The organism is Shewanella gaetbuli, from assembly GCF_023284065.1.
GTDB classification, from domain to species: Bacteria; Pseudomonadota; Gammaproteobacteria; order Enterobacterales; family Shewanellaceae; genus Shewanella; species Shewanella gaetbuli.
Map to the genome: position 1 here is coordinate 57,672 of NZ_JAKIKP010000005.1, position 57,671 is coordinate 115,342.

Genomic DNA, 57,671 nt, shown 5'->3' on the forward strand with positions numbered 1-57,671 from the left:
AGATATTTATAAAACAGACGCGAAAGTGAAAGAGTTGATCCCTGACGATAAGCATTTGCATAACTGGTTAGATATGGCTCGTGAGCGCATTGCATTTCAAGGATTACCTGCACGTATTTGTTGGGTGGGGCTGAAAGACCGTGCCCGTTTAGCTGCTGCATTTAATGAGATGGTTAAAAATGGTGAGCTTTCAGCGCCAGTAGTTATTGGCCGAGATCACTTAGATTCTGGCTCTGTTGCTAGTCCTAACCGTGAAACTGAATCAATGATGGATGGCTCTGATGCTGTGTCAGATTGGCCATTATTGAATGCTTTATTGAATACCGCCAGTGGCGCAACTTGGGTGTCTTTACACCACGGTGGTGGCGTAGGTATGGGCTTTAGTCAGCATTCAGGTGTGGTTATTGTGTGTGACGGTACCGATGCGGCTGCCAAGCGAGTAGAGCGAGTATTGTGGAACGACCCTGCAACAGGTGTTATGCGTCATGCCGATGCCGGATACGACATTGCTAAAGATTGTGCTAAAGCCCAAGGGCTTGATTTACCGATGGTAGGAGCATAATCATGACCGAACAATTACTAACACTAACCCCGGGTACTTTGACATTAAAGCAATTGCGACAAATCAGCCGTGAGGGAATACAACTTAAATTAGCCGATAGCGCCCTCGCTGATATTAATCATAGTGCCGAATTAGTTCAGCAAGTGTTGCAAGATGGCCGAACGGTTTACGGTATCAATACCGGATTTGGTTTATTAGCTAATACCAAAATTGCCCCTGACGATTTGCAGTTATTACAACGTTCAATTGTGTTGTCTCATGCAGCTGGTACTGGGCAAAATATGCAAGATGCCACCGTGCGTTTAATGATGGTGTTGAAAATCAACTCCCTAAGCCGTGGGTTTTCTGGCATCCGTTTAGAGGTAATTAACTTCTTAATTCAGCTAGTGAATGCGGGTGTGTATCCATGTGTGCCAGAAAAAGGCTCAGTTGGCGCATCCGGTGACTTAGCACCATTAGCGCATATGTGTTTACCATTATTGGGTGAAGGTGAGGTAAGTTACCAAGGTAAGGTTATTCCTGCTGCAGAAGGGCTTAAAATAGCGGGTTTACAGCCGTTAGAATTAGCCGCAAAAGAAGGTTTGGCATTATTGAATGGTACACAGGCTTCTACAGCGTTAGCCCTTGAAGGACTATTTAATGCTGAAGATTTATTTGCAGCAAGTTCAGTGATTGGTGCCATGAGTGTTGAAGCCGCTATGGGCAGTCGTAGCCCATTTGATGCTCGTATTCATGCCGCCCGTGGACAGGTTGGCCAAATTGATTCAGCCGCCACGTTTAGGCATTTACTGGGCGACAGCTCTGAAATCAGCCAAAGCCATGCTAATTGTGAAAAAGTACAAGATCCGTATTCACTGAGATGTCAGCCTCAAGTATTAGGCGCTTGCTTAACGCAAATAAGACAGGCTGCTGAAGTATTAGCGGTTGAGGCTAATGGGGTAACTGATAATCCGTTAGTGTTCCAAGATACTGGCGATATTATTTCTGGGGGTAACTTCCATGCCGAGCCAGTGGCTATGGCGGCAGATAATCTGGCTATTGCCATTGCTGAATTGGGTTCAATTTCTGAACGTCGAATGGCATTGTTAATTGATTCTAGCTTATCAAAACTGCCACCATTTTTAGTGGATAATGGCGGGGTTAACTCTGGCTTTATGATTGCTCAGGTTACCGCAGCGGCGTTAGCGTCTGAAAATAAAACCTATGCGCATCCGGGGTCGGTAGACAGTTTGCCTACTTCTGCAAATCAGGAAGATCACGTGTCTATGGCAACCTTTGCTGCTCGTCGATTGCGTGATATGAGTGAAAACACCCGTGGAGTATTAGCCATTGAGATGCTAGCGGCAGCACAAGGGTTAGATTTTAGAGCGCCTTTACAGCCTAGCGAAGCAGTGGCTAAAGCCAAAGCCACGTTACGTGAAGTAGTGAGCTTTTATGATAAAGACCGTTACTTTGCGCCAGATATCGACAAGGCAACAACCTTGTTAATTCAAGCTCCATTTATGGCGTATTTACCACATGGAATGTTACCTAGTCAGTAGATGATTTTGATATAACCTTGAAGGTTACTGGCTAACAAAATTAATAAAGGGCTTATGCAATCGATATGCTAAGCCCTTTATTTATGCCACAACATGAATTAAATCATGTTATTTGCAGTGAAAATTTACGTTGAGATTACATTGCCAAGCCAATACTGAATACACCGGCTTTATTGCGGGTGTCGTAACCGGCCCCTAGTGTAAACCCTTGATATACATTATAACGTAAGCCAAATTCAGCACCCCAGTCTCTATCGCGGTTTTTTTCCCAAGTCGGTTCGCCACCCGGGCCTTCGATGGGGTGAACGATATTATTGGTGTAATGCGTTTCATAAGTATAAGCGGTCGCGCCGCCATAAATGCTTAAGTCTTTGGTTAAGCTGTAACTTAATCCAAAGCGCCACATGTATTCTTTCATAAATGACTCTGCAGGCTCAGGTACTGCAATATCCGTTTTTTGACCTTTGGCGTAACCAATATAATAACCCCAGCTAGAGTATGCTGGGTCAAAATGCCGAGGTGCGAACGTCACCCCCCACATTCCTTCGGGTGTAGCAACATAGTCAACTAATACTGCTACTGAAGCTTTATACTTGGGTTGCTGAGGTTCATCGAGCCTTTCAAGCTCTGATGCTACAGTGGGTAAACTGAGCACTGACATGCCTAAAAGTATTGATAAAACCAGCTTGTTTAAATGCTTCATTTTTGTCTCCAAAACACAGGGGACGAATATTGTTTAATCTTTCATATATGTGGTCAAATGATGATGCTAAAATTGAGGCCTAAATAGGTGCTTGTAGCCTTGTTGATAACAAGCTGTGGTACAAATATCATTCAATTGGTTGCTGGTGTGTTGTCAGCTTGTTGTGAAATTCAAATTACAGTGAACGGGAAATATTGTGGATAAAGACTGGCGTGTTGAGGTGGCTTCGTGGCTTTCAAATATCGGTATAGAAAGTCAACCTAGCGATGGTACTTCTACTACGGCATTATTGATTGGATGCTTTTTATTAGCGGCAATCAGTTATGCGATTACCACCCGATATTTTGTGGTGTGGATTAATCGAATTATTCGCCGTTCAAGCGTTACCTGGGATGATATTTTTATTCGTTTCAGAATGTTTGAACGCTTAGCCTTGCTGGTGCCTTTATTCATATTGGACTTTTTACTGCCTACCATTCTGAATCAAAAAGCATTATTAAGTATCTTATTAGATAGGGGATTGAGCGCTATTTTAGTCGTGCTGATTATCCGCGCTATTTATGCTGGATTAAATGCCATTGACGAAATTGCTGATGTAAAACACATCAACCGTAACTTTCCAGTCAAAAGCTTTGTGCAATTAACCAAGCTATTTTTATTCTTTATTGGCTTAATTGTTGTTGTGGCCATTATTACCTCGCAGTCTCCGGTTTACTTTTTTAGTGGTTTAGGGGTTGCAACAGGTTTAGTGATGTTGGTGTTTCGAGACACCATTTTGGGCTTTGTGGCAGGAATACAATTAGCGGCTAACCGTATGGTGAGTAAAGGCGATTGGATTCAAATGGACAAGTATGGTGCTGACGGCGCGGTTCAAGATGTTACCTTAACCACAGTAAAAGTGCGTAATTGGGATAACACTATTACCATGATCCCAGCTTATGCATTGGTATCTGACGCCTTTAAAAATTGGCGCGGCATGTCAGAGTCTGGTGGTCGTCGTATTAAACGTTCGGTGAATATTGACGTAAACAGTATTCGTTTTTTGTCAGATGATGAAAAAGTGCGTTTATCAAAAGTGAATCACTTAAAAGCTTATTTTCCGCAAAAGCTATCTGAAATTACTCAATCTAATCAATTAATTAGTGATTTAGATATGCCAGTGAATGGTCGACGACTCACTAATATCGGCACCTTTAGAGTTTACTTGCAAGAGTATTTACGTCAGCACCCTAAAACCCATCACAATATGACTTTAATGGTGCGACAATTAGCCCCGACAACAGAAGGGGTTCCGCTAGAAATTTACCTATTTACCAATGATGTAAGATGGGCGTATTACGAAGAAATTCAATCAGATATCTTTGACCATATTTTTGCCGTATTGCCAGAATTTGGCCTGCAAGCGTTTCAAAACCCGACGGGGAAAGATATGCGCTCAATTAAGGCGACCATTGCAGAGGCGGATGTTAAGCATTAAAAACTCATGCGGGAGGCTCTCTCCCGCAAACCTTAAACCACGATTCTACTTAGCGCTATGATTGACGGTATTCTGGAATAAGCTTTTTATGACGGCCATTAATTCCGCGATAAAAATCCATTAATTGATTCATTTGCCCTTCAATATCACCAGAGGGAGTCATTGGGTTGGCGATGACGATCCTCTTGTCTTTAAAGTCTAGCCCTACAGGAATAATATCGACCCCCGCTTGAGCCGCTATATGATAGAAGCCGCTTTTCCAACGCTTCACAGGGCTTCTGGTGCCTTCAGGCGCTAACGCCAGTTTATAGTGAGGTTGTTGCTTAAATAACTGTACCGCAGCATCGACTAAATTATTATGCTTGCGCCTATCGACAGGGCTTCCGCCCATGGCTTTGAATATCCAACCCCAAGGGGCAATAAAGAGTTGGTGTTTGCCTAAAAAGTGAATTTTTGTGTTTAATGCGCCACGGGCAATAATGCCGATAACAAAATCCCAATTACTAGTATGAGGGCCAACAATGATCACGCATGATTGATTGGCGTGAATATGGCCATCAAATTGCCAGCCTAACGCGGCTAATAGCCCACGACATAAACGATTGAACATAATGCTTCCTTATTATTTTTATTGGTTTAAGGTAGCAAAACTGTTTTGTAAGGCAAGCAAGAATTTTGTTTAATTAGTGAGTTCTTGGTGCCTCAAAATGGGCGATGATTTTTGCTTCTGACAGTATATTGTCATTCAAGTCAGCTTCTGAGCGCATTCTTTCAAAATCTAGCTTCATTCTTTGTTGCTTAGGCAAGGCTTTGCGCGCTTCCATAATGGGGTGGGATTTAATAATGTCATAGTGGGTAAATAAATTCGGAAACAGAGGCGTGACTTGTTCGGTCATTGATAATGCATCAAACAGCTTACCAATTCTTACCACCCCTTCAGAAAGCTCACAGCGGTCTTCTAGCATTGCCGCAGCAATGTATCTAATGTCGGTGAGCACGCGTTGACGATGCTCGTCAGCCTTGGCTTGTCGCTCAGCCAGTGCCTGTTGATTATGGGCGGTTTGGCGTTTGAGTTTTAATAACAACATGGTGGCATAAGCGCTAAGGGCAATAATAATTAATGCGGCAATAACAATCAGAGCGGTGGTCACAAGATCTCCTAATAAAACCAATTAATACCTTTAAAAGTGGCCAATAGATCACTTACATGACATGGCTAGCGAGGATGATATTTTAATGAATTGCGTAGTGAATACCATAAAAAACTGGCGCTCAAGGCGCCAGTTTATAGGAAGTGACTAGTCTTTTGAAAAATAGTCATTGAGTATGTTTTCACCCGACTCAAATCGCGCTAATAGGTCGTCATCTGAATCGACCGCTTTGTTAGACGTTTTCGCTGGTTTTTGAGCTGATTCGGTTTCATTTAAACCGAGTTTATTCATAAGGTGCTCAATTTTATCCAGTTGGCTGTCTAACCATTTTTGATCTTCAGCGGATAACTCTCTGCCTTCTTCAAGCATATCGAGTAGCTTGTTTAGACGAGGGTCTTCTTCAAGCTTCAATAGTTTTTGCTCGTCAGTCATTTTTGGCTGTTTAGGTTTAGCTTTTTCAGCAGTGACATTGGGTTTAGCGACAGGTGCTAACGCCACTGGCTTTTTACTGCCATGACGCGGATCTGTTGATTTACCAGAAGCATTAGGTGCGTTTTGCTTTAACAAGCTCTCGTTGTGACGATTACCTGGTTTACGGCCTTTTTCGCTACGTTTACCTTCTGGGGTATTACGATCGGCTTTTTTTACTCTAGGAGCAAATTTAGGGCCGTTTTCTCCGCCCTTGCGAGTTTTTTTACTGCGCGCCATGATGTTCTCAGTTACTTTTGTAAAACAGCTCATCGAGGTTTTCACCTCGATGGATTAAATTAGGTTGCGCTTTATATCAGATTCTGATGATTTTTGCATCAAAATGAGCGCTTGCGAGGCAAATAATAGCGTAAATTCGCTGTGAAGGGCTAAATATTCAAAAGTTTGTTGCTGGTAAAAGCTCACATGAGTCGGGTTATTTTTATAATGCCATTTATTAAAGTGAGCTAACTCAGTGAGTAATGGAGTACTTATCGCAAGCCATCCACCCGGTTTTATGATGCTTGATAATAACGCCCATTCTTTTCTTGGATGCCTAAAATGCTCGAATACTTTATAGCTACAAACAAAATCATATTGTTTTTGTAGTACACGTTGATCCGCAGCAAAGAATGGGTCGTACTGATTAATAACATGACCCGCATCTTGAATCATTGTAACGCATTGTTGGTCTAATACTCGGCCAAAATTAAGACCTGATAATGAACCCGGCTGTTGTTGGTTTATTTGTGCCAGTAAAGGAGTAATAAACTGGGTTAATTGACGTTGCTTAGCCCCTTTGGGGTTACGACCATAGCGTTTTGCTTCAACGTTCGGCATAACGTGTGAACGGGGGTCGGCTGATACTAAGCCACATTGACGGCAAAGATTAAAGGCACGCTTTTTATCTTGAACAAAAAATTGAGTAGGGCTGTTACACAAAGGGCATGGAGTCATTAACTGTATTGTCACCTATAACAATGATGGCAGTATTGAGTATAAAGTGTTTTGAGTAAATTGGCATATAAATGTTAGCCGATTTTAGTTTCCTAGATAATCGCAAGGTAATTGATGTAATAGCAGTTTTTAGATTGGTTATTGAATTACAGGCAAGAAAAAAGGTGGCAGTAAACTGCCACCTTACAAACAGTGCTAAGCACCTTATTCTGATTCCAAGTTTCCATACTTGCTAAGCGACTTTCCCGGTCGGATCCTTCTTTTTTTTTCTGCTATCCGTGCATATCGTTGTTATCGGTCATCTATGACGCTTTTTTAATGTCCTGTTGTCATCCAGACTTCAGCTTCCGTAGACGGTCTTCTATGACGCATCTGATTCCTATCGTCTTCTATGACGTAAGTTTACCATCCTTGTAGAAAGTACCTTCCAGTGATATTCAGCTTCCAGCATGTGCATCCTAAGCGATTAGCTTCCTATGCCAAAGTTTGAATCATTCAAACTTTCTCCTGTTGGCTTTTTTACCTCTGTTGTGCAAGGCAGTGCTAAATAGCGTGGCGACCAATGGGTCTATTCCTTGCAAATTCATGACCTAGACTTCAAATTGAAACCATGACTCTTCTTATTATTATAGAGCGGTCTTAACATATTATTATTATTGATTAACTTTATTCTTATATCTTAAATGTAAACGTCCGAAATCTGTTTTTCATTATTATTTTTAGCCGTAAAACAGTTGGGTTTATCTCGGAACAGGGCTATTTAACCTCAAAACTGTGAATGCTGTCAAGTATTGATATCTCACAGTTGACGTAAACGTTAACTTGTAGTTAAAAATAATGGACTATAAAAGTCCATTATTTTTACGAGGTTTAAATAATCACTGATTACTTAATGCTTGAAATGTATTTAGATAATGCTTCAATATCGGCGTCAGATAACTTTTTAGAAACATCTTGCATCATGCCATTTAAGTCATTGTGACGATTTGTATCACGGAACTTATTTAGCTGAATTTTGATGTAATTTGCATGTTGTCCTGCAAGAGATGGGAAACCTGCAGCTTCCATTCCTTTAGCATCTGGGCCATGACAAGCAATACATGAGGTGATGCCGCGAGCCATATCGCCGCCTTTGTATAATGCTTCACCTGCTTCTGGTACGTCGGCAACATCAGCAACAACTAGCTTTTGTGATGCATAAAAAGCGGCAAGATCAGCAATGTCTTCATCACTTAATGCCACGGCCATACCACCCATGATTGGGTCCATACGGCCTTCTTTACCACCTGTTTGCATCGCTGAGCGGAACTCTTTCAATTGCTTTTCTAGGTAAGAAGGGTGTTGACCTGCTAATTTAGGGTACATATCAATCATGCTGTTGCCGTCAACACCGTGACAGGCAGAACATACGATTGCTTTAGTTTTGCCTGCTTCAGCATTACCTTCAGCCATAACAGGTGATGACATAGTGGCTACTACAGACAGCGCAAGAGCTAACTTTTTCATGGCGTTCCAACTTCTTGTTAATTTATTGTCCTGAGCTTACTAGGATGACCCGCAAGCGTGGTAAAATAGTTTTCCAAGCGAATTATTGCGCTCGATGATGAAAAAACATTCAAATAAGCGCGTTTTGAATCACAATGTTAAGCTTTGCTTGGGGTTATAATGTGATCTGGCTGATATTTTACACGAAAACGTGAAAAAGGCAGCACTTGAAATATAAATATGATGTTACCGATACATTTTTTCTGGAGTAAACCGTGTCTGAATCTCGAATCGACTTCCGTCAAACCAAGTTTTTAATCAGTGCGCCTGATATTGCGCATTTAGATCAATATTTACCCGGGGATGTCGGTGTTGAAATTGCCTTTGCCGGTCGTTCAAATGCGGGTAAATCTAGTGCGCTTAATGCGTTAACTGAACAAAAAAACTTAGCAAGAACCAGTAAAACGCCTGGTCGTACTCAACTTATTAATGTTTTTGCGTTAGATGATGACCGTCGTTTAGTCGACTTACCTGGTTATGGTTTTGCTCAAGTGCCACTGGCAATGAAGAAAAAGTGGCAGGCGGCACTGGGTGAGTACCTGCAAAAGCGCTCGTGTTTAAGTGGTGTTGTTGTATTGATGGATATTCGTCACCCGCTAAAAGATCTAGATATGCAGATGATTGAGTGGGCGGTAATGAGTGAGATTCCGGTGTTAGCGCTACTAACAAAAGCCGACAAGTTAGCTCAAAGCGCTAAAATGAAAACCGTGAATGACGTGCGTAAAAAACTCGCCGACTTTGGCGACTGGGTGCAAGTAGAGTCGTTTTCTTCATTAAAAGGGACCGGTAAGCCCAAAGTATTGGGCATTTTAAATAAGTGGTGTAATCCACAATGGTTGCTAGACCAACAAGCTCAAGAGCAGCAGCAGGATTAATAAATGAACGGCAGCTAAATTGGCACGGTTGAATGTTGCTACATTTATACCAATCGTGATAAATAATTGCTCATCCTAGCTTGCTAAAATTCTTGATAACGGCGTTAGATTTTTTGATGGTAGAATAACTACTTATCGAAAAAATCTGCCTTGTTCTCAAGCATTTTTCCTACGCTAATTCTAATCACTTACTTATCGTGATTGGTATTAAAGCAATGACTGATTAATTTCATTCATTGCTTTTTTTATGGCAAAAAAAACCGATAACCACAAGGCTATCGGTACAAATTTTTAGCTCTTTTGGGGAGAAGCTAAATTCAACAAGACTCAAGTGCCATCAACTCAATTTAATGACCCTCAATGTGGACATAATAACGCCATTTTTTGAAAAGTTAAAGTATTTACTCTAAAAAATTGTCATTTATTTTATAGCCAGTTAAATGGCGAAGATTTTAAAGGTTTGAACCCATTGCTTTGGTTGAAATTTGATCAGTGCAACATATAAAAGAGCGTAAGTAAGTGAGCGCTTAGTAAGTTCCTCGATTATTAGCATAATGTTGTAGTAACTTTATGATTAAAAATGTGGTTAACATCGAAACTGTTAACAACCAATCACTTTCAACACCGTATAAAGGTTGTTCAGGTAAAGCTTGGAAAATTGAGCTGTAATTTTCAATAATTTTTGAAACATTTACTCCACTTAGTACACCACCAAAAGCAACAGCGATAATAGAGTTCCATAGCCAATGAAATAGTACAGCATATTGAAACCCTAATTCATATCTCATTTGATAAAGCAAAATAGAGATTATAACCGTATTGATGAATGCAGAAAAACTAAAGCCACCGTTCAATGTGTGAGCTACTGAAAATATACATGAGTACACTAATAGTTTTATCAAACACTTACCGAATAACTCGGGTAAAACATACCTAAAGACAAATTCTTCAAAGAATGCTGCAATCAAGAAAAATATAGCCAAAATCAAATGAATCCAGCGAAAGCTATCAAGTGAAATAGTAAAATCATTACAAAGGCTGAAAACGGGATAAAATAACAATAAAAAGTACAGTACAGCGAGGGTGCTTTTTTTGTTTGTAAACAGTGAATCTATAATATATTTATTAATCATGGCTTTATCCGTTTTAAATGATTATGAGAACATTAAACACCAAAGCTATTGATCTTCATTATATTTGTTATGTATCCCATCAATATCTGGATGAGATGACAATCTACCCAAAAACTGTATTAACCCATATTTTCGACGAATATACTCTGAAGTGATAATCCCGGCAGTGCTTCCAATAATCATGCTGAATATTAAATTATCACTAGCCCAATATCCTCCTACCCCGAATAGCATAGCAGGAGGAATAAATACCCAAAGCCAAAATAGTAAAATAACAATAGAAGAAACAAACTTTTCAAAACTCATAATGCTTTCCTTATTTTCATAAAAGCGTCTTCATTGTGATACCTTATAGTTAACAAGATTTAGTATTACTTTTTGACAAATGAATTTGTTTTTTTATAAGCTTAGACACTTGATATGTGAAAATTTTTTGCCAGCAGAAAGATATACACAACAGTATTCCTCCAATCTCTTTAGGGACGCTATCTGAAATAACAAAGCCATAAAATAAGCCCGTGAATATCATTATGCTTGTTGTGAGCTCCCAATTAAAACTTTTTACTGAGCTCAATTGTCTTTCTACAAATGTCATTAGCATGCTTAACTTTCCTATGATACGTGGTCTAAATGTACCTCAGTTGAACTGAGGTACAGGTTTTAATAAGTGTTATTTTTTAATAACCAATACATGCACCATATGCCCATCCCCAAAGTCCTGCTGCTCCCCATGCCGCAGCCCCACCACTTCCAATAGCTGCAACGGTACCTCCAACTGCTAATGTAGATGCAACTATACATTCAAGACTTGCGCGCTCACCTCCATTCACCTGCTCAATTTCATCAAATGTGAGTTCTTCAATTTTAGAATTTTGCATAATATCTTCCTTAATTTACACTGTTTAACGTTGTGTTTGCCTAAGTACTTAGTAACTCGATGAGAGTTACTGAGACTTAAGCGACTGACCAAGGGCGCGGTTTCTGGCTAAGGTTGCCGTGCCCTTGTTTTTAACCAATGAGGTGTTTGTGTTTGAAAAAGTCTGATAATTAGCTAACTTGGCTGTGAGTGAAATAAACTAATCATTTTTCATGTAAATATAAAATACCAAAGCTATTGATTTTCATTGTATTTTTTATGTGAGCCATCAATATCTGGATGAGATAACAATCTACCCAAAAACTGTATTAACCCATATTTTCGACGAATATACTCTGAAGTGATAATCCCAACAGTGCTTCCAATAACCATGCTGAATATTACATTATTACTAGCCCAATATCCTCCTACCCCGAATAGCATAGTAGGAGGAATAAATACCCAAAGCCAAAATAGTAAAATAACTATAGAAGAAACAAACTTTTCAAAACTCATGAAATCCCTCTTCTCTTTTTTATATGAAACAATCTACTTTAAAAACAGGAATAAACCAGAATTTAAAAATCGTACATACCAATACTGTTCAGTAAAAACACATTAAGTTTCCAATTTTTGAGTTGTTGTAACGTTATCTTCAGACAAAAAGTAACCTTATAATTTGTTAATTCAAATTTAAGTTATTAGAAATGAAGTGAGCATTAGAATAGTTCCTAAAAAACTGAGAATATTCAGTTTAACATTGTCAGATTTGAAAGACATATTTGATGATAAAAATGAAACGTTTTTGGTAGTAGGCAACAAAAAAATAAACAATCCTATCGATAACAATATATTAGGCCAGCTTCCCCAGTTAACAACAATATTAGTAATTAATATGAATTCTAAGAAAAATAACGCTATATAGAAATTCTTTTTAGCTAACATAAATCAACCTCCATTTATACAGCTAGCACCAAAAAATTGATGCTAGCTGTTTTATTTATCGTTTATTAATTAGGGTGAAAAAAATCATACGCGTTTCGGCCCAACCATGAACCTAATCGACCAGCGCCAAAAAATGTAGCAGTTTCGTACGCTGTTTTAAAAGTAGTTGCTGCAACAGCGATTACAGCTCCTCCATATCCTAAAGCAAAAAGAGCACCTCCTCCATTCACCTGCTCAATCTCATCAAATGTGAGTTCTTCAATTTTAGAATTTTGCATAATATCTTCCTTAATTTACACTGTTTAACGTTGTGTTTGCTTAAGTGCTTAGTGACTCGATGAGAGTTACTGAGCCTTAAGCGACTGACCAAGGGCGCGGTTTCTGGCTAAGGTTGCCGTGCCCTTGTTTTTAACCAATGAGGTGTTTGTGTTGATTATGTTGAACAAGACACTTCATTGTTTAAAATCCTTTTATTTCTTCATAGCGCTAATGGGCTAATTAGGTTTCACTGGTAAATTTTTGTAACTCGTCCTGCGTGTATACTTTGCCTTGGTGCATAATCAATAGCCGTTGGGCTTGTTTTATAGTTTCAGGGCGGTGGGCAATAATAATACGCGTGATATCAAAGCTTGAATATCACAGTCATTATATTAATCTGATCATTACACATTCATTTTTAATTATTTTTTTCTATTATTACGGTAAAGAAAATGATCAAGCTCGGAATAACAAATAAAAACAAATCTGCGGAGCTTAACTCATTATCTTGATTTAATGAAAAATACTGCCAATTCAATAAGCACAACATTGCAGTGACTGTTGACACGATTTTTTTGCAAAACTTTTTTATGCTCATTATTTCATATCCTCTTACTTTTTATTTTAATAACAAAGCCTATAATAAGCACTAAAGCTGAAATAAATAACCCTCCAGGTATAATCACCTCTAGTGGGATGTCGTTAATAAATGCAAGTAAACACCCAATAAAAATACAAAATAAGTAATAAATATATAAGCTAGGTTTCATAAATACTCCTAATAAAGCAGCCTTACCGCTGAATAAGGCTGCTTATTTTGTTAACCTACTTTGATGATAGCCAGTCCAAAAGGCCATAAGTTCCTACTATTAATCCAGCACCACTTAATAAGTGCCCTCCTAAAGTAGCACTGCTTAAATGACTAGCTAAAGCAATACCTGCACCTATAACAGGAGCTATTCCACCATTCACCTGCTCAATTTCATCAAATGTGAGTTCTTCAATTTTAGAATTTTGCATAATATCTTCCTTAATTTACACTGTTTAACGTTGTGTTTGCTTAAGTGCTTAGTGACTCGATGAGAGTTACTGAGCCTTAAGCGACTGACCAAGGGCGCGGTTTCTGGCTAAGGTTGCCGTGCCCTTGTTTTTAACCAATGAGGTGTTTGTGTTGATTATGTTGAACAAGACACTTCATTGTTTAAAATCCTTTTATTTCTTCATAGCGCTAATGGGCTAATTAGATTTCACTGGTAAATTGTTGTAACTCGTCCTGTGTGTATACTTTGCCTTGGTGCATAATCAATAGCCGTTGGGCTTGTTTTATAGTTTCAGGACGATGGGCAATAATAATACGTGTGATATCAAGGTGTTTTATTTGCTCACTGATTTTGGCTTCGTTATCGACATCAAGATGACTCGTCGCTTCATCCATAAACAATATTTTGGGGTGTTGATATAGGGCTCTGGCTAATAGAAGTCGTTGTACTTGCCCGCCGGAAAATTGGCTTCCCATATCACCTACCAAGGTGTTATAGCCCATGGTCATGTTGCGAATATCATTATCAATGGCGGCCATTTGGGCGCATTGTTGCATGCGTAAATAATTGGGTTCAGGGTCAAAAAAAGTTAAGTTGTCTGCTATAGAGCCAGAAAGAAGCGTGTCATCTTGCATAACCGCGGCAATATGTTGGCGATACTGGGTTAAGCCAATTTGAGTGATATCTTGCCCATCCAGTAAAATTCGTCCATGTGTTGGCGTAAGCAGTCCGAGCATGAGTTTTACCAAGGTGGTTTTGCCGCAGCCTGAACCACCAACTATGGCTACTGACTCATTTGCGTTAATGGTTAGTGATACATCATCAATAACCTTGGGGTCATTTAAGCTATATTGATAACTTACATGTTCGAGTGTTAGTTTTCCTATGACCTTATTTAGCGGTGTTAAACTGTCTCTGTTGGCTTCTTGTTCGTGTAGGGCGATATCTGAAATTCGGTCTAGATGTAAACGCAGCATGCGAAACAGAATAAGCTGTTCAATTAGGCTGGCAAATCGCTCGGTTAGTTGGTTTTTATAGGCAATAAAAGCCAGAACCATGCCGATGGTGAGGCCACCACTCATTACAATGGTGGCCGCTAAGTAGATTACAATAATGTTTTCAAGACCAAACAATAGTTTGTTCATGACATCAAAACTGATGCTGAGCTTTCCTAATCGAATATCGGCATTGATGACTTCACTATAACGATTTTGCCATAAACTTTGACGTTGTGGCTCACAGGTAAATAGCTTGATGGTTTGTATGCCACGAATATTTTCTAAAAAGTTAGTTTGCTCTTTGGCGCTAGCTTGAATTGATTCTTCTGTTGCTCGATGAAAGGGTTGGTATAAAGCAAATCGCAATAAGCCATAAGTAATAACAGCGGCCACAACGACTAAAGTCAACTTAACACTGTAAATTAGCATCATAACTAATACAGCAATAGACATTACCCCATCAACAACAGTTTCAACTAACCCCGTTGTTAATCGTTCTCGCACTTGGGCTAATGAGCCAAAACGCGACACTAAATCACCAATGTGGCGTTTTTCAAAATAGCTCATGGGTAATCTAAGTAAGTGGCGTAATAAATTAACGCCCATTTGCATATTCAGTAGGCTTGATACCCTTAGTATTAACCAGCTGCGTACCCCTGTAGTGATGACATTTATTAACGCTAATAAACCAAAGCCTAACGCCAGTACAATAAGCAGTGGTTTATCTTGGCTAATAAGCACTTCATCAACCACCCACTGCATATAGTAAGGCGCTACCAAGGTAAATAGTTGCAATAATACAGAAAGTACAAAAAGTGTTATCAATACCCTTGTTAGCCCGTTGATTTTGCCCCAGAGTTGACTTAAACGCATTTGCTGGCGTTCATCTTGCTGTTTAAACTCTTTAGTGGGCGTGAGCTCAAGTGCTATGCCGGTAAAGTGTTCGGCAAACTCTGTAAATGTTAGCTTCTTCTTTCCTATGGCTGGGTCATTAAGGGTAACGCCAGACTTTGTCACGCCAGTAAGCACAACAAAATGATTCATGTCCCAATGCAACACGCAAGGAATTGCAAGTTTACCTACTTCCTCAATAGGGCATTTTAGTGCCCGGCTTGCAAGCCCAATGCTGTCACTTATTGCTATCATTTGTTGCAAATTCATCCCTTTTAAATCTGCACTAAAGCGTTTTCTAAGTGCCACCATGTCAAGTTTGTGGCCATAAAAGCTGGCTACCATGGCTATACTCGCTAAACCACATTCGGCCATTTCAGCTTGCAGAATAAGTGGTACGCGCTTATTACCTGAAAACTCTAGCAGTTCGATAGCAGAATCATTAGTTGTATTAACTGAAGAGGGGCTCATTATCCTACTCTCCCTTCAAGGCTGTATATGGGGTCAAGCAACCAGTCAAGTAGAGAGCGTTTGTCTAGCACGATGTCGGCCTCAAGCAACATGCCACTCTTTAGGGGAAACTCATCTCCATAAGCCAACATGTTTTGTTTTGATAGCTGTGTTCTGATGCGGTAAACAGGCTCTGATAACGCTATAGGTACTTGAGCTTCACCATCAAGCATCAATGCTTTATCAATTCTGGATATATGACTTTCAATAAAACCAAAACGTTGATACGGAAATGCATCAAACCTTAGCCGAGCTTCGTCACCTGTTTTGACAAATCCTGCGCTTCTAGTCGGTAATAGTAGTTCTGCAACTAGATTGGCACCTTGAGGAATTAAACTCATTAGTGGTCGATTAGTAACAATAAACTCACCTTCTACCACTTGAATTGCTGCGACGGTTCCAGCTTCTGCGGCGCGAATGACATATCGGTAATTATTTTCGGTTTCGTCGATTTGGCGCTTTAACTCTGAGCGACGCCTTGCCATATCACTTTCTTTTAAAGAATATTGTGCAGGGAGCAATTGTAGTTCAGCGTAGGCGGTGTTTAATTGAGTGGTAATTTGAACCCGATTCGATTTTAAGTTTTCAATCTCTTGCTTGATATTAATGAGTTTTTCTTGCTGAGTTTGAAAGTCAAGTGTTGATAAGTAGCCATCTTTATATAGTTTCTCATGTTGCTTTTGCTGAGATAATTGTAATGCTAATTTGTTAGTTAATAACGCTTCTAAATTTGAGTTTACATCTAAAGCTGCTTGGTGATCTGCAATAGCTGTTTTAAGCTTTGCGGTGTCATTTGTAAAAATAGAGTGATTCACTTTTTGTTCAGCAATTAGCAAGTTTAATTGCAGGGTTAACTCATCAATTAATGATTCGCTTAACTCTTCACCCGATAACATACTTCGGCGTAACACAATGGTGACTAAGGGCGAACCTTTGCTAATTTTATCTCCCTCTTTAACATGTAGCTTTTCAATGTTTCCACTGCGATTAGCATAGGTTTTTATTAAGCCTTTGTCTGGAACTAGGTATCCTCGTACCGTTTCTTTGCGGGAATAATATGAAAAAGACAAAAACACTATGATAGCGATAATAATTGCAAGTAAGGTTGCCGTTGAGACATAAATAGAAATAGGCTGCGCTAAAGAGACATCTCCATGCAGTTTTTGTTGCTGGTTATCGATAGCTTGCTGTCTGAAGAGTCCATTCATTATATACAGCCCTGATGTTCAAAATTAATCAAGAAATTACGAATGACACGAATTCAGGGTGATGTCTTCTTAAAAAGTATTATTAAAATTTTTAAAAAATAATGTAGGCATTCGCTAGCGGCGTTTGCGAGCGACATACTGAGTGAGCTTTGTACTGTTTGATTAGGCGGCTCTTTATTCAATTAGCTGCTTAGGAACAGGTAAATTGTAGTGTTTAAAATATTTATCAATGGCCTGGTTTTGGCGATATTCTTGCATTTTTTCTAGCACTTTAGGATAAACATTAGCAATGTTAGATTTTGTTGGAATGCTGATATATAAAGGGTTGTCGAACGTGTCCACGAAGGTTAACTTTTCAAACCTATCTTTAAAAAGTCGCTCACTGTGAGAGTGTGAAGTAACCACTAAATCAACCCTACTCAGTTCTAACATGCCAATAAGTTGCTCTGTATTGCTCACTAAGGTCAGTATTCTGGTGTCTAATGTGGCAAACGTAGGAGAGTAAAAGTTACCCCTAATAGCGCCTATGTTATAACGACTGATATCGTCATAAGAAAAAGCATCACCCTTGAGTGTGGGTGACTTATAAAATGACAAACTTCGAGTGTAATGGCCGTAAACGATGGGTTGTAAAAATAACTCCCTTTCTTTGGTCATTGAATGCCGGATTAATAAATCCACATTACCGCTTTTCGCCTCTTTGATTGAGCGGATCCAAGGGGCATTAATCCATTTTATTCCATATCCTAGTTCAGAAAAGATATCTGTCACTAAATCTGGAATAGCGCCCACACACTTCTCACCATCAAAAGAGAGTTCTGGTGCGTAATCGCGGCAGTGAGCAGTGATAACATTAGCTGTTGAAAATGCAGAAAAACTGAGTGTTAAGATGCAAGTAATTAGATAACTGGCTTTTACTGATAATCTCATTTGCGAAACCTAATTGTTTTTGTTTTTTGGGTTAATAACGGCAAATTGATGGCGGTTAAAATGGATAAATTAACTATAGCAGTTATTTCATTATTGGCTCGGTTTGGGGAAAATCTTGCGGGTTTATCATCAATGGAAGAGAGTTAACGTTGGAAAAAAGCCAAAAAAAAGCCCCAGCAATTTAAGTTGCTGAGGCGCCGAATCTGGCTTGTCACTATCGCTAGTGAAATAAAGGTTTGAAAGATTGAACATCTTAACCTCTGTACCCTACGCCAAGAATAATACTTCATTAACCCTAAAATAGAAAACTGTTTTTCATTTTAAGCGACAATAATGTGATGTTTGCCACATGTTATGTTGTGTTCACTGATATTTGGCAATAAAAAAACCGTACTTATCCATTATTTTGGTTAAGTACGGTTGTGAAGCTGTCTTGTGTGGCTAAGGTTTAACGCTAGTGGGCTTCGTCCCAGTTATCGCCAATGCCTGCTTCTGCTAGAAGTGGTACATCTATGCTGGCGGCTTCGGCCATTAGCTGGCATACCTTTTGTTGTAGTGCATCTGCTTTGTCAGCATCAACTTCAAATACGAGTTCATCGTGAACCTGCATGATCATCGATATTTCACCCTGAGTATCTTGCTGAATCCAGTTTGCTACTGCAATCATGGCCTTTTTAATAATGTCAGCCGCAGTGCCTTGCATAGGGGCGTTAATGGCTGCACGTTCAGCAGCTTGGCGGCGCATGGCGTTGCGGTCATTAATTTCTGTTAAGTAGAGGCGACGACCAAACAGTGTTGATACATAGCCTTGCTCAGCAGCATCTGCTCGGGTGTCTTCCATATATTTTAGTACACCAGGGTAACGAGCAAAATAAGTGTCGATATATGTTTGTGCTTCATTACGTGGAATATCTAATTGTTTGGCTAACCCAAATGCCGACATCCCGTAAATTAAGCCAAAATTAACGGCTTTAGCGCGTCGACGTTGTTCGGTGGTGACTTCTTCAAAATGCACTCCAAATACTTCCGCAGCGGTGGCTCTGTGAATATCTTTACCTTCAGCAAAAGCGCTAAGTAAGCCTTTATCTTGTGATAAATGTGCCATGATGCGTAATTCAATTTGTGAGTAATCGGCTGCGAGAATTTTGCGCCCTTCAGGGGCAATAAACGCTTGGCGAATACGGCGGCCTTCTTCAGTACGAATTGGAATGTTTTGTAAGTTTGGATCACTTGACGATAAACGCCCTGTAGCGGCGTTAGCTTGATGATAACTTGTGTGTACTCGGCCGGTGGTTGAGTTCACCATTAGTGGAAGCTTATCGGTATAGGTGCTTTTTAGCTTGGCTAAACTACGGTGCTGCAGAATGATTTTCGGCAACGGATAGTCTAATGCTAACTCAACTAATACATCCTCTGCGGTAGAAGGTGCCCCCTTAGGGGTTTTCTTTTTAACGGGATACTGTAATTTCTCAAAAAAGATGGTTTGCAGCTGCTTAGGTGACGCTAAATTAAATTTTTCACCAGCAATTTCATAAGCCTCTTGTTCAAGCTTATCAAGCTTTTGAGCAAGCTCATCACTTTGTTGGCTCAGCAGCATTGAGTCAATTAATACACCTTGACGCTCAATACCGGATAACACTTCAATTAACGGACGCTCTAAGTCGTTAAACACGGTAGCCAAGCTGGTTTCTTTTGCTAATCTTGGCCATAAGTGTTGGTGTAGTCTTAAGGTAATATCGGCGTCTTCTGCAGCGTAAGGGGCAGCGGTTTCTAGTGGGATCTGGTTGAATGTCAGTTGTTTTGCGCCTTTACCCGCAATTTCTTCAAAACTGATATTTTTATGGCCTAAATATTTAAGGGCTAATCCATCCATGTCATGACGAGAGGCCACTGAATTAAATACATAAGACTCCAGCATAGTGTCGAATCGAACGCCACCTAGGGTTATGCCAACATTCGCGAAAATGCTTATGTCATATTTAAGGTTCTGGCCAACTTTTTCAGGCTTGTTACCTTCTAAAATAGGTTTTAATTTGGCTAACGCATCAGCAGCATTTAACTGCTCTGGTGCATCAACATAATCATGCCCTAAGGGTAAATAGGCTGCTTTGCCTGCCTCAACTGCAAACGAAATACCTACCAACTTTGCATCCATGTAATTTAAGCTAGTGGTTTCAGTATCAACGGCAATGAGTTCGGCTTGGGTTAGGGTTTTAATCCATTCATCTAACTGGTCTTCAGTTAAAATGGTTTGATAATCGGTTTCTGTCACCGCAATCACTGCAGGTTCATCGGCGTTTTCTAAGGTTGCAGCGGTATTCTTACTGGTGGGGTTTTTATTGTCTAATACTTCCGCTAACCAGCGTTTAAACTCCATTTCACCATAACAGGCTATAAGCTCATCACGGTTTTGAGGCTTGATATCAAGTTGCTGCCAAGTGTGTTCAAGCGTTACGTCGGTTTTAATTGTGGCTAGCTCGTACGATAATTTCAGCATATCAGCATTATCGATAATTTTGGTCGGCATAGTTTTTGAGCCTCTAAAGCCCACTTCAACAACGGCTTGAGGGTCAGCGAGCAGTTTTTCCACACTACCAACACCCGTTAACATTGCTAATGCTGTTTTTTCGCCAACCCCTGGTAACCCAGGAATGTTATCCGCTTTATCGCCCATTAATGCCAGAAAGTCGATGATAAGTTCTGGGCCAACGCCAAATTTTGTTTTAACTTCTTCTGGCCCCATGATGGTGTCGGTCATGGTGTTAATTAGTGTGACATGTTCATCAACTAATTGGGCCATGTCTTTGTCGCCGGTACTGATTAAGGTTGCTCGACCTTCTTTACTGGCCTGCCTTGCTAATGTGCCAATAACGTCGTCGGCTTCTACCCCTTCAATACTGATTAATGGCAGCCCAAGTGCACGAATGATGCGGTGCAATGGCTCAATTTGACTGCGTAAATCATCAGGCATGGGGGGGCGCTGTGCTTTGTATTCCGCATACATGTCGTTACGGAAAGTTTTTCCTTTTGCATCAAACACCACTGCAATGTGTGAAGGCTCATAGCGAGTTAACAAGCTACGTAGCATATTAACTACACCATAAACGGCACCCGTAGCTTCACCTTTAGAATTGGTTAAATGAGGCGGCGCGTAATAGGCACGGTAAAGATATGATGAACCATCAACTAAAATAAGCGGGTTATGGGCAACTGTAGGCATAATATGAGTTCGTTTTTGCAAAGATTAATGAAAAATTCTGATAAGGAATATAGCACGAAAACAAGGAAGAATGTTTGAAGTTAGTGTCTTGGGAGGCATTGCTATCAAATAAGCACAAGTGTTTTTCACAGCCTGTGGATAAGTCTGTGAGTGATTTAATATGATTAATAGGATACTTTTTAAAACGACTTGAATTTAAAGTTGTAACTTATTGATTTTATAGCTTTTAATGTTTTGTTGTGAGCGGTGTATAAATTTGGCATCTCTCTTGTTGAATGTGGACTTTTTTATTTTATGCTATTTGGCTAACATCAAATTAACTGAATTTTCAAGATGATTTTGAAGTTTTTATATGCTTAATATACATTCCTCAGAAGCACTTTATGCTGAAATATATCAGTGAAGAAATTTAGCAATGAGCTAAGTTAGCACGTTTTTTAATCAGATCAAGCGTTTTGTTTCAAAATTGTAAAATTAGTGGTTCACGTTATAACTAAAAGGAACAGATAATGAAAACCATCGCGGTATTATTAAGTGGGTGTGGTGTATTTGACGGGACAGAAATACACGAGTCGGTGCTCACGTTATTAGCTTTGGCGAAAGCCGGAGTAAATTATCAATGCTTTGCGCCAAATATTGAACAAATGCACGTTGTGAATCATTTATCGGGTGAAGTGACAGCAAATGAAACTCGCAATGTGTTAGTAGAATCTGCTCGAGTTGCTAGGGGGGAAGTGCTAAATGTGACCGAATTAGATGTGAGTCAGTTTGACGCGTTAATTGTGCCAGGTGGTTTTGGTGCGGCAAAGAATTTATCGAACTTTGCCACCAATGGCAGTGACTGCCAAGTGTCACCCGATGTTGAAACATTTTTATGCGAGTTTGCCCTAGCTGCTAAGCCCGTAGGCTATATGTGTATTGCACCAATGATGCTGCCAAGAATCTATCAAAATATACAGGCGACTATAGGCAATGACACTGAAACAGCGCATGCTTTTAATGAGATGGGCGGTAACCATTGTGAAGCCTCTGTGGCAGATATTGTGGTTGATGAAGCGAATAAGGTTGTGACAACACCTGCCTATATGCTGGCGACTAATATTGCTGAAGCCAATATCGGCATTGAAAAACTAGTGAATAAAGTGATTGAAATGACCGTGTAGGGCGAAATTTTCGAACAGGATATTGTTCCCGTCTTGAGCGTGCGATAACAGCTCAAGACGGTAACCCAATTAATGCTTGAGGGAGGATTTTCGGCTATCAAATAGTGCTTGAGCTAGTCCAACAGTTAACCCCCCAATGTGCGCCCCATTCGCTATAGGCATTCCTAGTAAGTCTGTAAAACCTAGTACTAGCCATATCATCATAAAGCCCATATAAGATTGCGGTAGGCTGATACCACAACTAGGCTGCCTTACTCCCATCAGCCATGTGTAACCTACTACAGCATATACTACGCCAGATAAGCCACCAAAGTTTGGCCCTGTCATTAAATATTGCGCAATGTTGGGTAAGGTTCCTGCTATTAATAATAAGAAAAACAGTGGTCTAGTGCCTAGCTTAGTTTCTATTTTTCCGCCTAAATACCACCACCACAGTAAATTAAAAATAATATGTAGGGCAGAAAAGTGCATTAATGATGGGGTAAATATGCGCCAAAACTCACCACTATGGCTTTCAGGAACGGCATTAAAAAACGACAGTGTTTCAAAAACACTATTGGCAAAACCTAAATTCATGGCCGCATAAACAATGACACAAATGCCGAAAGTGATCAGCGTAAGTGGCCCAGCATTAGTTAGAAATTGTTGCACTAAACCTAGGGTGCCAGAACCATAGTCAAACTTAGATTGTGTGTCGCCGTTGTCCCATGATGCTTGCAGATATTTGCTGTCATAGGGGGTTTGAATGAACTGATTAAATTCATCTCGTGCGGTGGTTTCGTATTGTGGGTCAGCCAACATAATCGTTACACCATGAGGCGAAGCTTCGGTGTAGCACTCAATTCCTAAGCCCTTTAAATAATCAATAAAGGCTTGTGCGGCACGGGCGTTAGGGAGTTGACCGATTTCTATCATGCGTGTGCTTCACCCCAGGCGGTATAGCCACCGTCAAGACTGTAAACGTCATCAAAACCTTGCTCAATAAGGTAGTTGGCCGCCCCTTGACTACTAATACCGTGATAGCAAACCACAACCAATGGCGCATCCATATCGGCATCAGCCATCCAACTGGCAATGTTTTCATTAGTTAAATTGACTGAGCCTTGGATATGACCAGCATTAAATGTGGCTGCGTCTCTAATGTCGACAATTTGGACATTATTAGACTCAGCGGTCATGTGAATAAGATCATTGATAGATAGATGCTTAAAAGTCGACATTGAAGATTGTTCAGTATTGGAATATAGATAAGGCTGATTATGAAGTAAGGGGTTGTATAGATACAACCCCTTAATGGTGTGGTTATTCAGATAAAATAACTAATCCCAGTTTAGAATCACTTTACCTGATTGGCCTGAGCGCATGGCATCAAAACCTTGTTGGAACTCATCAACGTTGAAGTGATGGGTGATAATAGGTGAAAGGTCTAAACCTGATTGGATTAAGCTGGCCATTTTGTACCAAGTTTCGAACATTTCTCGGCCATAAATCCCTTTTAAAATTAGGCCTTTGAAAATTACTTTGCTCCAATCGATAGCCATGTCACTGCCAGGAATACCTAGCATGGCAATCTTGCCACCATGGTTCATTGTATCTAGCATTGAGTGGAATGCTGAGGGGACACCTGACATTTCTAAACCGACATCAAACCCTTCGGTCATGCCCAGTTCTTTCATAACATCGTCTAGGTTTTCTTTAGCAACGTTTACGGCACGAGTCGCCCCCATTTTACGGGCTAAATCAAGGCGGTATTCGTTTACGTCGGTGATCACAACGTGGCGTGCTCCCACATGTTTACACACCGCTGCGGCCATAATACCAATAGGGCCAGCGCCAGTAATAAGCACATCTTCACCGACTAAATCGAAAGATAAGGCGGTGTGAACCGCATTACCAAACGGGTCAAAAATAGCGGCTAAATCATCTGGAATGTCAGCAGGAATTTTGAATGCGTTATAGGCCGGTAAAACAAGGTATTCTGCAAAGGCACCATCTCGGTTTACCCCAACACCTGAAGTATTGCGACATAAGTGAGTGCGGCCACCACGACAATTACGGCAATAGCCACAAGTAATATGCCCTTCACCCGATACACGGTCGCCAATAGCAAAACCACGAACTTCTTGACCCATATCGACAACTTCACCCACATATTCGTGACCGGCAATCATAGGGACAGGAATGGTTTTCTGTGACCATTCGTCCCAGTTGTAAATATGCACATCAGTGCCGCAAATCGCCGTTTTACGAATTTTTATTAATAGGTCGTTATGACCGACTTCTGGCTTAGGTGCATCAACCATCCAGATGCCTTCTTCAGGCTTTAATTTGCTTAATGCTTTCATTTTCATACCTATAAAACTAGGGCTTAAAAATTAAGCCCTTAGTTGTGTTGAATATTGTTGAGTTAAATTATGCCCATTTCTTTACCAATTCGGGTAAAGGAGTCAATAGCATGGTCAAGTTGCTCGCGGGTATGCGCTGCTGACATTTGAGTACGAATACGGGCTTGGCCCTTAGGCACTACAGGGAATGAGAACCCAATAACGTAAATGTTTTCAGCTAATAACTTATTCGCAAAATCGCTTGCCAGTTTAGCGTCGCCTATCATTACTGGAATAATGGCATGATCAGCACCGCCTAAAGTAAAGCCTGCCGCAGACATTTTTTCACGGAAATAACGGCTGTTTTCCCATACTGCTTCACGTAAATCTTGACCCGTTTTTAGCATTTCAAGTACGCGAATAGACGCACTAACAATAGAAGGCGCTAATGAATTAGAGAACAAGTAAGGACGCGAACGTTGACGTAACCACTCAACCACTTCTTTTTTAGCCGCAGTAAAGCCACCAGATGCGCCACCTAATGCTTTGCCTAAAGTACCCGTGATGATGTCTACTCTGTCCATGACTTCACAATACTCGTGAGTACCGCGACCATTTTGGCCCACAAAACCGACGGCATGAGAGTCATCAACCATCACCAATGCGCCGTATTTGTCTGCTAAGTCGCACACCCCTTTAAGGTTGGCAATGACGCCATCCATTGAGAATACGCCGTCAGTAGCAATTAAAATATTACGTGCGCCAGCTTCGGTTGCTGCAATAAGTTGAGCTTCTAAATCTTGCATATCATTGTTTGCATAGCGGAAACGTTTTGCTTTGCATAAACGTACGCCATCAATGATTGATGCATGGTTTAGTGCATCTGACACTATGGCATCGTTTGCATCTAATAATGTTTCAAACAAACCCGCATTGGCGTCAAAGCAAGAAGAATACAAAATGGTGTCTTCCATACCCAAAAATTCACTTAGGCTTGCTTCAAGCTGTTTATGAATATCTTGTGTGCCACAAATAAAGCGAACAGATGCCATACCAAACCCGTGGCTGTCTAAGCCTTGCTGCGCAGCTTTGATCAGCTCTGGATGGTTAGCTAAACCGAGGTAGTTATTGGCACAAAAGTTAATCACTTGATGATGATTTACTTCAATAGCCGTTTGTTGTGCTGAGGCAATAATACGTTCGCTTTTATATAAACCATCGCTTTTTACATCAGCAATTTGCTGGTTTATACGGTCGTAGAAAGAGGATGAGGCCACCTGTTTTCTCCTAAATATTGGTTATTATGCTACGCCAAGCTCTGATGCCTATGGCAAATGACAAAGCGTTGGTAGTTGGAGTTTTGGGCATTCTAACCTGTATTTTTGTTGTCCCACAGTATTTTTTATTCGGTATGAGGCAATATTAACAAGATTAGGGCATTGGTCATTCTTTGATAAGAAAAACTAATGAATGTGACAATTTTGTAGATGCCGCAAACCCACACAATAAGGAATATTGTAGCGGGTTTATTGGAAAGTGCTTAAGCGACAGCGCGCTCTTGATGAGCGATATTTTGATAATGCTGTTCTAGTCTATCAAATGTGGCCACAGATGAGGGTGTGGAATAGGCTTTAAAAATCATAATGACCCGTAACAAGCCTTCATATAGGGTTGCTTTAGTAATGGTGCCATTACTGTTTTGGGTGAGTTGATAGCTAATCCAAAAGCTCACCATCATTTTAATGGTGTCAGCTAAATCGATAATGCGATCATCTTCAATATCTAAAATGCCATCTTTTTTAAGTTTACTTAATACCGTGCTTGAACGGTTTAACACTTGCTGCTGTGCTTCTAAGTAACGTGATTTTAAGGCTTCGTCGCGACTTAAAATATCCGCTAAATTTGAATACATAAATCTGAACTGCCAGAGGGTATAAAACATGGCATCGAAATAGCCAATCAGTAAATCTACCGTGATGGGGACATCATCATAGGGTTTAAAGCCTGACTCTAAATGACTTTCATACAAACTGAAAATGGAATTAATAATGTCTTCTTTATTTCTAAAGTGATAATAAAGATTACCCGGGCTTATCCCTAAGTGTGCGGCAATATGATTGGTGGTGGTCGCACGTTCACCGTGCTCATTAAAAAGCTCTAGACTAGCAAAAACAATTTTATCGCGGGTTTTCATGCAATTTCCAAATTCAGCAAACATTAATTTTTCAGTGATGACATGATAATCAACAGTCCATATCCCTATGAATTATGATTATGTTAATATTGTGTTTATCTGACAAGCAAAAAATTCTAAAAGAAGCCGATTAATGTTCCGATTTCTGTATTCCGTCCTTTTATATGCCCTTTTTCCTCTTGTGGTTATTTATTTTGCCTATCGTGCATACAAAAGTGCTGATTATCGCAAGCGCTGGAGCGAGCGTTTTGGTTTTAGCCAATGGCAACCCGCCGATATAGTGGTGCATTGCGTGTCGATGGGGGAAACCTTAGCGGCAGTTCCGATGATAAAGCAATTAATGCAAATATACCCAGATTATCGCTTTACCATAACTACAACTAGCCCAACAGGTTCAGCAGAAGTGATTAAAGCGTTTGGCGATACGGTGCAACATAGCTATTTACCATTAGATTTTTCTTATGCGGTTAAACGCTTTATTCAGCATACTCAACCTAAAGCTTGCATCATTATGGAAACAGAGCTTTGGCCAAACTTGCTGTATTTTGCAGAGAAAGCTAACGTGAAATTGGTGTTAGCTAATGCGCGTTTATCGGAAAAATCGGCCAAAAGCTATCAAGGTAAAAGTGGTCTAACTCGACCTATGTTGCAGCGTTTAGGGCTTATTGCTGTGCAAACTGAAGCTGAGGCGCAACGATTTATCGCTTTAGGTGTGAGTGCTGAAAAATTACAGGTATGTGGAAGTTTAAAGTTCGATTTTACTATCGACCCAGCCAAAATTGCTCATGCTACGGCGCTGCGTGAAGCATGGCAACGTCAAGACTCTCCTATATGGGTGGCGGGTAGTGTTCACCCTGGTGAGTTTGATGCTGTGTTAGCCGTACATAAAAAAATATTGGCAGATTATCCCAACGCCTTGTTAATCATGGTACCTCGACATCCTGAACAGTTTAATTCAGCGGCCATAGCGGTGACCCAAAATGGCTTACAACTGGCTAGACGTAGTATGAATGATGATGTAACAGCCGATACTCAAGTGTTATTAGGCGATACTATGGGTGAGCTAGTATTGCTTTATGCGACGGCTGATCAGGCTTTTGTTGGCGGAACCTTGATTGTACATGGCGGACATAACCCTTTAGAGCCCGCCGCAGTGGGGTTACCTGTCTTTGTGGGACCAAACTACCGCGACTTTATTGAGATAACTCAATTATTGTCGCAGTCAGGTGGTTTAAAAGTGGTCAACAATGGCGATGAGCTAGCGCAAAGCTTGTTGCATTATTTTGATAATCAAACTGACTATAAGCTAGCGGCAGAGGCGGCTAAGTCAGTTGTTGAACAAAATCGCGGTGCATTACAAAAACACACTGAATTAATTAGCCAATTTATTCAGTAGCGATTGGATTAATCGTGTTATAGCCTGCTAATAATTGCTGCCAATTTTCTGTGGTAAATTGCAACTGGGGCTGCTTAGATTGCTCTTTATTAAATGAGCGTAATAAACGCTTAAGATTGGCTTGTTGCCAGGATGCTTGTAAAGGCTTTATTTCACCTCGGTCAAAGTCGATTAAGTGAAAGCCATTTTCTGAAATCAGGATGTTTTTGGCATTAAGGTCAGCATGATAAACCCCCCGTTGATGAAATTTAGCAATGGTTTTACCGAGTGTGTGCCAGTGTTTTTCTGAAAGCGCAGTCTTGGATAAATGAGCTACAAGGTCTTTTGCTTTGGCGACTCGTTCGATAATAATATCGGCGCGATACCATAAGCCGAATCGTTCTATTTTGGCCGCGATAGGGTTGGGTACAGGAAAACCTTCTTGATACAATAATGCTAATAACGCTAACTCAGCATAGGCTCTTGTTCGGGTTAAGCCAGTGTAAAAATATGCATCTCGGCTTAACTTTTCCATCATGCCACCACGCCAATAATGGCGTAATACCCATTGTTGATGGTGATGCTGTGCATCAGTTTGCACAAACCAAGTGGTGTAGCGGCCTTTTGATTGCCCGACAACGTTATTGTGTTGCTGCCAATAATCTACCGAGAAAGCCTCAGCGCTGAGTGTCGCTGCAGACTCTTGGCTCCACACTATGGTGCTATTGGAAAGCGTTTTTACCTGCATGAATTCAACAAACCTTGCTAGATCAAAAAGACATTATACCTTAATATCACTGACTTGCATTCACACAAGCCACTTAGCTGGTTTTTCAATCATTTGGATACCTATGAAGTTTGACTCAAGTACTCTGAAATCTTTATGTTTGCTTCGACTATCAGCCATTGGCGACGTTTGTCATGCCGTGGCAATGGTGCAAGCAATTCAGCGTGAGTATCCAAATTTAGCGATAACTTGGGTGATTGGTAAAGTTGAATATCAATTAGTTAAAAATCTGCCCGGTATCAATTTTGTTATTTTTGATAAATCCCAAGGTTGGCGAAGTTTTTGGCAGTTAAAAAAGGCCTTAGCTGGGCAAAAGTTTGATGTACTGTTGCACATGCAAGTGGCGTTAAGGGCGACCGTCGCTTCGTTAATGATCAAGGCGAAATGGCGAGTGGGCTTTGATAAGCAACGCGCTAAAGAAGGGCAGTGGTTAGTCACAAATCATGCAATTGAACCGCAAACTGAGCCCCATGTATTAGAGGGTTTTATGGGATTTGCTAAAGCCATTGGGGTTAAAAATACTCAGGTAGATTGGCAGATACCCGTAAGTGATGCAGATAATGATTTTGCCAATAAATTGATCAACAACGACAAAGTATTAGTCATTTGCCCAGCGGCGAGTAAAGCTGAACGAAATTGGCTACCGCAGCGATACGCTGAAGTGGCTGACCATGCGCAAACATTAGGGTATAGAGTCATGTTATGTGGCGGCCCTACTGAGTTAGAGCGTACTTTGGCGCAAAGCATTATTGCTCAAGCAAAGGGCAATATTGAAGTGATGGTGGGTAAAACCACATTGACCCAGCTATTAGCGTTACTCAATCGAGCTACTTTAGTTATTGCTCCTGATACCGGCCCTCTTCACATGGCGGTGACCCAAAAAACCCCTGTAATTGGCTTATATGCTCATTCAAACCCAGGGCGAACGGGACCATTTTTGTATCGCGAAAATACCATTAGTGTTTATCATGAGGTGATTGCCAGCCAAGTAGAAGGTGAAATTCCTTGGGGTAAACGCGCTAAAGGTGAGCATTTAATGGAACTGGTGAAAACCACTGATGTAATTGAGTGCTTTAATCGGATTTCATCGTTGCAATAAAGCTGATATAAATGAGATTCTTTTTTAGCTTTTTAAATGGTTAACCTTAGCAAAATTGCTTTTAAAACCGTTTCACATAATTAAAATTGCTACTATGAATAGCAATAGGGCAGGTTAATGAGAACAGCGCCGGTTATATTGTTTGTCCCGGTATCTTCTACAGAAGGTATTGGAGAATACATGCGCTCAACGATTATTGCGGATGAAATTAGCCAACGTTGGCCAGAAGCTCAAATTGAATTTGTGCTTAACCGCGCCGCCCCCTACGCAGAACAATGCCAGTATCCCCATCATCTTGTTAATGATACGCCAACTAAGTGCATTAAAGAGGTCAACCAACTGGTTTCACAATTAAAACCAGACATGGTGATATTTGATGCAGCAGGTAGAAAGGCGCAATTAAAACATGCGCATAAATGCGGAGCTAAAGTGATTTTTATTAGTCAGCACAAGCGTAAACGTGCCAGAGGGATGAAAATCGAACGCGCGTTAGTTACTGACAGTCATTGGGTGGTGCAGCCAGAGTTTGTTATTGGCGATATTAGTGCTTTTGCTAAATATAAACTCAATTTCATCAAGCGGCCTTTGCCTATCACAACGGGGTCTATTTTTGCTAAACCCGATCAACGCAGGCTGCAAAATTTATTACAACAATATGGCTTAAACGCTGGAAAATACCTAATGTATAGTGCAGGTTCTGGGGGCCACAAAGCAGGAGAACAGTTTGCTGCGGATATCTTTGCTGAAACCGCCGAAAAAGTGTACGCCCAAACCGGTATCCCAAGCTTAATGATATTTGGGGCTAATTATCCGAAAGAGATAGCAAACTATACTGGCGTAGTGGCCATATCTTCTTTGGATAGTCGCGACTTTATTAGTTTATTAAGCCAAGCTAAAGGCGCCATTTTAAGTGGCGGTGACACGTTGCTGCAGTCGATTGCTTTGACTATTCCTACATTGGCGGTACCTGTGTCTAAAGACCAGCCTAGCCGAATTAACTCATGCGCATCACAGCAATTGGTATTAAATAGCGACATAAATACAAACGATATGGTGGCAGCAGCTCAGTTATTGGTGGATGCGCAAACAAGGCAAGCGTTAATCAGTAACATGATGTCGATGGGATGTTCTGGCGGTTTAGAGTTGGCGATGAGTGAAGTGACCCGCTTATTAGACGAGAAATATTAATATGGCGAAAAGGATAGCGCTAGCAATTGATAGCTTAGCAGGGGGCGGAGCAGAAAAAATTGTGATAACGCTAGCCAGAGAATTTATTCGCCAAGGTCATGAAGCACATCTAGTTAGTATTTAGTGCCAAGACGAGACCCTAAGGCGTTAGCTGAAAAATGACTGAGGCGCTAGAATCTTACCCTGATATAGTTGCCTCAGACTTATTTGCACATGTTGAGGTTAAAAATAGTGCGGCTCAATATTTGAAGTTAATTAACCTTGAGGTGTAAATTCATTTAGCCCTAATTTACAAGCTCGAGTGCGCTGCTGTTGAATTTGCTTGAGTAAGTTTTCATTGGCTTGCAAATTACCACGGCAATTTTCTTTATGGGATAAGTGGTAACCCACTGCGTAATACTTAGCTATTTTACGTTGTTTTCCCGAGTTAATTAGCCGTTGTGCAAACTCTTGATCTTCTGGGCCCCAGCCTTCAAATTCGGCATTAAAACCATTAACTTCCATAGCATCCTCAAGCCAAAACGCCATGTTGCAAGAGTGAATCCCTTTAATTGAATTAACGGCCGTTTTACTGGTTTTTTGATGTAACCATAAGCAACGAAGAGCGAGATCTCGACCGCGGGCAATTCCTTTCGAAAAAAAGCACAGTTTGGAGATTTGAGGTGCTTTAGCATTTAAAATATCATCGGTAATGCCTTGGGCTAATTTAACTCTTTTACCAGTGACGAAGTAACCTGCTTCTGCAATGTTGATGTGATCAGAGATAAAGTGTTTATCTAACACGATGTCACCATCAATCAAAATAATATACTCGTGACTGGCTTGGGCGATGGCTTTATTACGGCTTCTTGATACCCGAAAACCTTTATCTTCTTGCCAACTATGAATGACCGGTATTGAAAAATGAGGCCGCATCGACGTGATTAATTCGGCCGTTTCGGCTGAAGAGCCATCATCAGCAATGATAATTTCATCGGGTAATGTCCGTTGCGCTAATACACTCAGTAACACAGCTTTTAAGGCCGGATGCCAATTATAAGTAGTGATAATTAAGGTCGTTTTCATGCTAAATAAGACTCACATTTCAATAACTCGCGCAGCATAGCGTATTTTTATTTTTTGACAAAAAATTCGCCGTGCCATGTTAATAGTAGGTTGAGTTCAAGCGCATTTTGTTAAGTATTAGCGAGATACTAACAACGTGCTTAATAATGTTCGTTGTTTTCAAGGGTGAACATTAAAAGATTTAATCTATAGTGCCCTTAAGGTCGTGGAGCTTGCGCCTTGTTAATTCAATCAGCAACAAGCGAACTAAAACATTAATCACACTTGAAAATATGCTATGTTATGCACCATATTCGACACATACCAAAATGTGTCCGTACAGCATCTAATCATAGCCGATAACTGAGGGGTTTATGCACAGAAGAGCAATTTATCCTGGAACCTTTGATCCAGTCACTAATGGTCATGCCGATTTAATTGAGCGTGCCGCTCGTTTGTTTAAGCATGTCATTATTGGTATCGCTTGCAACCCATCTAAGCAACCTCGGTTCACCTTAGAAGAACGTGTCGAGCAAGTTAAATTGGTTACCGCACATTTAGATAATGTTGAAGTGGTGGGTTTTACGGGCTTGCTGGTGGATTTTGCCCAAGAACAACGTGCAAGTGTATTGGTTCGTGGATTAAGAGCCGTATCTGACTTTGAATATGAGTTTCAGCTAGCGAATATGAATCGTCGTTTAAGCCCTGATTTAGAATCGGTATTTTTGACTCCAGCAGAAGAAAATTCATTTATTTCATCAACATTAGTGAAAGAAGTCGCATTACATGGTGGTGATGTGTCTCAGTTTGTACATCCACAAGTGGCTAAAGCCCTTGAGAACAAATTAGCTTCATCTCAATCAACAAAATAGGTGTTTTCATGTTAAAAGGATTTAAGCCCACAACGCTGCCGTTTAGCGTTACCGCACTGGCAGCCCTTTTTTGTACTGGTTTACAAGCGGCACCTTGGGTAGATACCTCTGATATCTATTTACGTGCTGATATTCAAGCATTGGCGGATGCGGGAGTTATTACCGTGCCGGTAAACACTTATCCGCTAATGTGGTCTGGTATTGCAGCTGACTTAGCCAAGGCCGAGCCGTCGTTAATGTCTGCTGATTTAGTTTCAGCATTTGCTAGAGTCAATTTTTATTATCAAAATGCCACTGAAAACCGTGGTAATACCCGCATTAAAGCTGTGGGTGCCACTGATGCTGCAAGGTTTCAACACTTTGGCTCAGATTACCGTGAAAAAGCTCAATTAACTGCATCCAATGAGTATGTGGGTGAACGAATAGCCTATAAAGTGTCGGTTTCGGCTAACTATGACCCAGCAGATGACAAAGAGCTGCGATTAGATGATTCTTATTTTGCCGTGACGATGGGCAATTGGATTATGACCGCAGGGACATTAGAGCAATGGTGGGGGCCAGGTTTCGACTCTGGTTTAATGAAAACCAACAATGCCCGTCCAACTCCGTCATTAATGTTCACACGAAATAATCCGCAAGCATTTGAAACCCCTTGGTTATCTTGGATTGGCCCGTGGGCTTTGACGGGGGGGGTAAGTATGTTAGAAGAGGAGCGTTATGCACCTCATACACTATTGTGGAATCTGAGAGGTTCAGTTAGGCCAATTAAGCAGCTAGAAGTTGGCTTATCATGGACGGTGCAATTTTGTGGTGAAGGCCAAGAATGTGATGCTAGCAGTGCTTGGAAATCGATTACTGGTCAACGAGACTGTCGTGAAGAGAATGGTTTTGGCTGCTCTAATTACGGTAATCAAATGGCAGGTTTGGATGTAAGGTTCAGCGAAACAATTTATGACGTGCCTGTGGGGATTTATTTAGAGCGCACTTGTGAAGACTCGAAAGGCCAGCCTTGGCAAATTGCTGATTGTGCAAAAATGGCGGGTGTAGATACTCGGTTTGGTTCTGCAAATAGTCAGCATAAATTGTTCTTAGAATACACAGACACTTTGGTATTTTGTGGTGAAGACCCCACCAAATTCAATTGTTTTTATGAGCATAGTACTTATCAAAGTGGCTCTCGATATTATCAAAGAACACTTGGCAGCACTTATGACAGTGATGCACAAGTATATGCATTAGGCTGGGTAGGCCAATTTAAAGACAGTCGTGGAATAACCTCTATTTTGCGCTATGCACAGTTAAATAAAGACGGTGCTAACCGTGGCGGTGAGTGGGCTCCTCAACCTCTTAAAGAAGACTTACTTATGTTAGAAGTGTCTTATCGTATGCCATTGTTGGCCGGTATGATGACCTTTGGTGGCACAGTGTCAAACTCGCAATTTGAAGTGCAAGACGATGAAACTGATGGTACTTTATTTACCCGTTACGAATACCGTTTTTAACTCAGTTTTATCTGCAGTTTAGGTTTATTAAGGGAGCATTCGCTCCCTTTTTTATCGTTAACGAGATTGGCAAATACCACAAAATACGGTGGTGCGCTGACCGAGTTTTATTTCTGATAATAAGTTGCCACATTCGGTACAGGTTTCGCCTCCTCGCCCATATACATGTAGTTTTTGGGCAAAATAGCCGGGTTTTCCGTCTGCGTTAGTAAAATCTTTCAAGGTTGTTCCGCCTTGTTTAATGGCGTGAGCAAGTACCTTTTTAATTTCGCTGACTAACACTGTCAGCCTTTCTACATCAATTGAACCCGCAGCAGCTTGTGGATGAATACCTGACGCAAATAGCGCTTCATTGGCATAAATATTCCCGACCCCCACCACAATATGGTTATCCATAATGCACAATTTAATGGCTTTTTTCTTATTAGCTAAAGCCGCTTGCAGTTGCGTAACGTTAAATTCATCACTTAATGGTTCAGGCCCTAGCTTCGACAATAACGGATGGCCATCTTCGGGTAATTCGTACCATAACCAAGCGCCAAATCTGCGTGGGTCATTAAAGCGAAGCATTTGGCCATTTTGAAGAACTAAGTCAATATGGTCATGTTTTTCTGGTGGGGTATTTCTAGCCAAAATACGTAAACTACCAGACATGCCTAAATGAATAATGGTTAAGCCTGCTTGGGTTTCTATCAACAAATACTTGGCTCGGCGGCGAACATTTAAAATGGTTTGTCCAACAATATTCTGTGCCACCTCAGGAACCGGCCAACGCAATGAGCCATTACGGACAATTAATTGGTCTACGGTTTGGTCAATTAAATAGGGCGAGACCCCTTGGCGGGTGACTTCAACTTCGGGTAATTCAGGCATATCAATGTGTTCACTTAGGTAAGGGAATGATAAAAATAATTAATCTGATTGTACGTTGACTATGGGGATCAGATCAGCGCGCATGCTCGGAGGAATAACATACCAGTTGAACCCTGGGGATTGTAATAAGCCTTCATCCACAAATAATAACCATACTTGAGGCTGGTCAATATTACCTATAACCAAAGTGATTTTAATAGGAATTGAGCGATGAACAGGCTCAGTTTGTATTGCTGAAACGGTAATGTTTTGCCAAGCATCGACCCAATTTTGGCAATTTAAAACATCGTTGGAGCATTGCGACTTCTGTTGGCTACTGGCAAACCATTGGTTAGATATTTGCAATTGCTTTAACGGCAAGTTGCTGTCAAATAAAGGCATAACATCAGTGGGCATGTGCTCAGTTTTTTGATTAATAAAACTGAGCACGGCAATCATCATCGCACTGGCAATGATAATAATGGTATTCCATTTTTTACGAGATAAAGCCATAAACACCACTTAGTTAGTTAACAATAACTAAAGTTTATCACTGCTGGGGTAAATTACGAGTATCAGCCACCAGTCGCGTTCATAAAGCGCAAAACTTGCACGCCTTCTTGGTCAAAATGGTGCGACTGTGGTTTAAATTGTATCCCGTCTAAAATAGCGTGTTTTAGGCGTTCAATATCGCCGGGGTGTGCTCTAACAATGGCTTTTAGGTCAATGGAGTTTTCATTACCTAAACACAGTAATAGTCGTCCTTCTACGGTTACCCGAACACGATTACATTCATGGCAAAAATTATTACTGTGGGGTGAAATAAACCCAACATGGGTGCTGCTATCGGCCATTTGATAGTATCGAGCTGGCCCGCCAGTGCGTTTACTGGAAGGAATAAGAGGATATTGCGCCTCAATAAGTGCTTTTACTTCGTCACTAGAGCAATGGCGACTTTGCTTACGTTCATCAATGACTCCTAATGGCATTTCTTCAATAAAGGCGATATCAAGGTTTCGCGCACGACAAAAGTTCACTAAATCGATCACTTCGTGATCATTTTGTCCGCGTAAAATAACCGCGTTGATTTTAATTTTTCTGAAGCCCGCAGCTATTGCGGCATCTATACCAGCGATGACTCGGTCTAACTTACCGTTACGGGTTAGTTGGGTAAATAACTCTGGATTTAGAGTATCGAGGCTAATATTAAGCCTTGAAAGGCCATTATCAAATAAAGGTTGTGCCAATTTAGTTAAACGAGAGCCGTTAGTGGTCATCGACAGGTCTTCTAACCCAGGCAAATTCCCTAATAGTTTGACTAGCTGATCGCAATCAGTGCGAACTAAAGGCTCTCCACCAGTAAGGCGAATTTTTTTTACCCCTAACTCAGTAAAGGCTTGGGCAACCCATGATAGCTCTTCAAGCGACAGCACTTGTTGGCGAGGCAAAAATTCGGGGTCTTCACTCATGCAATAAACACAGCGAAAATCACAGCGATCTGTGACTGATAATCGCAAGTAATCAACTTGGCGATTGAATCCATCCACTATTTGACTCATATGGGTTACCTACTTAACACTAAAAATATCTGTGAAACTTACAGTACATCAGCAAAAGGTTGAATAAACACGCTTTCACCTTTCGCTATACCGTCATCTTGTTCGCCAATGACAATTAAGCAATTGGCATTAACCATTGAGCTCAACATGCCTGAGCCCTGTGCACCGGTAGATTTAACATGCATCTTGCCATCCGTATCTAGATGATAGATGCCTCTTAAAAACTCGGTTCGACCGGTTTTACTGCGCAGGTTTTCATCTGCAATTGCGGGGATATATTGAGGGTGCCAAGGGCGGTTATCAGCAAATTCTTGCTCGCCAGACAACTTACGAAGTGCAGGTTGTACAAACTGTAAAAACGACACCATAACCGCAACAGGATTACCTGGTAAGCCAAAAAATAATGTGTCGTTAATTTTACCTACAGCAAGTGGGCGGCCGGGGCGCATGTTAATTCGCCAGAAATTAATGTGGCCAATTTTAGCTAACACGGTTTTAATATAATCGGCGTTACCTACAGATACGCCGCCTGAACTAATCACTACATCTGCAGTTAAGCTGGCTTGTTGCAATGCGTCAGTTAAGGCTTGTTCGTTATCTTCAATAATACCTAGGTCAACAACTTTACAGCCTAATTTACGTGCCATTGATTTTATGGTGTAACGGTTTGAGTCGTAAATACAATTTGGCTTTAAAGGCTCGCCAGGTTGGCTAACCTCGTCACCGGTTGAAAATACCGCCACAACAGGTGCGTTGACCACTTCGGCTTGATTGCACCCTAAAGAGGCCAATAGTCCGAGTTCGGCCGCGGTTAAACGGGTTCCTTTAGCTAATGCCACATCATTAATGCCAATATCTTCACCCGCTAAACGCACATGTTGGCCCGATTTTATCTGTTCTGGCTCAAGCAAGGTTAACGTGTCTGCATCTGCTTCGCATAGTTCACGAGGCTGAACCGTGTCGACTCCAGCTGGAATAGGCGCACCGGTCATAATTCTAACGGCTTCACCTGATTGCACGGTGTGTTCATAACCATGGCCGGCTAGCACTTCTGCTACCACGGTTAAGGTTTTCCCTGAGGCAACATCACTGTAAGCAAAACCATATCCATCCATTGCTGAATTGGTTTGTTGAGGTACATTCACTGGCGAGATACTGTCGCTGGCTAACACACGATTATCTAACTCATCTAACGCTAAAGTTTCACTACTTTTGAGCGGCGTGACTTGGCTTAAAATATGGTTAATACCTTGGGCAACAGACAAGCCTTGCTCGCCACTTTGAGGCGTGCTGGCTAAAGCAGGATTAACAGGGATATTCACTTCAGGTGCTTGCCACGATTGTTGGTATTGCATAACAAAATCAGCAATTTGACCAACATTGTTCAAGTCTAGTCGCGTGAGTTCATCTGGGGTGGTCGTGTCATCACAACAGGCAATGGCGACAATGTTTTCGTCGTGTGTGTGAATAAAAGGCTTACCATGAGAAGCACGATGTAATTCAATTTTTGGTAATGCGAGTTTTTTAAAGCCTTCAACTAATACAATATCAACTTTATCTTGTTCAATCTGCTTTAACAGGTGTTGTAGGCTCGGGTCGGTATCTAATGGCTCTTCGGTCATTAATGCCCAGCGGATATGCGACGCCACTAACATTTGCTTAGCACCCGCTTTTCGCATTTCGTAACTGTCTTTGCCCGGAATATCGACATCAAAGTTATGATGGGCGTGTTTAATCACCGCTAGTCTGACACCGCGGCGGTTTAATTCAGGGATCAGTTGCTTGAGTAGCGTTGTTTTTCCGGTACCGCTATACGCACAAAATCCAAGAACGGGAATAGACAGTGGGTTACTAAAAACACTAGACATATGGACCTCTACTTAATTTTACTGCGCTATTTTCTGGGCAAGTTGTTGTTTTTGTTCTGGCGTATTAACGTTAACAAATGCGTCAGGTTGATCTGAAAAATCGGTAACTTGATAATGATGTTGGCTATACCAAATATCAATTTTGCGTTCGCCAGCATCTAAAAAGGCTTGCATAGATTGATATAAGCTAGGCTTAATTAACATCACTACTGGCTGTTCTCTTTTACCGTCACTGGCCACCACAATCTCTGCGTTGGTCGTGACTAATGTGTGCAACATTCTGCTGCTTAAATCTTTAGGCAGTAATGGGCAGTCACAAGGAACGACCAATAATAAGTCGGCTTTGGTGTGCTTCATCGCGGTTATCATGCCCGCTAAAGGCCCTAAGTAACCAGATTCAAGATCACTTAATACAGGGTAACCAAATTGGCTGTATTGTTGTTGGTTGCGATTAGCATTAATCACAACCTGGTTGACTTGAGGTGCGATACGGTTAATCGCATGACTGATCATGGGTTGGTCATTTAATGTGACCAAACCTTTGTCATCACCCCCCATCCTTCTTGCCATGCCTCCGGCAAGGATGACGGCTTCAATATTGGGAGTTTGCTCATTTTGCAAGGACATAAGAGGGTTCCATAGCTAAATTATCTTGCTGAGTGTCTAAATTAGGCACATGTTGGCTAGTATGAATTTTTTGATGATTAATATGCCAATGTTGTTGGCATAAGGCCGTTAACCCACAGGTTTGATGGCTACTAATCAGTAGACCTGTACCCTGCATTTTTAACAAATTGATCATTGCTAAAACCAGTTTTTGCGAGTGTTTGTCCATATTTGAAATGGGTTCATCTAACATCAGTAGTTTCGGCTGACATATCCACGCTCTCGCAATGGCTAAACGCTGACGTTCCCCGCCTGATAAATTTGATGCACTGTGATCTAACAACTGGCTTAATTGCGCCATCTCGATGGCTTGATGGAGCCTTTGCGATATAGTTGGCTGTTGCAGTTCACGTCGAGATAAGCCGTAGGTTAGGTTGTAGCGTACTGAGCCATCAAACAAATAGGGGTGCTGGTGTAAGTATACGGCTTTACCTAATAATGAGTTGGTATGCCACCATGCTGATTTATCAAACCCTGTCGCAATCAACTTGCCTTGAGTTGGCTTGAGTAGTCCTGCCAGAATTTTCATTAACGTTGACTTGCCAGTCCCGTTGTCACCTTGAAGGTAAATGACGTCACCTTGGCGAAACGTTAAGCTATCTACGCTAAATAATGTACGTTGTTCAAATTGTTGGACTAAGTTGGTTACATTGACCGAAGCAATTTGAGAATGTTGAGAAGATGACATCTGACTCATTAATGGCTCCTTGGCAGGGCTTTGCCCCGTAATGAACCAAGAGCAAAATTGAGCACTAATGCCAGAATAAGTAATACTAGCCCTAGTGCAATAGCTTGAGCAAAGTCGCCTTTGCTGGTTTCTAAGGCAATGGCCGTTGGAATGTTACGGGTGACATTCATAATATTGCCTCCCACCATCATAGAACAACCTACCTCAGTAAGAATTCGGCTAAAAGCGGCAACAATGGCTAATAATAATGCCACTCGCAACTCTCTGCAGACTGTCCAAATTGCACGAATCCAACTAGCACCTAAAGTGCGAGACGTTTCCCAAGCACGTTTATCTACACTGGCAAAAGCAGCTTGTGATAAGGCAATTAACACGGGGGCACAAATTAACATTTGTCCGAAAATCATTGCATTTTGGCTAAATAACCACTTTAAGTCACCCATTGCACCATTGCGGGTAAGCAGTAAGTATACCAGTAAGCCAATGACAACGGTTGGAATAGACTGGAGGGTTTGAACTAAATTAGTCACAATCCAGCGACCTGGAAAATGGCTGAACGCCAACACAAATCCCAGCATGATAGACGGGATCAGGGTTAATAATAATGCCGCAAAGGAAACGGAAAAAGAGACATTAATAATTGACCAAACATCGGGGTCAAAAGAAAGCAGCAAGCTAAATGCCTGCTGCAGTAGTGCTAACCAGCTTTCATTCATTGTTGATAAGTTGCCTTAAACAATTGCTCTCCTTGCACGGTGTATCGATTAATCATTGCTTGTGTTTGTGGGGTCGTTAGCCAATCACTTAATGCTTGAGCGCCCTTATGATTGAGTTCTGGGTATTTTTCAGCATTAATCAATATAATTTGGTATGGATTAGCAAGCTCTTTCCCACCTTCAAATACGATATCTAAATCTAATTTTGTCTTGTAAGCCACAAAAGTACCACGGTCGGTTAGGGTGTATGCTTCAAGCTCGTTAGCCATTAGCAAGGTTTTGCCCATACCTTGACCTACAGAAGTATAGCCTGCAAAATCGGTTTTAATTTCCGCTTGCTTCCAAATGGCTAACTCTTTCATGTTGGTCCCTGAATTATCCCCTCGTGAAATAAATGTACTCGGTTTAGAGGCTATTCGGTTAAATGCATCTTGGACACTTTTAGCATCCTGAAGCCCTGCTGGGTCACTTTTAGGGCCAAGAACCACAAAGTCATTTTCCATGATACCACGTGGTTGAGTACCAAAACCGTCAGCCACAAACTTTGCTTCAGCCTCAGGAGCATGGGTCATCACAACATCAACATCGCCTTGGCTGGCTAACCTTAACGCTTTACCCGTACCCGTAGCGATCACTTGTACGGTATAACCAGATTGTTGCTCAAAGGCGGGTAATATTGCCCGTAATAAGCCAGAGTTTTCTGTACTGGTTGTGGTGGCAAGTTTAACAACCTTGTTGTTTTGAGCGTGTACTTGAGGGCTGATAGCTAACCCAGCAATAAGACTTAACGACACTCCAATACTTGCTAACTTTGTAAACATGTTCTGTCCTTTTAAAATGCATAACGAAATACGGGTTCTATTTTAGATTCTGAGACCTAATGATAAGGCTGAATTAAGCAAGTTAAGTGCCAAGTGTAAATAGTGCAAATTGATCTCACTTCCAACACTTAATTTGTGAAGCAGGTCTCAAGCTGTTTAAAAACATTCAAGACAAAATGTCCCAAGTTGTTATATTGATGGTTCATAGTGACCTAATCGATATGATTAAGCACAAAACAGCGTTAATTTTGAGTCAAAATGTCCATCTGGAGTCAAAATGAGTATCCCTGCAAGTGTTAATACTAATATGTCGGTATTAATTGTTGATGATGAGCCCGGCATGCGAAGCTTTTTAATTAAAGCGATGTCAAAAAAGTTTGCTGTAGTCGAGTCAGCTTCTACTATTGCTGAAGCTGAGGCATTACGTGTTCAAGGGCATTTTGACGTGATGATTGTAGATATTCGTTTACCTGATCGTTCAGGTATCGAATGGCATGAAGCATTAGATGATACCGAGCGACAATCTGACATTATTTTTATGACAGGTTATGCAGATATGGATGTCGCCATCAAAGCATTACGAGCTGGTGCAACAGACTTCATTATGAAGCCTTTTCATCTTGAACAAATGATGACTGCCGTTGAGCGTTGTATTGAAAAACGCTTACTCAAACGTGAAAACTTTATGTTGAAGCGCGAGCTATCTCATGGTCAGTCTTCTACCATTATTGGCAGCAGTAATGCGATTACCGAAGTTAAACAAGTTATTGAGCGCGTTGCCCCCGCCAATGCGGTGGTACTGATTGAGGGAGAGTCTGGAACGGGTAAAGAGTTAGTGGCAAGACAACTGCATCAACTCAGTGGCCGCACAGGGCCTTTTGTGCCCGTTAATTGTGGTGCTATCGCGCCAGAGTTATTAGCGAGTGAGTTATTTGGTCATGTAGCGGGGTCATTTACCGGTGCGAAGACTTCTCGTGAAGGGTTATTTAACTTTGCGTCAGGCGGAACTATCTTTTTAGATGAAATTGGTGAAATGCCAATGAATATGCAAACCGCTTTATTAAGAGTGCTAGAGCAGCGTGCTATTCGTCCCGTTGGCAGTGAAAAAGAAGTCAGTATTGACGTACGGGTGGTTGCTGCAACTAACCGTTTATTAGTGGATGAGGTTGAGCAGGGTAATTTTCGTCGCGATTTATATTACCGCCTAAACGTATTGAATATTTTAATTCCACCACTGCGCGCCAGACCCGAAGACGTGGTGGAATTAACCTATCACTTTACCTTACAAATATCGCAAGAGTTAGGCATCAAACCTGTATTGTGGAGCCATGAAGACTTAGAAGTGTTAAAACAACATGAGTGGCCGGGTAATATTCGGGAACTTAAAAACATGATTGAACGGTGTATCTTGTTAGGTAAGCCCCCTGCAGAATATTGGAAAAAAACCACCACAACCAATTTGTCTGATAATTACGGTTACCCAATGAGCTGGACGTTAAAAGAAGTTGAAAAGCAACATGTGACCCAGGTTGTCACCGCGCATGACGGTAATAAGTCGGCGGCGGCTAGAGACTTAGGGGTCTCACGTAAAACATTAGACAGAAAATACAAAGAGTGGTTTGGGCAAGACGTGGATGATAATTCTGAGGTAGCCGAATAGTGTCACTATTTCAGCGAGTGTTTAATATCAGTTGGCAACAAATGCAGGCCAAAGTTCGCTATCGTCTATTGATTTTGACCTTGCTACCTATTTTACTGACACTTGTTAGCCTAGTGTTTATCACCATTTACTGGAACATAAGCTATACCAGTAAACAGCTGTTTATGAAGGTTAAGGCTGATTTAGCGGTGGCAGAAAACACCCTTAATCAAGTGCAAAATAGGCAAGAGCAACAATTAGCTCATGTGGCGAATTCATGGGCTTTTCGAACATCGTTTACTCAATTTATTAACGATAAACAACAAACTCAATCTGTACACAAACTAGCGAATGTGCTCGATAATACTAAACGCACTCTCAAATTAGATTTTTTGCGTTTAGTCAGTGCTGAAGATGTGGCTAAAGATCCTGATTTAACTGCCTTGCTTAAACAAAAATCGGGTCAATCAGCATCTGGTCTAATGGTGTTGCCACCTAATCGTTTACGTAATATTAGTCCTGAATTAGAACGATATGCCAAAATTGATTTAAAACAGACTCAACGAGCCTTAGAGCCTGCTAAACAGCAAGAAGAACGGGGGTTAATCAGTCGTAGCATTTTGCCTATTGTAAACAGTGACTCCTCTATCACTTGGTATATAGATGGCGGTAATTTACTCAATCGTGATACTGCAATCGTCGATTATATTCGCAACTTGGTTTATGACGAAGGTACCTTACCTCTACACTCCATTGGAACCGTGACGATTTTTTTAGATAACGCCAGAGTGAGCACCAATGTACCGATTAATGCATCATCGTCACAATATTCTGAGCAAAATCGTGCGTTAGGGACATTAGTCTCTGAAGAAGTAAGACAGCAAGTACTGATAGAAGGTCAGCCTTGGGTCGACAGGGCATTTGTATTCAATGACTGGTACATTTCAGGTTATGCTCCGTTATTAGATATTTATGGTAAGCGAATTGGCATGGTGTATGCCGGATTTTCTGAAGGCCCGTTCATTAACACCTATTTGATGAACATTATCGAGCTGGGTAGCATTTTAATGTTGGTGCTATTTGGCTCTGGATTATTGGTATACCGCGGCGCATATAGTTTGTTAAAACCAATTGAACGCATTCACCACGTGGTGAAGGCGGTTCAGTCGGGACGTAACGTTCGCATTGGCGAATTAGGTTTAGACCGAGATAACGAGTTGGCTAATTTGGCAGAACAATTTGATAGCATGCTTGATCTGCTCCAGCGCCGAAATGCACAAATTCAAGCTGCAGCTGAGCAGTTAGAAGTGAAAGTTGAACAACGAACCAAAAGCCTCCAAGACAAAACCGAAGAATTGCAACGCAATGTCGCGCTATTAAATGAAACCCGCCAACAACTTGTAACCAATGAAAAGCTCACCGCTTTAGGTGAGTTAACGGCAGGCATTGCTCATGAAATCAATAATCCTACCGCGGTAATTTTAGGCAATATGGAATTGTTGAAGTACGAGTTAGGCCCTCAAGCTGAACAAGTATCTGAAGAAATAGACTTGGTTATTCAGCAAGTAGGTCGTATCAGCACGATTATTAGAAGCTTGTTGCAATATAGCCGCCCTGGCGAATTTAACGCGCCCATTGAAATGCATCAAACGACACCCATCATTGAAGAAGTATTGGTATTGGTGCGCCATTCTATCCAAAAGCAAGATGTGGAATTAATTAAGCAACTGTACGCTACTTGTCCAGTTGAGGTTAATCAACCACAGCTATTGCAAGTGTTAATCAATCTAGTGGTCAATGCCGCACATGCTATTGAAGCAAAAAACTCATCTGAAACCGGACGTATTTGGATTCGTACTCAAGACTGGCTTGAAAATGGCCAACCTATTGGGGTGAAAATTGAAGTTGAAGATGAAGGCGTGGGCATTAACGAAGAGCTGCGTAGCCGCATCTTTGACCCATTTTATACCACCCGCAAAGATGGTACAGGGTTAGGTTTATCGTTAAGTTACGGTATTATCAAACGTTTAGGTGGCACTATTGAAGTTAAGTCAACCGAAGGTAAGGGAAGTGTGTTTACCATTGGTTTGTATCATAAAGCTAAAGATGAATTAACCAATAACCCTTACAAAGGTTTACATTTTAGTTAACTTGAGTTCAGCTTAGCGATCCAAGCCCATTATCTTATGTTTTAGTTAATATTGTTATGCAGTTGAGTGGCATGTTGAGATAAACTGTCGCCAGCTGCTAAGTAACCATTAACTAGAAAATTCAATGAATCAATTATCTGCAACAATTGGCCGCTGGCAAGGTGCTGGACTTATGGCAACCACCTTACTCGGCACAGGGGTGTTTATCTTACCGCAAATGACCATTGCCGCAGCCGACTCTGGCGCACTTTTAGCGTGGCTCATTTTAACCTTAGCTATTATCCCCGTAGCATTAGTATTTGGGCTATTAGCCAGCCGTTTTCCCCATGCAGCGGGCCCCGCTTACTTTGTTGAAAAAGCCTTTGGGCAAGCTCTTGGCCGAACGATAGGTTTAATCTTTTTAATGGTTATTCCCATTGGTGCACCTGCGGCAATTTTGATGACTTTCCAATTTATGTATGCTCTTATTCCGCTTCAAGGAGAATGGCAATTGTTAGCCCAATTGCTGGTGGTGCTGATGTTATTTTTGCTCAATGTGCGTGGCATTCAAGTTTCAGCCAAACTGCAGTTTGCACTGACATTAGCCATTGTTACTGTTGTGACCTTATTATTTGCCGCCAGCGGTTTAAACACAGAGCAGTTAGCGTCATTTAATCAAACCAGCAAACCGCAAATGAGTCCGGTAATGGTGGCGATGGGCATTGGATTTTGGAGCTTTTTAGGTATTGAGGCAATGACCCATTTAGCCAATGATTTTCGTCGGCCTGATAAAGACATGTTACCGGCCATTTTAATGGGCACCGTGTTAGTGGGGGTGATTTATTTAGCCTGTACTTTTCTATTGTTAATGGTGCCAACAGGCGATACCGGTGTGGCGATGATCGGCGCATTTGATTATTTGCTTAGCGAGAGCTTTCTGGGTGGCTATGGCGCACAAGTAATAGGCGTATTAGGCATAGCTAGTGGCTTAGCAACCGTGAATGTGTATGCCGCCAGTGCTGCCAGATTATTGTGGAGCTTTAGTCAGGAAGGCATTTTGCCAAAGTATTTTGTCACCTTAAATCAACATGGGGTGCCAATACGTGCTTTATTCGCCATATTGTTTTCTATGGCAATAGTGATTATTGCGACTTTTTATTCTGGGCAAGATTTAGAAAAACTGATTGCTTGGAGTAACGGAGTATTTGTGATTATTTACCTTTTAGCCATGCTTGGAGCCGCCAAACTGTTAAGTAAACGCTATTTACCGCTGGTGGTTGCAAGCTGCGTATTTTGTATTGGTATTGGCGTCGCGTTAGCAGAAAACATGATATATGCCATTGCCTTAGTGATTATTACCTTGCCATTTATAGGCTGGCAAAAAACACATTTAGCACGTAAACGTGTTTAAGCTAACTTGGGTGGAATGGGGTTGCTGCTAAGGTGAATTATTGGTCATTCATGGCAATGTTACGCATTTGAATAAGTTCGCTGTGCTTAAGGTAGAGTAAGTCTGCACAGCGACGAATAATTTGGTCTTCATATTGAGACAATTCACCGTCAGCATAAGCTAAACGCCACATTGACAATAATAACTGCTGTTTTTCTTCCAATGAAAACTGCTGATTAATTTCGGCCGTAAACTCGAATAAAGAGGTGGCATTACCTCTGACTTTAGTGGCTTCTTCAATTAGTTCTTCAGCTTCAGCAAGGCTGATATTAATGGTGTTTACTAGCATGCCTGGTAATAACTGGATTTCACTTTCACAAAAATCTTCGTCAGCATAAACCACTTCAAGCAGTAGGGTTGCGGCAGCTAAATTTAATTGATGCGCTTTATCTTCAGGGCTTTGGGCTTGACGACGGGAATGCATAAACTGCTTTAGTTTGGCTATCATAATAAATCCTCTTTCAAGTTTTTATACTAGCAAAAACAATAATACCGAGCACTGAGCTCGGCATTAAATTATTTTCATATACGTTAGCCAGAGAGAATAAGTTTAACAATCATTTATTCAGCTAAGGTAAACAAAACGTGCGCTGAGGTTTATTACATTAATGAGCCTAAGCCTTTCATTAATAAATCAACGGTGCCATCACCAGACTGTTGCTGCAGATATTGCTTAGCAATACCCACCATCGGCTCAACATATTCTTTTGAAATGCCTAAGGCCTCAAATGAGTCATAAACCATTGCAGCCCCTTGAAATGATGACCCCATGTCTCCGGCTTTTGATAGTAAACCAGACATGCCTGAGTCACCGGCTAAGCTAGGTACTGCGGCTAAAAGCGCATCAGTACCAGGAATGCTATCACTTAGGGTGCTAAAATCTGAGCTGCCTAAGTTTGATTGTGCCAAGCTCAGTAATGAGCCTAACCCCCCTGCCGCTTGTGCTTCACTGAGCCCTAATTGTGACATCACATTGCCAACTAAAGCGTTATCAGCTAAACCTGCAACCGAAGTAGTGGCTTCAGCAGCGGGTGCCGTTGCTTCCTTATTGCCAGTGATATTATCTAACCATCCGGCTTGAGCTGGAATGGTTGCAAGAGCTGAAAGTAATATGGAGCTTACGAGTATTAAACGCTTCATTGTATCCATCCTTTGGTAAATTATTAACAGTCGCTGGGGGCATAGTAACTTTTTTTTAACGATAACGACATAACAAGAGTTTGTATTGTGCAAAATCAGTTATTTTTGGGTATCCTTAGCCCATATTCAACATGAGTCTATTTTTGGAACCTAATTATGTCACTGTCAGCGATTTTGACGGAAGCTTATAACTTTTTTCGTAATCATATTAGCCAGCTAGCCGCGCTTACCTTTCCATTATTACTGATACAAGTCATGATTCAGCTATGGCTGGGTAATGAAATGCTGCAAGCTGATATTGAAAACCCACAATTTGGGGGAATTCATGCTGCAGCAATGATGCTGTTACTGCTGATTTTTTCAATTTTAATTGCCGCTTTAACACTTTATTTGGAAGTCCGCTCTCGTGGCCATGATGTTACGCCTGCAATGGTTTTAAAACAAAGCCTGCAGTTTGTGCCACCGTTATTATTGGCCGGTGTTTTCTCTGGTTTAGCTATTTTAATGCCATTTATGATGTTTGCGGCATTTGGTGGCTTTTGGTTGGTGGGCTTGGTGATCAGCTTTTATCTTTTTGCCCGTTTAGCTTACGTTAATTTTATGGTCGTGGTGGAACAACTCACACCGTTAGCTGCAATTAAAGCGAGCTTTGCTTTTACTGGCCCTATTACTGTCAAAACCATTGCCATTTTAATGCTTTATATTCCACTATCATTAATCAGTGGTAGTGTGTCTCAACTAGCTGCACAAGTTGGCTTTCCGTTGCAGTTAATTTCAGACACCATATTTGCTTTCTTCGGTTTATTTGTAAATGTGGCATTGTTCCGTTTATATATGGTGAATCGTAAAACTGATGATGTGGCTGACGACGATCATCATACTGAAGTGTAAATCACCCTTAGCTGGAGAGACGATTGATAACGGATACTGAATTAGTTGAACAATTTTCTGATCTGCTAGGCGATGATTATGCCAGCGCGAAGAGTTATGTACGTGATATTCCGACTCAAGCGCTGGTTTACGTGCGAAGTTTTACTCATAAGTTAGCCTCGGTCATTGCCGACAAACACCAGTTAAGCTTCACCTCTGCTAACTTATATGACCGTATCGAGCAGTTAAATCAGCGGCGATTAATTGAAGTGAGTGCCATACGTGCGATGCATAAACTACGTGCAGATGGTAATCGAGGCGCTCATCCTGAAAAATACCATTTAACCCAAAACCAGCTCGTTACCATAGCTGAAAAATCTATTCGACAAATTATTAGCTTAGTAACCCAGCTATATCCAGCTGTTCATGGTTCGCCAGTCCCTGAGAATAAGTTTATTGAGTTTGACTCATTTGCAGGTCGCGATTTGTGTTATCGCGCCATGATGCATAATGATCACCATGCGCAATATTTGGTGGCAATGTCATTAAAAGCACAGGCTTTAATGGCACAAGAGCAAGTCAGTGCAACTCAGCTTGATTCTGATAAACCACAAGATACCACTCAAGCTCAAGCCGAAGTTAAGCGATTATTTGCGCAAGCGGCTTACTGGTTTGCCCAAGCCGCACCTTATGAAATGGCGGCATTATACGAACATGGTGTAAGCCAGTTACATGGTTATGCCGCAACAGACTCCAAGGAAGAATTGTCAGCACAAGGTGAGGCATTAATTGCAAAAGCGGCAGATAATGATGTTATTGAAGCGAAAGCGTTACTCGGCTATTTCTATTTAGTGGGCAGCCAAGTGTTTGAGGTTGACCTTGAGAAAGCGAAAACCTTACTGACTCAAGCGGCTGAAGCAGAAAATATTGAAGCCATGTCTAATCTTGGGGTGTTGTATTATCAAACTCAACAGCATGAGCAAGCATTGGCATGGATGCAAAAAGCGGCAAAATCGGGTTACCCACAATCACAATATCATCTTGCTTTATTGTTGGCTGAAGCTGACTCAGAGTTTAATGGCATTGAACTAGCAGCCACAGCAACAATTCCTTCGCCAACAACAGATTTACTGGAACAAAGCCAATACTGGATGCAAGAAGCCGCCAGCCAAGGACAACTAGAAGCAATGCTCCATTGTGCATCGCAAATATTGCATGATGACAATGCCACTAAAGAGCAGCTGCAGCTGGCTGAACACTACCTATATGAAGTGATTAAATATGGTCATGATGTCACGGCAATGATTGAGCTGAGTGTTGCACTAGCCGATGGCATACTTGGGCGCATAGATGTGGTGCAAGCGGCTTATTTATTACAGCAAGCGAAATTACATGCTACTGACGTGCAGTTGCAAGTTATCGCACCGCTTTGGCAGTCTTTATTAATGCAAATCGATAATGTGATGGCGCTGTCACCTAGTGAAGAACAATGGGCTGCTCTTGCTCAAGCGAAGACAATACTTAGCTAAATTTAAGCCAAAAAAAAGCCGGATGATGAGTCCGGCCACAGAGTGTGTGAGCAATGTTGTGCTTGCGAACTCAGCGGGATTAAAAAGGTGATGAAGCTTTTTAGTAAACTGAGCTTTGGAACGCAAATAAATAATAATCATTCTCATTTGTGTTTGCAAGCTTTACAACAATAATTTTTGTGCCTTTACACTCTTTACTGATTTTATACTGGATTACAGGGCTGCAGCACCACTAAGCTGCTTTTGTAAATGCAGCTTGTTGTTACTGGTATCGTGATGATCACTTTCTAAACCGGTAATATGATATTGGCGACTCACTAACATATTTAGCATGGCATTAAAGTGATTACGGGTTTTAACTGAAAGCCGCTTATAGCCTTGCTCTGCTGCCCACTTTTCTTGATATTCAAGCATGGTTTTGGCTAAGCCTAATTGACGGAAATCAGGTAACACGCCGCCTAACCAGCTATAAAACTCATCATTTTGTTTCGCATAACCTAGCTTAAATCCCGCTACTTCACCTTCAACATAAGCCACTAAAATCAAACACGGGTTAGCCGCTAATCTTTCAGCAATATCTAGCTGGGTTTGAGGTTTATCCAACTCAGGAACTTGCGCCGATAATTGAGCAATTAATTGGCAAGCATCTGCAGTAGCTTGGGTAAACTCACGAATTTCTATTGTGTACATCTAGGACTCCAACAACCATTGAATCGGTTTTTAATGGTCACATTATAACAGGTCTGGCCAGTTGGGAAAATGACATTTATGAGCCATTGGGCGTACATTAAGATAGCTTAGCTATCAATTGCTTAGCCATTAATAAACTTTAGTTGGCGTACAGCTGTATTGATTTTTTCTGGTGTTAAGCCTGAACCTAGAATGCATTATAAAGGGTGGTATAACACACTAGGCTCAGGCTTTATAAGATTAGGCGTGAGTTGTTGAGCGAGCTGATGTACTAAGGAGTTTATCTTGAAGCACTTTTAGCAATACACCGTACACAGGTAAGAAAAGCCCTAAGCTGACCATCAATTTAAAACCATAGTCAATGGTGGCTATTTCAGGCCAGTGCTTGGCCATAAATGGGTCGCTAGAGGCATAAAAGGCAATACTGAAAAACACAAGGGTATCGACTAAATTACCCACTACGGTTGATGATGCTGGGGCTAGCCACCACACTCTTGCTTGCCTTAGCTTAGCAAATACGGTGATATCCATGAGTTGGCCAACCAAGTAAGCCACAAAGCTGGCAAAAGCAATTCGGAATACAAAGCTGTTAAATTCAACTAATGAACCAAGCTGTTGAAATTGACCTTGATGAAATAGTACACCAATAACATAAGACACCACCAAAGCGGGCAGCATGGCTTTAAATATGATCTGTCTTGCGGCTTGTTGACCAAAAATTCTCACGGTCAGATCAGTGGCTAAATACACAAACGGAAAGCTAAATGCTCCCCAAGTAGTATGGTATCCAAATAGTTGGAAAGGTAATTGAACCAGATAATTGCTGGCGCAAATAATAATCAGATGAAAGCTTGCTAAAAACAGCAAGGCACGGCGTGTTTGCGCCTGAGTTAACATTAACATTGTTGACCTTTTTATTGGGTTAGACGGGGTGAGGGAACCCGCAAAATTTTTGGCTTTTTATTAAAGCACGTACAGAGGTTTTTTATCATTATAGCTTAGTGAATCGACCATCATTGTGTGGCGATATCAATAAGGGGGCAGGATAATACCACCGCCAAAACAAAAAGCCCAGCATCAGCTGGGCTTTTTTAGTGCAAGTTTACATTGCTTTATGCGTCAGTTTTACCTGAGTCAGTCTGCGCTTCAACTTGTTTATTGCCACCACCTTTACGCTCTCTTTTGTTGAAGAGTTTTTCAACAACAACGAAGAACAGTGGAATCAAGAAGATACCAATAAACGTTGAGCTCATCATGCCACCAAGTACACCAGTACCTAGCGCATTTTTACTACCTGAACCTACACCTGTACTAATGGCAAGTGGTACAACACCTAAACCGAATGCTAACGAGGTCATTAGAATTGGACGTAAACGTACACGCACTGCATGTAAGGTTGCTTCAACCAGTCCAGCGCCTTTCTCGTAGAACTCTTTAGCAAATTCTACAATCAAGATAGCATTCTTGGTTGCTAGCCCCACGGTGGTTAATAGACCTACTTGGAAGAATACGTCATTAGGTAATCCACGTGCGTTCATTGCAATCAAGGCACCAATTACCCCAAGCGGAACCACTAGAATAACCGCAAAAGGTACTGACCAACTTTCATATAAGGCCGCAAGTACTAAGAATACAACCAAAATAGACAGTGCATACAAGGCAGGTGCTTGGTTACCAGATAGACGCTCTTCATATGACAGACCGTTCCATTCTAAACCAAACCCTGGTGGTAGCTGCTCTACCATGGCTTCAAGATCAGCCATTGCTGCACCAGTACTGTATCCAGGCATGGTTGCACCTTGAATGTTCACTGCAGGTAAGCCGTTAAAACGCTGCAATTGCGGTGAACCATAGGTCCATGAACCTGTTGCAAATGCAGAGAATGGTACCATTTCACCTTCAGAGTTACGCACATACCACGTGTCTAAATCGCTAGGTTGCATACGATATTTAGCTTCACCTTGAACGTATACTTTTTTCACACGTCCGCGGTCGATAAAGTCATTCACATAAGAACCACCCCAAGCTGTTGCTAGTACGCTATTGACGTTATTAATATCAATACCTAATGCACTAATTTTGGCATGATCAATATGAATCTCGTACATAGGAGCATCTTCCTGACCGTTTGGACGAACGCCCACTAGGTTAGGGTTTTGTGCCGCCATCCCCAATAACTGGTTACGCGCTTGAATCAAGGCTTCATGGCCTTGACCGCTTCTATCTTGTAGATATAAGTCAAAACCGTTGGCCGTGCCTAGCTCAATAACCGCTGGAGGTACAAAGGCAAACACCATGGCTTCTTTGATTTGCGAGAAACGCGCCATTGCACGAGCTGAGATAGAGTTAACGTCTTGTCCCGCTTCAGTACGCTCAGCCCAATCATGTAGACCAATAAACGACATCCCCATGTTTTGACCCATACCTGCAAAGCTGAATCCCGCTACGCTAAATACAGATTTAACACTGTTGCCTTCTTCCTCAAGGTAGTAATCATTGATGTCTTTTAAGACATTAATGGTACTTTCTTGAGTCGAGTTAGTCGGCAAAATAGCCTGAGTAAACATGATACCTTGGTCTTCATCAGGCAAGAATGCCGTTGGCATGCGCATGAAGATCCACGCGGTGGCAATGACTAACACCAAGTACACACCCATCATGCGTACTAAACGCTTGAGGATTTGTGCAACACTGGCTTCATAACGCGAGGTTAATTTGTCAAAACTACGGTTAAACCAACCGAAGAAACCAGTATTAATGTGTGTGTGGCCTTTTGGTAATGGCTTTAACATGGTGGCACATAATGCTGGGGTTAACACCATTGCCACGAATACAGAAAGGGCCATCGCCGTTACAATGGTAATGGAGAACTGGCGATAAATAATACCCGTTGAACCTGACATAAATGCCATTGGGACGAATACCGCAGATAGGGTTAAACCAATACCCACAAGTGCGCCGGTAATTTGATCCATTGACTTACGGGTGGCTTCAAGTGGACTCAAGCCATCTTCAGACATCACCCTTTCAACGTTCTCGACCACAACAATAGCGTCATCCACCAGAAGACCAATGGCTAGAACCATTGCGAACATGGTTAAGGTGTTGATGGTAAAACCGGTAGCAGATAGCACCGCAAAAGTCCCTAAAAGTACCACGGGTACTGCAATAGTAGGGATCAGTGTTGCTCTGAAGTTTTGTAAGAACAGATACATGATCAGGAATACTAAAATTACCGCTTCAATTAGGGTGTGTACTACACCTTCAATTGATTTTTCAACGAACGGAGTCGTGTCATAAGGGTAATAAATTTCCAGAGCGTTAGGGAAGTAAGCACTTAATTCGTCGAGTTTTTCACGAATGTTGTTTGCTGTATCTAGCGCGTTAGCACCGGTTGCCAGTTTGAATGCAATACCCGCAGCAGGTTTACCGTTATAGTAAGACTCTACGGCATAACTTTCTGCACCTAACTCAATTCTAGCGACATCAGCAAGATAAACGTTAGCACCAGAAGCATCAGACTTTAAAATAATACGCTGGAATTCTTCTGGAGTTTGTAAACGACTTTGAGCGGTAACAGTCGCGTTTAGCTCTTGTCCTGGCATAGCAGGAGAGCCCCCTAACTGACCTGCAGATACCTGCGCATTTTGTTCTTTAATCGCCGCCATTACATCAATACTGGTGATGTTGTATTGAGTAAGCTTAAGTGGGTCTAACCATATGCGCATTGCGTACTGCGCACCAAATAACTGAATTTCACCCACGCCCGGTACACGGCTCATTGGGTCTTGTACGTTTGCCGCTACATAGTCAGCAATGTCATTTTTTTCCAGTGAACCGTCTTCAGATACGAACGCGGCAACCATTAAGAAGCCAGCACTCGACTTGTTAACGTTAACCCCTTGCGCCTGCACTTCTTGCGGTAACAAGGTCATTGCGGCTTGCAGTTTGTTTTGTACCTGAACCTGTGCAATATCTGGGTCAGCTTCAGTGTTAAACGTCAAGGTAATAGTGGCATTACCAAAGCTATCACTGCTTGACGAAATATATCTAAGGTGGTCAATACCAGTCATCCGTTGCTCAATAACCTGAGTCACGGTATCTTCCATGGTTTTTGCTGATGCACCAGGATAAAACGCCGTTACGGTAACCGTTGGTGGCGCAATACTTGGGTACTGTGCAACAGGTAGGCCACGAATAGCCAGTATCCCTGCAAGCATGATGAGAATTGAGATCACCCAAGCAAAAATAGGGCGATCAATAAAAAAGCGTGCCATAGTTATTTCCTATTTTTGTTTAGCGTCTGCAGATAATACTTGTGGTGAAACAGGTGCACCTGGACGTACTTTTTGTAGCCCTTCAACAATTAATTTGTCGCCAGGATTCAAGCCATCAGTAATACGCCACTGATTGTTAATCACTTCAGCAGTGGTAACGACTCGAGTTTCAACGTTGTTTTCTTCATTAACCACCATTGCAACCGCTTGGCCTTTGGTGTTACGAGTAATGGCACGTTGAGGCACTAAAATAGCATTTGGGTCAGTACCTGTGCTTAAGCGAGCACGTACATACATTCCAGGAAGTAATACACCGTCTGGGTTAGGGAATTCAGCACGTAAGGTGACAGAACCTGTTGCTTCATCAACGCTAACTTCAGCGAATTGTAGAAGACCTGTTTGTTCGTAAGTTGTACCGTCTTCTAAAATCAAGGTGACTTCAGCATTTTCACTTTGCTGTAATTTTCCGGCTTTTAACTTACTTTTTAAGCGAAGTAACTGCGCGCTTGATTGAGCAATATCGACGTTAATTGGGTCAAGTTGTTGAATAGTCGCTAAGGTATTGCTTTGGTTAGCGGTAACTAACGCACCTGCGGTGACAGAAGATTTACCGATACGGCCAGAAATTGGCGCTTTTACTTCAGTATATTCTAAGTTGATTTTAGCAGTGTTAATGGCAGCTTCAGCAACAGTTACTGATGCTAATGCTTCTTTATAAGCGGCTTTGGCTTCATCAAAATCTTGTACGCTGACAGCATTGGTTTTAACCAAGGTTTCATAACGCTTAGCTGTTGCTTTTGCTGATTCTAAAGCGGCATTCGCTCGTGCTAAATCTGCTTCTGCACTGACTAAAGCAGCTTTATAAGTTGCCGAGTCAATTTGATATAGCGATTGGCCTTGCTCAACTTCACTACCTTCTACAAAACTCCGTTGAGTGACAATGCCTGAGACTTGAGGACGAACTTCCGCTTCTAAAAATGACTTGCTACGACCTGGCAACTCAACTTGAATTGATTGAGGTTGAGCTTGCACAGTGATGACACCCACTGGGGTAGGGGGCTGTTGTTGTTGCGATTGCGCGCCACCATCTTGCTTGCCACAGGCTGTTAACCATAACGACGCAGAAATAACTGCGGCAATTTTCAATGCTTTATGCATGAGAGCTCCTACTCCTAAATAATCTACATACTAAACTTAGGCTAGTATGTTTTTTTGTGTTTTGTTGAATTAGTACTATTTTGCAATGTTATCCATGTTGACGATAGCCTGAATTAACATCACATTCGGTTAAATTGTAAATAAATACGTAAACTCGGTTTATTGCTATGAAGTTGTTAGCGAATATGGGTTGAGTTAACTTTTTATGATTGAATCCCGTAAACTTGTGTACTTTTCTTGTCAGAAGTTTAACTTTACCTTATATGCATTTCTATGAGTTTTTTTTGCTAAAATCTTAATCAAAACGATAATATCTATCTATATTAAATGGTTTTTGCTGGCTTTTTTAGCTAATTATTCTTGTAATACTATGTCAAATTGACTGCTTTTAGAATGACTTTGCACCAATTGTGCGTTGGTGGAGACGAACTTAATCAAAATGGTTCTCCAAATTCAGGCGTTGTAATGGTCACCTAGTACATTTTTCATTTGTGGTAGCCTTTATAAAAAGCTCATTCCAATCATGTAATACTAGATCAAATGCTCCTTTGATCACCTAGCTTGTGTATCACTTTTATAATGAATGTGCAGGTTAGTAAAAGTGGTGTTAGGTGGCATATTACTCGAGTGCTATCAAAGATAATGCTTAAACTAATAAGCAACATTGCACTAAAAATAATAACTAATGATTATGTATGTAACGCCAAAGTAAACTATATGGTGTAGTTTATTGTGTGGCCGTTGAAAAGTAAACTGATCAGTGTAAAATAATTTGTATCCGTATATGTGGTAATTATTATGAA

General features: G+C 41.2%; 53 protein-coding genes and 1 pseudogene (2 of these 54 cut by a window edge). 17 read left to right on the forward strand and 37 right to left on the reverse strand.

The features are described from left to right. Both hutU and hutH read left to right on the forward strand, forming a co-directional pair. Positions 1–562: the final stretch of a urocanate hydratase gene (gene hutU, locus L2672_RS08505; RefSeq protein ID WP_248995413.1), read on the forward strand. It extends 1,109 nt beyond the left edge of the window; only the last 562 of its 1,671 coding nucleotides appear in the window; the start codon falls outside the window, past its left edge; the stop codon is at positions 560–562. A 2-nt stretch (positions 563–564) separates the two neighbouring features. Continuing rightward, complete coding sequence (gene hutH / locus L2672_RS08510) at positions 565–2,103, forward strand: histidine ammonia-lyase (protein ID WP_248995414.1); 1,539 nt, start codon at positions 565–567, stop codon at positions 2,101–2,103. 136 nt (positions 2,104–2,239) lie between these two features. Here the strand turns inward: hutH and L2672_RS08515 are convergent, their stop codons facing one another. Further along, complete coding sequence (locus tag L2672_RS08515) at positions 2,240–2,806, reverse strand: porin family protein (protein ID WP_248995415.1); 567 nt, start codon at positions 2,804–2,806, stop codon at positions 2,240–2,242. A 196-nt stretch (positions 2,807–3,002) separates the two neighbouring features. On the opposite strand from L2672_RS08515, the gene L2672_RS08520 reads away from it, so the two are divergent. Continuing rightward, positions 3,003–4,283 carry a mechanosensitive ion channel family protein gene (locus tag L2672_RS08520; protein WP_248995416.1) on the forward strand — a complete coding sequence of 427 codons (1,281 nt, stop codon included), beginning with the start codon at positions 3,003–3,005 and terminating at the stop codon, positions 4,281–4,283. A gap of 55 nt (positions 4,284–4,338) precedes the next feature. Here L2672_RS08520 and L2672_RS08525 read toward each other — a convergent pair whose 3' ends face one another. The 5 genes from L2672_RS08525 to L2672_RS08545 all read right to left on the reverse strand — a co-directional run bounded on the left by L2672_RS08525 (position 4,339) and on the right by L2672_RS08545 (position 8,365). Then, on the reverse strand, positions 4,339–4,893 hold the full coding sequence (locus L2672_RS08525) for a lysophospholipid acyltransferase family protein (RefSeq protein WP_248995417.1): 555 nt from the start codon (positions 4,891–4,893) through the stop codon (positions 4,339–4,341). Between the two features lie 73 nt (positions 4,894–4,966). Further along, a complete protein-coding gene (locus L2672_RS08530) occupies positions 4,967–5,434 on the reverse strand; it encodes a DUF2489 domain-containing protein (RefSeq protein WP_248995418.1) in 468 nt (155 codons plus the stop codon). 147 nt (positions 5,435–5,581) lie between these two features. Then, positions 5,582–6,142 carry a Der GTPase-activating protein YihI gene (yihI, locus tag L2672_RS08535; RefSeq protein ID WP_248995594.1) on the reverse strand — a complete coding sequence of 187 codons (561 nt, stop codon included), beginning with the start codon at positions 6,140–6,142 and terminating at the stop codon, positions 5,582–5,584. A 54-nt stretch (positions 6,143–6,196) separates the two neighbouring features. After that, complete coding sequence (locus L2672_RS08540; protein WP_248995419.1) at positions 6,197–6,859, reverse strand: class I SAM-dependent methyltransferase; 663 nt, start codon at positions 6,857–6,859, stop codon at positions 6,197–6,199. A gap of 885 nt (positions 6,860–7,744) precedes the next feature. After that, a complete protein-coding gene (locus L2672_RS08545; protein ID WP_248995420.1) occupies positions 7,745–8,365 on the reverse strand; it encodes a c-type cytochrome in 621 nt (206 codons plus the stop codon). 254 nt (positions 8,366–8,619) lie between these two features. On the opposite strand from L2672_RS08545, the gene yihA reads away from it, so the two are divergent. Continuing rightward, positions 8,620–9,279, forward strand: a complete 660-nt coding sequence (gene yihA / locus L2672_RS08550; protein ID WP_248995421.1) for a ribosome biogenesis GTP-binding protein YihA/YsxC — start codon at positions 8,620–8,622, stop codon at positions 9,277–9,279. Positions 9,280–9,806: 527 nt separating this feature from the next. Here the strand turns inward: yihA and L2672_RS08555 are convergent. The 10 genes from L2672_RS08555 to polA form a co-directional block, all read right to left on the reverse strand. Continuing rightward, positions 9,807–10,412 carry a CPBP family intramembrane glutamic endopeptidase gene (locus L2672_RS08555; protein WP_248995422.1) on the reverse strand — a complete coding sequence of 202 codons (606 nt, stop codon included), beginning with the start codon at positions 10,410–10,412 and terminating at the stop codon, positions 9,807–9,809. Between the two features lie 45 nt (positions 10,413–10,457). After that, a complete protein-coding gene (locus tag L2672_RS08560; protein ID WP_248995423.1) occupies positions 10,458–10,718 on the reverse strand; it encodes a hypothetical protein in 261 nt (86 codons plus the stop codon). A 371-nt stretch (positions 10,719–11,089) separates the two neighbouring features. Further along, positions 11,090–11,290, reverse strand: coding sequence for a hypothetical protein (locus L2672_RS08565; protein WP_248995424.1), 201 nt, complete (start codon positions 11,288–11,290; stop codon positions 11,090–11,092). A 233-nt stretch (positions 11,291–11,523) separates the two neighbouring features. Further along, positions 11,524–11,784 carry a hypothetical protein gene (locus L2672_RS08570; RefSeq protein ID WP_248995425.1) on the reverse strand — a complete coding sequence of 87 codons (261 nt, stop codon included), beginning with the start codon at positions 11,782–11,784 and terminating at the stop codon, positions 11,524–11,526. 494 nt (positions 11,785–12,278) lie between these two features. Next, positions 12,279–12,491, reverse strand: a complete 213-nt coding sequence (locus tag L2672_RS08575; protein ID WP_248995426.1) for a class IIb bacteriocin, lactobin A/cerein 7B family — start codon at positions 12,489–12,491, stop codon at positions 12,279–12,281. Between the two features lie 805 nt (positions 12,492–13,296). Continuing rightward, entirely contained in the window at positions 13,297–13,491 is a 195-nt protein-coding gene (locus tag L2672_RS08580) for a class IIb bacteriocin, lactobin A/cerein 7B family (RefSeq protein WP_248995427.1), read from the reverse strand. Between the two features lie 220 nt (positions 13,492–13,711). Beyond that, the gene (locus L2672_RS08585; protein WP_248995428.1) at positions 13,712–15,871 is read right to left on the reverse strand and encodes a peptidase domain-containing ABC transporter; all 2,160 of its coding nucleotides are present in this window, start codon (positions 15,869–15,871) and stop codon (positions 13,712–13,714) included. Beyond that, entirely contained in the window at positions 15,871–17,118 is a 1,248-nt protein-coding gene (locus L2672_RS08590) for an HlyD family secretion protein (RefSeq protein WP_248995429.1), read from the reverse strand. Before L2672_RS08590 ends, L2672_RS08585 begins: the two co-directional genes overlap by 1 nt. Positions 17,119–17,292: 174 nt before the next feature. Further along, positions 17,293–18,048, reverse strand: a complete 756-nt coding sequence (locus L2672_RS08595) for a substrate-binding periplasmic protein (RefSeq protein ID WP_248995430.1) — start codon at positions 18,046–18,048, stop codon at positions 17,293–17,295. A 454-nt stretch (positions 18,049–18,502) separates the two neighbouring features. Continuing rightward, complete coding sequence (polA, locus tag L2672_RS08600; RefSeq protein WP_248995431.1) at positions 18,503–21,268, reverse strand: DNA polymerase I; 2,766 nt, start codon at positions 21,266–21,268, stop codon at positions 18,503–18,505. Between the two features lie 509 nt (positions 21,269–21,777). Here polA and elbB point away from each other — a divergent pair. Beyond that, the gene (elbB, locus tag L2672_RS08605; RefSeq protein WP_248995432.1) at positions 21,778–22,431 is read left to right on the forward strand and encodes an isoprenoid biosynthesis glyoxalase ElbB; all 654 of its coding nucleotides are present in this window, start codon (positions 21,778–21,780) and stop codon (positions 22,429–22,431) included. A 69-nt stretch (positions 22,432–22,500) separates the two neighbouring features. Here the strand turns inward: elbB and glpG are convergent, their stop codons facing one another. The 5 genes from glpG to L2672_RS08630 form a co-directional block, all read right to left on the reverse strand. Further along, the gene (glpG, locus tag L2672_RS08610; RefSeq protein WP_248995433.1) at positions 22,501–23,346 is read right to left on the reverse strand and encodes a rhomboid family intramembrane serine protease GlpG; all 846 of its coding nucleotides are present in this window, start codon (positions 23,344–23,346) and stop codon (positions 22,501–22,503) included. Further along, a complete protein-coding gene (gene glpE, locus L2672_RS08615; RefSeq protein ID WP_248995434.1) occupies positions 23,343–23,651 on the reverse strand; it encodes a thiosulfate sulfurtransferase GlpE in 309 nt (102 codons plus the stop codon). Before glpE ends, glpG begins: the two co-directional genes overlap by 4 nt. A gap of 99 nt (positions 23,652–23,750) precedes the next feature. Beyond that, positions 23,751–24,776, reverse strand: coding sequence for an L-threonine 3-dehydrogenase (gene tdh, locus L2672_RS08620; protein WP_248995435.1), 1,026 nt, complete (start codon positions 24,774–24,776; stop codon positions 23,751–23,753). A 62-nt stretch (positions 24,777–24,838) separates the two neighbouring features. Continuing rightward, positions 24,839–26,032: a glycine C-acetyltransferase gene (locus tag L2672_RS08625; protein WP_248995436.1), complete on the reverse strand. Its 1,194-nt coding sequence runs from the start codon at positions 26,030–26,032 to the stop codon at positions 24,839–24,841. Positions 26,033–26,295: 263 nt separating this feature from the next. Then, complete coding sequence (locus tag L2672_RS08630; protein WP_248995437.1) at positions 26,296–26,949, reverse strand: TetR/AcrR family transcriptional regulator; 654 nt, start codon at positions 26,947–26,949, stop codon at positions 26,296–26,298. Between the two features lie 133 nt (positions 26,950–27,082). Here L2672_RS08630 and waaA point away from each other — a divergent pair, with 133 nt between their 5' ends. Continuing rightward, on the forward strand, positions 27,083–28,345 hold the full coding sequence (waaA, locus tag L2672_RS08635; protein ID WP_248995438.1) for a lipid IV(A) 3-deoxy-D-manno-octulosonic acid transferase: 1,263 nt from the start codon (positions 27,083–27,085) through the stop codon (positions 28,343–28,345). Here waaA and L2672_RS08640 read toward each other — a convergent pair. Beyond that, complete coding sequence (locus L2672_RS08640; RefSeq protein WP_248995439.1) at positions 28,335–29,072, reverse strand: 3-deoxy-D-manno-octulosonic acid kinase; 738 nt, start codon at positions 29,070–29,072, stop codon at positions 28,335–28,337. The genes waaA and L2672_RS08640 overlap by 11 nt on opposite strands. A 103-nt stretch (positions 29,073–29,175) precedes the next feature. Here L2672_RS08640 and L2672_RS08645 point away from each other — a divergent pair, with 103 nt between their 5' ends. The 3 genes and pseudogenes from L2672_RS08645 to L2672_RS17310 form a co-directional block, all read left to right on the forward strand. Further along, a complete protein-coding gene (locus L2672_RS08645) occupies positions 29,176–30,210 on the forward strand; it encodes a glycosyltransferase family 9 protein (protein ID WP_248995440.1) in 1,035 nt (344 codons plus the stop codon). A 117-nt stretch (positions 30,211–30,327) separates the two neighbouring features. Then, positions 30,328–31,398, forward strand: a complete 1,071-nt coding sequence (locus L2672_RS08650) for a glycosyltransferase family 9 protein (RefSeq protein ID WP_248995441.1) — start codon at positions 30,328–30,330, stop codon at positions 31,396–31,398. Between the two features lies 1 nt (position 31,399). Further along, a pseudogene (locus L2672_RS17310) lies at positions 31,400–31,513 on the forward strand (glycosyltransferase); the annotation flags it as partial. A gap of 140 nt (positions 31,514–31,653) precedes the next feature. Here L2672_RS17310 and L2672_RS08655 read toward each other — a convergent pair. Next, a complete protein-coding gene (locus tag L2672_RS08655; RefSeq protein ID WP_248995442.1) occupies positions 31,654–32,463 on the reverse strand; it encodes a glycosyltransferase family 2 protein in 810 nt (269 codons plus the stop codon). Positions 32,464–32,816: 353 nt separating this feature from the next. On the opposite strand from L2672_RS08655, the gene coaD reads away from it, so the two are divergent. Next, entirely contained in the window at positions 32,817–33,314 is a 498-nt protein-coding gene (gene coaD / locus L2672_RS08660) for a pantetheine-phosphate adenylyltransferase (protein WP_248995443.1), read from the forward strand. 8 nt (positions 33,315–33,322) lie between these two features. Next, positions 33,323–34,816 (forward strand): capsule assembly Wzi family protein, encoded by a 1,494-nt coding sequence (locus L2672_RS08665; protein ID WP_248995444.1) that lies wholly within the window; start codon positions 33,323–33,325, stop codon positions 34,814–34,816. A 57-nt stretch (positions 34,817–34,873) separates the two neighbouring features. On the opposite strand, the gene mutM is transcribed toward L2672_RS08665, so the two are convergent. From mutM to L2672_RS08705, 8 genes are all read right to left on the reverse strand, one after another. Then, on the reverse strand, positions 34,874–35,689 hold the full coding sequence (mutM, locus tag L2672_RS08670) for a bifunctional DNA-formamidopyrimidine glycosylase/DNA-(apurinic or apyrimidinic site) lyase (protein WP_248995445.1): 816 nt from the start codon (positions 35,687–35,689) through the stop codon (positions 34,874–34,876). Between the two features lie 39 nt (positions 35,690–35,728). Beyond that, positions 35,729–36,181, reverse strand: a complete 453-nt coding sequence (locus L2672_RS08675) for a hypothetical protein (RefSeq protein ID WP_248995446.1) — start codon at positions 36,179–36,181, stop codon at positions 35,729–35,731. 62 nt (positions 36,182–36,243) lie between these two features. After that, positions 36,244–37,227 (reverse strand): GTP 3',8-cyclase MoaA, encoded by a 984-nt coding sequence (moaA, locus tag L2672_RS08680; RefSeq protein ID WP_248995447.1) that lies wholly within the window; start codon positions 37,225–37,227, stop codon positions 36,244–36,246. 38 nt (positions 37,228–37,265) lie between these two features. Continuing rightward, positions 37,266–39,095: a bifunctional molybdopterin-guanine dinucleotide biosynthesis adaptor protein MobB/molybdopterin molybdotransferase MoeA gene (locus L2672_RS08685; RefSeq protein ID WP_248995448.1), complete on the reverse strand. Its 1,830-nt coding sequence runs from the start codon at positions 39,093–39,095 to the stop codon at positions 37,266–37,268. Positions 39,096–39,113: 18 nt separating this feature from the next. Continuing rightward, positions 39,114–39,722, reverse strand: coding sequence for a molybdenum cofactor guanylyltransferase MobA (gene mobA, locus L2672_RS08690; protein WP_248995449.1), 609 nt, complete (start codon positions 39,720–39,722; stop codon positions 39,114–39,116). Beyond that, positions 39,706–40,458 carry an ATP-binding cassette domain-containing protein gene (locus tag L2672_RS08695; RefSeq protein WP_248995450.1) on the reverse strand — a complete coding sequence of 251 codons (753 nt, stop codon included), beginning with the start codon at positions 40,456–40,458 and terminating at the stop codon, positions 39,706–39,708. The genes mobA and L2672_RS08695 overlap by 17 nt, the downstream gene beginning before the upstream one ends. Then, a complete protein-coding gene (locus L2672_RS08700; RefSeq protein ID WP_248995451.1) occupies positions 40,458–41,165 on the reverse strand; it encodes an ABC transporter permease in 708 nt (235 codons plus the stop codon). The genes L2672_RS08695 and L2672_RS08700 overlap by 1 nt, the downstream gene beginning before the upstream one ends. Continuing rightward, positions 41,162–41,986 carry an ABC transporter substrate-binding protein gene (locus L2672_RS08705; RefSeq protein WP_248995452.1) on the reverse strand — a complete coding sequence of 275 codons (825 nt, stop codon included), beginning with the start codon at positions 41,984–41,986 and terminating at the stop codon, positions 41,162–41,164. The genes L2672_RS08700 and L2672_RS08705 overlap by 4 nt, the downstream gene beginning before the upstream one ends. Before the next feature lie 277 nt (positions 41,987–42,263). Between L2672_RS08705 and L2672_RS08710 the strand changes: the two genes are divergently transcribed. The 3 genes from L2672_RS08710 (at position 42,264) to yjeH (ending at position 47,165) form a co-directional block, all read left to right on the forward strand. Then, positions 42,264–43,646: a sigma-54-dependent transcriptional regulator gene (locus L2672_RS08710; protein WP_248995453.1), complete on the forward strand. Its 1,383-nt coding sequence runs from the start codon at positions 42,264–42,266 to the stop codon at positions 43,644–43,646. 41 nt (positions 43,647–43,687) lie between these two features. Next, entirely contained in the window at positions 43,688–45,775 is a 2,088-nt protein-coding gene (locus L2672_RS08715; RefSeq protein ID WP_248995595.1) for a sensor histidine kinase, read from the forward strand. A 124-nt stretch (positions 45,776–45,899) separates the two neighbouring features. Next, entirely contained in the window at positions 45,900–47,165 is a 1,266-nt protein-coding gene (gene yjeH, locus L2672_RS08720; RefSeq protein ID WP_248995454.1) for an L-methionine/branched-chain amino acid transporter, read from the forward strand. A 37-nt stretch (positions 47,166–47,202) separates the two neighbouring features. Here yjeH and L2672_RS08725 read toward each other — a convergent pair whose 3' ends face one another. Both L2672_RS08725 and L2672_RS08730 read right to left on the reverse strand, forming a co-directional pair. Beyond that, positions 47,203–47,652, reverse strand: coding sequence for a tellurite resistance TerB family protein (locus L2672_RS08725; RefSeq protein ID WP_248995455.1), 450 nt, complete (start codon positions 47,650–47,652; stop codon positions 47,203–47,205). Positions 47,653–47,804: 152 nt separating this feature from the next. Beyond that, positions 47,805–48,344, reverse strand: coding sequence for a DUF2780 domain-containing protein (locus tag L2672_RS08730; protein ID WP_248995456.1), 540 nt, complete (start codon positions 48,342–48,344; stop codon positions 47,805–47,807). Between the two features lie 156 nt (positions 48,345–48,500). Between L2672_RS08730 and L2672_RS08735 the strand changes: the two genes are divergently transcribed. Next, positions 48,501–49,235 (forward strand): hypothetical protein, encoded by a 735-nt coding sequence (locus tag L2672_RS08735; RefSeq protein WP_248995457.1) that lies wholly within the window; start codon positions 48,501–48,503, stop codon positions 49,233–49,235. A 23-nt stretch (positions 49,236–49,258) separates the two neighbouring features. After that, complete coding sequence (locus L2672_RS08740; protein WP_248995458.1) at positions 49,259–50,743, forward strand: tetratricopeptide repeat protein; 1,485 nt, start codon at positions 49,259–49,261, stop codon at positions 50,741–50,743. 213 nt (positions 50,744–50,956) lie between these two features. Here L2672_RS08740 and L2672_RS08745 read toward each other — a convergent pair whose 3' ends face one another. From L2672_RS08745 to L2672_RS08760, 4 genes are all read right to left on the reverse strand, one after another. Next, positions 50,957–51,433, reverse strand: a complete 477-nt coding sequence (locus L2672_RS08745) for a GNAT family N-acetyltransferase (RefSeq protein WP_248995459.1) — start codon at positions 51,431–51,433, stop codon at positions 50,957–50,959. 240 nt (positions 51,434–51,673) lie between these two features. Further along, entirely contained in the window at positions 51,674–52,336 is a 663-nt protein-coding gene (locus L2672_RS08750; protein WP_248995460.1) for a 7-cyano-7-deazaguanine/7-aminomethyl-7-deazaguanine transporter, read from the reverse strand. 209 nt (positions 52,337–52,545) lie between these two features. Next, positions 52,546–55,710 (reverse strand): efflux RND transporter permease subunit, encoded by a 3,165-nt coding sequence (locus L2672_RS08755; protein WP_248995461.1) that lies wholly within the window; start codon positions 55,708–55,710, stop codon positions 52,546–52,548. 9 nt (positions 55,711–55,719) lie between these two features. After that, a complete protein-coding gene (locus L2672_RS08760; protein WP_248995462.1) occupies positions 55,720–56,868 on the reverse strand; it encodes an efflux RND transporter periplasmic adaptor subunit in 1,149 nt (382 codons plus the stop codon). Between the two features lie 798 nt (positions 56,869–57,666). Between L2672_RS08760 and L2672_RS08765 the strand changes: the two genes are divergently transcribed. Continuing rightward, positions 57,667–57,671: the 5' end (the start) of a TetR/AcrR family transcriptional regulator gene (locus L2672_RS08765; protein WP_248995463.1), read on the forward strand. Its footprint extends 604 nt past the window's final position; the window shows 5 of its 609 coding nt (coding positions 1–5); the start codon lies at positions 57,667–57,669; its stop codon lies off the right edge, out of view.

Coding starts and splice junctions, on each gene's coding strand:
- L2672_RS08730 (WP_248995456.1), bottom strand. CDS start 48,344: ATGAAGCGTTTAATACTCGTAAGCTCCATATTACTTTCAGCTCTTGCA.
- L2672_RS08695 (WP_248995450.1), bottom strand. CDS start 40,458: ATGAGTCAGATGTCATCTTCTCAACATTCTCAAATTGCTTCGGTCAAT.
- L2672_RS08555 (WP_248995422.1), bottom strand. CDS start 10,412: ATGATTAATAAATATATTATAGATTCACTGTTTACAAACAAAAAAAGC.
- L2672_RS08650 (WP_248995441.1), top strand. CDS start 30,328: ATGAGAACAGCGCCGGTTATATTGTTTGTCCCGGTATCTTCTACAGAA.
- L2672_RS08525 (WP_248995417.1), bottom strand. CDS start 4,893: ATGTTCAATCGTTTATGTCGTGGGCTATTAGCCGCGTTAGGCTGGCAA.
- L2672_RS08580 (WP_248995427.1), bottom strand. CDS start 13,491: ATGCAAAATTCTAAAATTGAAGAACTCACATTTGATGAAATTGAGCAG.
- L2672_RS08735 (WP_248995457.1), top strand. CDS start 48,501: ATGTCACTGTCAGCGATTTTGACGGAAGCTTATAACTTTTTTCGTAAT.
- L2672_RS08630 (WP_248995437.1), bottom strand. CDS start 26,949: ATGAAAACCCGCGATAAAATTGTTTTTGCTAGTCTAGAGCTTTTTAAT.
- L2672_RS08700 (WP_248995451.1), bottom strand. CDS start 41,165: ATGAATGAAAGCTGGTTAGCACTACTGCAGCAGGCATTTAGCTTGCTG.
- tdh (WP_248995435.1), bottom strand. CDS start 24,776: ATGAAAGCATTAAGCAAATTAAAGCCTGAAGAAGGCATCTGGATGGTT.
- mutM (WP_248995445.1), bottom strand. CDS start 35,689: ATGCCTGAATTACCCGAAGTTGAAGTCACCCGCCAAGGGGTCTCGCCC.
- L2672_RS08655 (WP_248995442.1), bottom strand. CDS start 32,463: ATGAAAACGACCTTAATTATCACTACTTATAATTGGCATCCGGCCTTA.
- yjeH (WP_248995454.1), top strand. CDS start 45,900: ATGAATCAATTATCTGCAACAATTGGCCGCTGGCAAGGTGCTGGACTT.
- moaA (WP_248995447.1), bottom strand. CDS start 37,227: ATGAGTCAAATAGTGGATGGATTCAATCGCCAAGTTGATTACTTGCGA.
- polA (WP_248995431.1), bottom strand. CDS start 21,268: ATGCCTACAGTTGCCCATAACCCGCTTATTTTAGTTGATGGTTCATCA.
- mobA (WP_248995449.1), bottom strand. CDS start 39,722: ATGTCCTTGCAAAATGAGCAAACTCCCAATATTGAAGCCGTCATCCTT.
- L2672_RS08715 (WP_248995595.1), top strand. CDS start 43,688: ATGCAGGCCAAAGTTCGCTATCGTCTATTGATTTTGACCTTGCTACCT.
- L2672_RS08570 (WP_248995425.1), bottom strand. CDS start 11,784: ATGAGTTTTGAAAAGTTTGTTTCTTCTATAGTTATTTTACTATTTTGG.
- L2672_RS08560 (WP_248995423.1), bottom strand. CDS start 10,718: ATGAGTTTTGAAAAGTTTGTTTCTTCTATTGTTATTTTACTATTTTGG.
- L2672_RS08705 (WP_248995452.1), bottom strand. CDS start 41,986: ATGTTTACAAAGTTAGCAAGTATTGGAGTGTCGTTAAGTCTTATTGCT.
- L2672_RS08665 (WP_248995444.1), top strand. CDS start 33,323: ATGTTAAAAGGATTTAAGCCCACAACGCTGCCGTTTAGCGTTACCGCA.
- L2672_RS08565 (WP_248995424.1), bottom strand. CDS start 11,290: ATGCAAAATTCTAAAATTGAAGAACTCACATTTGATGAAATTGAGCAG.
- L2672_RS08515 (WP_248995415.1), bottom strand. CDS start 2,806: ATGAAGCATTTAAACAAGCTGGTTTTATCAATACTTTTAGGCATGTCA.
- elbB (WP_248995432.1), top strand. CDS start 21,778: ATGAAAACCATCGCGGTATTATTAAGTGGGTGTGGTGTATTTGACGGG.
- L2672_RS08575 (WP_248995426.1), bottom strand. CDS start 12,491: ATGCAAAATTCTAAAATTGAAGAACTCACATTTGATGAGATTGAGCAG.
- L2672_RS08750 (WP_248995460.1), bottom strand. CDS start 52,336: ATGTTAATGTTAACTCAGGCGCAAACACGCCGTGCCTTGCTGTTTTTA.
- L2672_RS08755 (WP_248995461.1), bottom strand. CDS start 55,710: ATGGCACGCTTTTTTATTGATCGCCCTATTTTTGCTTGGGTGATCTCA.
- coaD (WP_248995443.1), top strand. CDS start 32,817: ATGCACAGAAGAGCAATTTATCCTGGAACCTTTGATCCAGTCACTAAT.
- hutH (WP_248995414.1), top strand. CDS start 565: ATGACCGAACAATTACTAACACTAACCCCGGGTACTTTGACATTAAAG.
- yihI (WP_248995594.1), bottom strand. CDS start 6,142: ATGGCGCGCAGTAAAAAAACTCGCAAGGGCGGAGAAAACGGCCCTAAA.
- L2672_RS08725 (WP_248995455.1), bottom strand. CDS start 47,652: ATGATAGCCAAACTAAAGCAGTTTATGCATTCCCGTCGTCAAGCCCAA.
- waaA (WP_248995438.1), top strand. CDS start 27,083: ATGTTCCGATTTCTGTATTCCGTCCTTTTATATGCCCTTTTTCCTCTT.
- L2672_RS08640 (WP_248995439.1), bottom strand. CDS start 29,072: ATGCAGGTAAAAACGCTTTCCAATAGCACCATAGTGTGGAGCCAAGAG.
- L2672_RS08675 (WP_248995446.1), bottom strand. CDS start 36,181: ATGGCTTTATCTCGTAAAAAATGGAATACCATTATTATCATTGCCAGT.
- L2672_RS08645 (WP_248995440.1), top strand. CDS start 29,176: ATGAAGTTTGACTCAAGTACTCTGAAATCTTTATGTTTGCTTCGACTA.
- L2672_RS08745 (WP_248995459.1), bottom strand. CDS start 51,433: ATGTACACAATAGAAATTCGTGAGTTTACCCAAGCTACTGCAGATGCT.
- L2672_RS08710 (WP_248995453.1), top strand. CDS start 42,264: ATGAGTATCCCTGCAAGTGTTAATACTAATATGTCGGTATTAATTGTT.
- L2672_RS08545 (WP_248995420.1), bottom strand. CDS start 8,365: ATGAAAAAGTTAGCTCTTGCGCTGTCTGTAGTAGCCACTATGTCATCA.
- L2672_RS08685 (WP_248995448.1), bottom strand. CDS start 39,095: ATGTCTAGTGTTTTTAGTAACCCACTGTCTATTCCCGTTCTTGGATTT.
- glpE (WP_248995434.1), bottom strand. CDS start 23,651: ATGTCGACTTTTAAGCATCTATCTATCAATGATCTTATTCACATGACC.
- L2672_RS08760 (WP_248995462.1), bottom strand. CDS start 56,868: ATGCATAAAGCATTGAAAATTGCCGCAGTTATTTCTGCGTCGTTATGG.
- L2672_RS08585 (WP_248995428.1), bottom strand. CDS start 15,871: ATGAGCCCCTCTTCAGTTAATACAACTAATGATTCTGCTATCGAACTG.
- L2672_RS08540 (WP_248995419.1), bottom strand. CDS start 6,859: ATGACTCCATGCCCTTTGTGTAACAGCCCTACTCAATTTTTTGTTCAA.
- glpG (WP_248995433.1), bottom strand. CDS start 23,346: ATGATAGAAATCGGTCAACTCCCTAACGCCCGTGCCGCACAAGCCTTT.
- L2672_RS08590 (WP_248995429.1), bottom strand. CDS start 17,118: ATGAATGGACTCTTCAGACAGCAAGCTATCGATAACCAGCAACAAAAA.
- L2672_RS08595 (WP_248995430.1), bottom strand. CDS start 18,048: ATGAGATTATCAGTAAAAGCCAGTTATCTAATTACTTGCATCTTAACA.